The sequence below is a fragment of the Paenibacillus cremeus genome (assembly GCF_007786445.1).
Lineage (GTDB): Bacteria > Bacillota > Bacilli > Paenibacillales > NBRC-103111 > Paenibacillus_G > Paenibacillus_G cremeus.
On sequence record NZ_VNJI01000016.1, the window covers coordinates 57,672 to 115,342 of the forward strand.

General features: G+C 53.7%; 47 protein-coding genes (2 of these 47 cut by a window edge). 37 read left to right on the top strand and 10 right to left on the bottom strand.

Features of this window, described 5'->3' with window-relative positions; translation table 11 throughout:
- The 3 genes from FPZ49_RS14680 to FPZ49_RS14690 all read left to right on the top strand — a co-directional run.
- On the top strand, window positions 1-2,061 hold the 3' portion of the coding sequence (locus tag FPZ49_RS14680; protein ID WP_261381415.1) for an MMPL family transporter. Its footprint begins 84 nt before the window's first position; only the last 2,061 of its 2,145 coding nucleotides appear in the window; the start codon falls outside the window, past its left edge; the stop codon is at window positions 2,059-2,061.
- A gap of 214 nt (window positions 2,062-2,275) precedes the next feature.
- Window positions 2,276-3,421, top strand: a complete 1,146-nt coding sequence (locus FPZ49_RS14685; protein ID WP_144847921.1) for a fatty acid desaturase family protein — start codon at window positions 2,276-2,278, stop codon at window positions 3,419-3,421.
- 20 nt (window positions 3,422-3,441) lie between these two features.
- Window positions 3,442-4,458 (top strand): SGNH/GDSL hydrolase family protein, encoded by a 1,017-nt coding sequence (locus FPZ49_RS14690; protein ID WP_144847923.1) that lies wholly within the window; start codon window positions 3,442-3,444, stop codon window positions 4,456-4,458.
- A 60-nt stretch (window positions 4,459-4,518) separates the two neighbouring features.
- Here the strand turns inward: FPZ49_RS14690 and FPZ49_RS14695 are convergent, their stop codons facing one another.
- Together FPZ49_RS14695 and FPZ49_RS14700 are read right to left on the bottom strand one after the other, a co-directional pair.
- Window positions 4,519-4,698 carry an H-type small acid-soluble spore protein gene (locus FPZ49_RS14695; RefSeq protein WP_144847925.1) on the bottom strand — a complete coding sequence of 60 codons (180 nt, stop codon included), beginning with the start codon at window positions 4,696-4,698 and terminating at the stop codon, window positions 4,519-4,521.
- Window positions 4,699-4,753: 55 nt separating this feature from the next.
- Window positions 4,754-6,322, bottom strand: a complete 1,569-nt coding sequence (locus tag FPZ49_RS14700; RefSeq protein WP_144847927.1) for a flavin monoamine oxidase family protein — start codon at window positions 6,320-6,322, stop codon at window positions 4,754-4,756.
- Between the two features lie 225 nt (window positions 6,323-6,547).
- On the opposite strand from FPZ49_RS14700, the gene FPZ49_RS14705 reads away from it, so the two are divergent.
- The 3 genes from FPZ49_RS14705 (at window position 6,548) to FPZ49_RS14715 (ending at window position 9,969) form a co-directional block, all read left to right on the top strand.
- On the top strand, window positions 6,548-8,068 hold the full coding sequence (locus FPZ49_RS14705; protein ID WP_144847929.1) for an ABC transporter substrate-binding protein: 1,521 nt from the start codon (window positions 6,548-6,550) through the stop codon (window positions 8,066-8,068).
- Between the two features lie 24 nt (window positions 8,069-8,092).
- Window positions 8,093-9,058 carry an ABC transporter permease gene (locus FPZ49_RS14710; protein WP_261381416.1) on the top strand — a complete coding sequence of 322 codons (966 nt, stop codon included), beginning with the start codon at window positions 8,093-8,095 and terminating at the stop codon, window positions 9,056-9,058.
- Between the two features lie 137 nt (window positions 9,059-9,195).
- Window positions 9,196-9,969: a carbohydrate ABC transporter permease gene (locus FPZ49_RS14715; protein WP_315899177.1), complete on the top strand. Its 774-nt coding sequence runs from the start codon at window positions 9,196-9,198 to the stop codon at window positions 9,967-9,969.
- Between the two features lie 84 nt (window positions 9,970-10,053).
- Here the strand turns inward: FPZ49_RS14715 and FPZ49_RS14720 are convergent, their stop codons facing one another.
- Genes FPZ49_RS14720 through FPZ49_RS14735 form a run of 4 tightly spaced genes read right to left on the bottom strand, consistent with a single transcriptional unit; the run spans window position 10,054 to window position 15,200 of the window.
- Window positions 10,054-11,052: a D-2-hydroxyacid dehydrogenase gene (locus tag FPZ49_RS14720; RefSeq protein WP_144847933.1), complete on the bottom strand. Its 999-nt coding sequence runs from the start codon at window positions 11,050-11,052 to the stop codon at window positions 10,054-10,056.
- 39 nt (window positions 11,053-11,091) lie between these two features.
- Window positions 11,092-11,970: a carbohydrate ABC transporter permease gene (locus FPZ49_RS14725; RefSeq protein WP_144847935.1), complete on the bottom strand. Its 879-nt coding sequence runs from the start codon at window positions 11,968-11,970 to the stop codon at window positions 11,092-11,094.
- A 22-nt stretch (window positions 11,971-11,992) separates the two neighbouring features.
- Window positions 11,993-12,961, bottom strand: coding sequence for an ABC transporter permease (locus FPZ49_RS14730; RefSeq protein ID WP_144847937.1), 969 nt, complete (start codon window positions 12,959-12,961; stop codon window positions 11,993-11,995).
- A gap of 37 nt (window positions 12,962-12,998) precedes the next feature.
- Window positions 12,999-15,200, bottom strand: coding sequence for a helix-turn-helix domain-containing protein (locus FPZ49_RS14735; RefSeq protein WP_144847939.1), 2,202 nt, complete (start codon window positions 15,198-15,200; stop codon window positions 12,999-13,001).
- Between the two features lie 252 nt (window positions 15,201-15,452).
- On the opposite strand from FPZ49_RS14735, the gene FPZ49_RS14740 reads away from it, so the two are divergent.
- From FPZ49_RS14740 to FPZ49_RS14750, 3 genes are read left to right on the top strand one after another with little or no spacing between them, the layout of a single operon-like run.
- Window positions 15,453-17,069: an extracellular solute-binding protein gene (locus FPZ49_RS14740; protein WP_144847941.1), complete on the top strand. Its 1,617-nt coding sequence runs from the start codon at window positions 15,453-15,455 to the stop codon at window positions 17,067-17,069.
- A 27-nt stretch (window positions 17,070-17,096) separates the two neighbouring features.
- Window positions 17,097-19,121: a beta-galactosidase trimerization domain-containing protein gene (locus tag FPZ49_RS14745; protein ID WP_144847943.1), complete on the top strand. Its 2,025-nt coding sequence runs from the start codon at window positions 17,097-17,099 to the stop codon at window positions 19,119-19,121.
- A 59-nt stretch (window positions 19,122-19,180) separates the two neighbouring features.
- Window positions 19,181-20,392, top strand: coding sequence for an oligogalacturonate lyase family protein (locus FPZ49_RS14750; RefSeq protein WP_186445827.1), 1,212 nt, complete (start codon window positions 19,181-19,183; stop codon window positions 20,390-20,392).
- A gap of 86 nt (window positions 20,393-20,478) precedes the next feature.
- Here FPZ49_RS14750 and FPZ49_RS14755 read toward each other — a convergent pair whose 3' ends face one another.
- On the bottom strand, window positions 20,479-21,504 hold the full coding sequence (locus tag FPZ49_RS14755; RefSeq protein ID WP_144847947.1) for a LacI family DNA-binding transcriptional regulator: 1,026 nt from the start codon (window positions 21,502-21,504) through the stop codon (window positions 20,479-20,481).
- A gap of 137 nt (window positions 21,505-21,641) precedes the next feature.
- On the opposite strand from FPZ49_RS14755, the gene FPZ49_RS14760 reads away from it, so the two are divergent.
- The 12 genes from FPZ49_RS14760 to FPZ49_RS14815 all read left to right on the top strand — a co-directional run bounded on the left by FPZ49_RS14760 (window position 21,642) and on the right by FPZ49_RS14815 (window position 39,014).
- Window positions 21,642-22,988: an FAD-dependent oxidoreductase gene (locus tag FPZ49_RS14760; RefSeq protein WP_186445828.1), complete on the top strand. Its 1,347-nt coding sequence runs from the start codon at window positions 21,642-21,644 to the stop codon at window positions 22,986-22,988.
- Window positions 22,989-23,252: 264 nt separating this feature from the next.
- Complete coding sequence (locus FPZ49_RS14765) at window positions 23,253-24,032, top strand: hypothetical protein (RefSeq protein ID WP_144847949.1); 780 nt, start codon at window positions 23,253-23,255, stop codon at window positions 24,030-24,032.
- A 1-nt stretch (window position 24,033) separates the two neighbouring features.
- Window positions 24,034-25,503 carry a hypothetical protein gene (locus FPZ49_RS14770; protein ID WP_144847951.1) on the top strand — a complete coding sequence of 490 codons (1,470 nt, stop codon included), beginning with the start codon at window positions 24,034-24,036 and terminating at the stop codon, window positions 25,501-25,503.
- A 200-nt stretch (window positions 25,504-25,703) separates the two neighbouring features.
- A complete protein-coding gene (locus tag FPZ49_RS14775) occupies window positions 25,704-26,450 on the top strand; it encodes an IclR family transcriptional regulator (protein ID WP_144847954.1) in 747 nt (248 codons plus the stop codon).
- A gap of 153 nt (window positions 26,451-26,603) precedes the next feature.
- Window positions 26,604-27,371, top strand: a complete 768-nt coding sequence (locus FPZ49_RS14780; protein ID WP_144847956.1) for a fumarylacetoacetate hydrolase family protein — start codon at window positions 26,604-26,606, stop codon at window positions 27,369-27,371.
- Window positions 27,372-27,402: 31 nt separating this feature from the next.
- Window positions 27,403-29,577 carry a malate synthase G gene (locus FPZ49_RS14785; RefSeq protein ID WP_144847958.1) on the top strand — a complete coding sequence of 725 codons (2,175 nt, stop codon included), beginning with the start codon at window positions 27,403-27,405 and terminating at the stop codon, window positions 29,575-29,577.
- 28 nt (window positions 29,578-29,605) lie between these two features.
- Window positions 29,606-31,060 (top strand): NAD-dependent malic enzyme, encoded by a 1,455-nt coding sequence (locus FPZ49_RS14790; RefSeq protein ID WP_144847960.1) that lies wholly within the window; start codon window positions 29,606-29,608, stop codon window positions 31,058-31,060.
- A 65-nt stretch (window positions 31,061-31,125) separates the two neighbouring features.
- Window positions 31,126-32,016 carry a sugar phosphate isomerase/epimerase family protein gene (locus FPZ49_RS14795; protein ID WP_144847962.1) on the top strand — a complete coding sequence of 297 codons (891 nt, stop codon included), beginning with the start codon at window positions 31,126-31,128 and terminating at the stop codon, window positions 32,014-32,016.
- 25 nt (window positions 32,017-32,041) lie between these two features.
- Window positions 32,042-33,409 carry an FAD-binding oxidoreductase gene (locus FPZ49_RS14800; protein ID WP_144847964.1) on the top strand — a complete coding sequence of 456 codons (1,368 nt, stop codon included), beginning with the start codon at window positions 32,042-32,044 and terminating at the stop codon, window positions 33,407-33,409.
- Between the two features lie 4 nt (window positions 33,410-33,413).
- Complete coding sequence (locus FPZ49_RS14805) at window positions 33,414-34,784, top strand: (Fe-S)-binding protein (protein ID WP_144847966.1); 1,371 nt, start codon at window positions 33,414-33,416, stop codon at window positions 34,782-34,784.
- A complete protein-coding gene (locus FPZ49_RS14810; protein WP_144847968.1) occupies window positions 34,781-36,250 on the top strand; it encodes an FAD-linked oxidase C-terminal domain-containing protein in 1,470 nt (489 codons plus the stop codon). Before FPZ49_RS14805 ends, FPZ49_RS14810 begins: the two co-directional genes overlap by 4 nt.
- Window positions 36,251-36,428: 178 nt before the next feature.
- On the top strand, window positions 36,429-39,014 hold the full coding sequence (locus tag FPZ49_RS14815) for a glycoside hydrolase family 38 N-terminal domain-containing protein (protein WP_144847970.1): 2,586 nt from the start codon (window positions 36,429-36,431) through the stop codon (window positions 39,012-39,014).
- Window positions 39,015-39,145: 131 nt separating this feature from the next.
- Here FPZ49_RS14815 and FPZ49_RS14820 read toward each other — a convergent pair whose 3' ends face one another.
- Window positions 39,146-39,901: an IclR family transcriptional regulator gene (locus tag FPZ49_RS14820; protein ID WP_186445833.1), complete on the bottom strand. Its 756-nt coding sequence runs from the start codon at window positions 39,899-39,901 to the stop codon at window positions 39,146-39,148.
- A gap of 216 nt (window positions 39,902-40,117) precedes the next feature.
- Between FPZ49_RS14820 and FPZ49_RS14825 the strand changes: the two genes are divergently transcribed.
- The 16 genes from FPZ49_RS14825 (at window position 40,118) to FPZ49_RS14900 (ending at window position 55,502) form a co-directional block, all read left to right on the top strand.
- Complete coding sequence (locus tag FPZ49_RS14825) at window positions 40,118-41,539, top strand: MFS transporter (RefSeq protein WP_144847972.1); 1,422 nt, start codon at window positions 40,118-40,120, stop codon at window positions 41,537-41,539.
- A 141-nt stretch (window positions 41,540-41,680) separates the two neighbouring features.
- A complete protein-coding gene (pxpB, locus tag FPZ49_RS14830) occupies window positions 41,681-42,412 on the top strand; it encodes a 5-oxoprolinase subunit PxpB (RefSeq protein ID WP_144847974.1) in 732 nt (243 codons plus the stop codon).
- Window positions 42,409-43,416 (top strand): 5-oxoprolinase subunit C family protein, encoded by a 1,008-nt coding sequence (locus FPZ49_RS14835; RefSeq protein ID WP_144847976.1) that lies wholly within the window; start codon window positions 42,409-42,411, stop codon window positions 43,414-43,416. The genes pxpB and FPZ49_RS14835 overlap by 4 nt, the downstream gene beginning before the upstream one ends.
- Window positions 43,417-43,428: 12 nt before the next feature.
- A complete protein-coding gene (locus FPZ49_RS14840) occupies window positions 43,429-44,211 on the top strand; it encodes a LamB/YcsF family protein (RefSeq protein WP_144847978.1) in 783 nt (260 codons plus the stop codon).
- Between the two features lie 24 nt (window positions 44,212-44,235).
- Window positions 44,236-45,963 (top strand): FAD-binding protein, encoded by a 1,728-nt coding sequence (locus FPZ49_RS14845; RefSeq protein ID WP_261381417.1) that lies wholly within the window; start codon window positions 44,236-44,238, stop codon window positions 45,961-45,963.
- A gap of 2 nt (window positions 45,964-45,965) precedes the next feature.
- Window positions 45,966-46,277, top strand: a complete 312-nt coding sequence (locus FPZ49_RS14850; RefSeq protein ID WP_144847980.1) for a 2Fe-2S iron-sulfur cluster-binding protein — start codon at window positions 45,966-45,968, stop codon at window positions 46,275-46,277.
- Window positions 46,278-46,378: 101 nt separating this feature from the next.
- Window positions 46,379-46,783 carry a hypothetical protein gene (locus FPZ49_RS14855; RefSeq protein WP_144847982.1) on the top strand — a complete coding sequence of 135 codons (405 nt, stop codon included), beginning with the start codon at window positions 46,379-46,381 and terminating at the stop codon, window positions 46,781-46,783.
- A gap of 40 nt (window positions 46,784-46,823) precedes the next feature.
- Entirely contained in the window at window positions 46,824-47,126 is a 303-nt protein-coding gene (locus FPZ49_RS14860; RefSeq protein ID WP_144847984.1) for a Dabb family protein, read from the top strand.
- A 198-nt stretch (window positions 47,127-47,324) separates the two neighbouring features.
- Window positions 47,325-47,873 (top strand): nucleoside-triphosphatase, encoded by a 549-nt coding sequence (locus FPZ49_RS14865; protein WP_144847986.1) that lies wholly within the window; start codon window positions 47,325-47,327, stop codon window positions 47,871-47,873.
- Between the two features lie 53 nt (window positions 47,874-47,926).
- The gene (locus FPZ49_RS14870) at window positions 47,927-48,415 is read left to right on the top strand and encodes an NUDIX hydrolase (protein ID WP_144847987.1); all 489 of its coding nucleotides are present in this window, start codon (window positions 47,927-47,929) and stop codon (window positions 48,413-48,415) included.
- A 1-nt stretch (window position 48,416) separates the two neighbouring features.
- Entirely contained in the window at window positions 48,417-48,917 is a 501-nt protein-coding gene (locus FPZ49_RS14875; RefSeq protein ID WP_186445829.1) for a DinB family protein, read from the top strand.
- Between the two features lie 32 nt (window positions 48,918-48,949).
- Complete coding sequence (locus FPZ49_RS14880; RefSeq protein ID WP_261381418.1) at window positions 48,950-49,453, top strand: NUDIX hydrolase; 504 nt, start codon at window positions 48,950-48,952, stop codon at window positions 49,451-49,453.
- A complete protein-coding gene (locus tag FPZ49_RS14885) occupies window positions 49,450-49,953 on the top strand; it encodes a hypothetical protein (RefSeq protein ID WP_144847993.1) in 504 nt (167 codons plus the stop codon). The genes FPZ49_RS14880 and FPZ49_RS14885 overlap by 4 nt, the downstream gene beginning before the upstream one ends.
- A 152-nt stretch (window positions 49,954-50,105) precedes the next feature.
- A complete protein-coding gene (locus FPZ49_RS14890; RefSeq protein WP_144847995.1) occupies window positions 50,106-51,377 on the top strand; it encodes an MFS transporter in 1,272 nt (423 codons plus the stop codon).
- 421 nt (window positions 51,378-51,798) lie between these two features.
- A complete protein-coding gene (locus FPZ49_RS14895) occupies window positions 51,799-53,709 on the top strand; it encodes an APC family permease (RefSeq protein ID WP_144847997.1) in 1,911 nt (636 codons plus the stop codon).
- Between the two features lie 314 nt (window positions 53,710-54,023).
- Window positions 54,024-55,502 (top strand): Lsa family ABC-F type ribosomal protection protein, encoded by a 1,479-nt coding sequence (locus tag FPZ49_RS14900; RefSeq protein WP_144847999.1) that lies wholly within the window; start codon window positions 54,024-54,026, stop codon window positions 55,500-55,502.
- A gap of 11 nt (window positions 55,503-55,513) precedes the next feature.
- On the opposite strand, the gene FPZ49_RS14905 is transcribed toward FPZ49_RS14900, so the two are convergent.
- Both FPZ49_RS14905 and FPZ49_RS14910 read right to left on the bottom strand, forming a co-directional pair.
- Window positions 55,514-56,917 carry a sulfatase gene (locus tag FPZ49_RS14905; RefSeq protein ID WP_144848001.1) on the bottom strand — a complete coding sequence of 468 codons (1,404 nt, stop codon included), beginning with the start codon at window positions 56,915-56,917 and terminating at the stop codon, window positions 55,514-55,516.
- A protein-coding gene (locus FPZ49_RS14910; RefSeq protein WP_144848003.1) for a hypothetical protein crosses the window boundary here: on the bottom strand, window positions 56,914-57,671 show its 3' end. The gene runs 826 nt beyond the window's last position; only the last 758 of its 1,584 coding nucleotides appear in the window; its start codon lies off the right edge, out of view — the gene reads right to left on this strand; its stop codon occupies window positions 56,914-56,916. Before FPZ49_RS14910 ends, FPZ49_RS14905 begins: the two co-directional genes overlap by 4 nt.

Below are 57,671 nucleotides of genomic sequence, written 5' to 3' on the forward strand. Positions count from 1 at the left end.
CTTTTTGGTTTTTATGCTCCTAAGCTCACGACGGTGCTGCAGGATCATGGGTTGCTCGCAGACGGCTCCTATGTCAAGGTGCAGCAAATCCTAGCCGAGGATTTCCATGTTCCGAAGGATCCGGTCATTCTGGTGTTTGAGAAAAAGCAGAGTGTATCGCAGGAGCAATTTCAACAATATATCGCCAGCAGCATGCTCCAATTCAAGGATATGAACGGTCTGCTCGAGGTAGTGTCCCCTTTGGAACGGGCAGGAATGCTCGAAGGGGATTTTGCCTATGCGCTGCTTTCGTTTCGTCAGCATTCTTATGAAATGAAGCCTGTGCTGGACGAAATGCATCGACGTCTATCGCATCATCCAGCGATTTCGGTTCGAATGACAGGCAAATCCGTCGTCCAAGCGGATGTCAACGAGGCTAGCTTTAAGGATCTGACCCAAGCCGAACGGATCGGAATTCCTGCGGCCTTCCTGATTTTATGGATCGCGTTTGGTGGTGTCGTTTCCGCACTACTGCCCATTGTCATAGGGGTGATCGGGGTAACCGGCACGATGGGAATGATGTACTTGCTCGGGACGAGGATGGAGCTGTCCAATTTTGTACTCAATGTGATTCCTATGGTGGGACTGGCTTTGAGCATCGATTACGCCTTAATGCTGGTGAGCCGGTTTCGTGAAGAGCTGGAGTGCGGCCCGGTAGAGCAGGCTTTAATGACAACGATGCAGACTGCCGGCAGGTCCGTAATGTATTCAGCCGCTGCCGTATGGCTGGGCTTGTTGGGCGTCCTGCTGATTCCGCTGCCCATGTTCTCGTCTGTTGCGATGGGGGCCATGCTCGTCCTGGCGGTTTCGGTCTGCTTGACCTTAACGCTGCTTCCGGCGCTCCTCGTTGTTCTTCGCCGTGCAATTCATGCGGAAAGCAAGCCATTGTCCGCCTTCAGAACATCGACCCTCTGGTATGTGTGGCCGGGCTATGTGTTAAAGCGGCCGATTCGTATGGGGCTGCTCGCTTTGCTCCTGTTATTGTGCTGCCTTCTGCCTTTAAACAAGCTCGAGGTCGCGATTCCGGACGCCAGCTCTTTACCGCAAGGCAAGGAGTCCCGCATGGCAGCGGAAGCCTATCAAGCGCACTTCGAGTCTCCTTCGGAAGCTCGTATTTTTATCGTGGCTCAGGGAAAGGGAGCACATACGCTGAGCAAAAACGATTGGCTTGAGGCCCATACCTTAACCGAGCAGCTAAAAAGGGATCCGGGCGTCCTGCGAATAGACTCCATTTTTGACCGTCTGCACATGTCGCCTGAGCAGCTATACCTCTTGGCTCAGCAGCCTCGTTTAAAAGAGAGATACATTCAACCTTTTGTTCATGAAAACCGGATGCTCATTCAAGTAACGCTAGAGGGGGGAGCGGCATCCAAGCCTGCGATGGACTGGGTCAGACGATGGGAGCGGGAGGCTGCGCATCAAGGAATACCCATCCTGCTGGGAGGAGAAGCGAAGTATCAGCAGGAGGTTTTTGACGTCATTTTCGATAATCTGCATCGAGTGATTCTGTTTATTGTCGTATCCAATTTTATCGTGCTTTATCTGGCCTTCCGATCCGTTCTCATTCCGCTCAAAACGATAGCGATGAATTTCTTGAGCATAGGCGCCGCGTTTGGCCTTCTGGTATGGATTTTTAGAGAGGGACACCTGGGGATGGAGCAGGGCAGTATTGCGATTATGATTCCCGTCTTTATTTTCGGACTGGTCTTTGGGATCAGTATGGATTACGGCGTGTTCCTGGTATCCCGCATTTTCGAGAGGTATCAGCGGACAAAAGACAATCACAACGCGGTGCTGATCGGCGTAGCATCCACAAGTCGAATCATCACGTCGGCCGCCGCGATTATGGTCGCTGTGACGGTGCCGTTTGCGTTCGGTGAGGTAGCGGGGGTGAGGCAGCTGGGGATTGGCATTGCTTCTGCGATCTTGATCGATGCCACGGTCATTCGGCTGATTTTGGTCCCCTCGCTCATGAAATGGCTGGGGGACTGGAACTGGTGGGCTCCCAAACGGTTCAAATAGAAAGCACTCATCCAGTGTGATTTTGGATACAACATTGTTGCTTTGGGCCAAATACAATCCAGGCATCGCTCTGTACAATTAGATATAGATGAACCGAAGGGGCCTGCGGATCGAGCAGCAGAACCCCTGACAGCTGCCAATGTCGGAGACGTCGCGATGTAGGCCCTATGAGCATGTGAAACGGAATAAGAGCAGTTGAGGAGGAGAAGCGGCGATGTCTTCAACTACGAAACGGAAACGAAGAGATTACAGCCTGTACGGCAATGAAAACAAGCTTGCGCAGGAAAAAGGGCTCGCCTCGGCGGAGTGGTACCAATGTCCGATCCCCCGTCAGCGGATGAAGGAGCTCATGAAGCGAAAGGACGGGCCGGCGATCCGCGATACGATCATCTGGATTACGGCGCTGATTGGCGCGGGCGTGCTCGCGTATTATTCCTGGGGGACGTGGTGGGCGATTCCGGCGTTCCTGATCTATGGCACCTTGTATGCCTCTCCGGGGGACTCCCGCTGGCACGAGTGCGGACACGGGACCGCGTTCAAGACACCGTGGATGAATGAGGTCATCTACCAGCTGGCTTCCTTCCTGGTGCTGAGGTCGGCGACGCCATGGCGCTGGAGCCACGCCCGTCACCATAGCGACACCTACATCGTCGGACGCGATCCGGAGATTTTTCTGCCGAGACCGCCCATTTATAAGATCGTCTTTATGGAAATTCTCCACTTATACGGCGGGCCGATTGAGATCAAACGCTTTTTCCTTCACTGCATCGGCAAAGTGGACGCGACGGAGAACGAATATATCCCAGAGTCGGAGCGCCCCAAGGTGTATTTGGAGGCACGGATTTATTTGCTAATTTTGTTGACCGTGACCGGTTTATCGCTTTACTATCAAAGCATGCTGCCGCTGATGTTGGTTGGCTTGCCTTCGTTTTATGGCTCGATCATGGTGCTGTTGTTTGGGATGACTCAGCACTTGGGTCTGCATGAGGATGTGCTCGATCATCGGCTCAACACACGCACCATGTATTTGAACCCGGTGTTCCGGTTTCTTTATTGGAACATGAACTATCATATCGAACATCATATGTTTCCGATGGTGCCTTATCATGCGCTCCCAGCTCTGCATAAAGAGATGCAGGCGGACTGTCCGAAGCCCAGCAGCAGCTTAGGGGCGGCGCTCCAAGAAGTGATCGCAGCGCTGTGGAAGCAAAGGAAGGATCCTGCGTATACGGTTCACCGTCCACTTCCGAGCACGGCCCGTCCTTATAAGTTCGGCTTGCAGGATGGCGCAAATGGAAAAACGGAGCTCCAACCGAGTACGGGTCCTACGATTTCCGGAGGAATCACACACGGAGCTTAGAAACTGGAGGGAATGAACTCATGTTGTATGACAATCTAGAATTACATAATGTAGCTGAGCTTGTGGAAGTGCCAGGCCGGCCGGGGCTGCTGCTGCAGCGTGTGCCGGAGAAGGTTCGACAGCAGCTGCGTCCGGCGACGCAGGCCGTGTACCGCCAAGCTGCCGGCTGCGAAATCCGCTGTGTCAGCGGCGGGGGAACGGTCAAGCTGACCCTTATGAGCTACAGCGGGCCGGTGCAGGCCTATTCGTATGCGGGAGATTTTCCAGTGGGGACGCACACGATTGGTGAGGAGCCAACAACGGTGGAGCTGACGCTCCCTGAGCCAGGCTTTCTGGCCATGGATGCGCTCGATCGGAACGAATTGACCTTTGCTTCGAGCGTCTGGAGACTCCTCTTTCCCAAAGGCGAAATTCATATCCTTGCCATCGAAGGGGAGAGCATCCGTCCTCCGCGTGCGGATGAGGTGCCGTCTCGCCGTTACTTGGCGTATGGCACATCGATCACGCAAGGGATCGCGGCGACCCATCCGGCACTGACCTACGTGAAGCAGGTCGGCTGGCGTCTGCGCGCGGACGTGATCAATTTGGGCGCATCGGGCACTGCATTCTGCGAGCCGGCGCTCGCCGATTATTTGGCCGCCCGCGACGATTGGGACTTCGCTTCGATGTGCTTGTCCGTCAATATGCTCAACCAGGGCGTATCTGCCGGTGAGTTCGAGGCGCGCGCGACGTATCTGGTCGATTCGGTAGCCCGGGGTCATGCAGGGAAGCCTCTCGTCTGCATCGGCCTGTTCCCATCCTTTCATGATGTAGGGCTGCGCTGGCCGGGGAAAGATTCGGTTTCCACTGCAGACGAGTATCGAGCGGTTCTACAGGGGATCGTTCAGCGTCTTGGCCTGCCACACGTCCAATACGTTGATGGAAGGGAGCTTCTTACGTCCATGAACGGGCTGATTCACGATTTGCTCCATCCGAACGATTACGGCATGATGGAAATCGGGGAGAAGCTGGCTGCTATTCTGCGGCAAAAGCTGTAGCTCGACGCGCTGGAATGATGGAAGAAGGGGCGCCTACACCGTGTAGGCACCCCTTCTTTTTTAATGCTCAATTAATTCACTTAAAGGCACTTCTTTTTCATTTTCCGGCTGATTCAGGGGATAGATTCTTGCGGTTTGATTGCCCTCGTCTACATGCTGAATGTAAACCGGCTCGCCATTGCAGGTCACATGAGCCATCACCGGCGAAGCGGCAATCGCTGCGGCACGTTGTGTATTCATATCCAATACCTCCATCTTTTTCTAACGATATTAATGTGGGCATCGGATTCGTTTCTTATGCTTTGAGATCGGACAAAATTTCCTTCGCCGCCCGCTGCCCGGTTTCGACCGCGCCATTCATATACCCTTGAAAATCAATGGAGGTATGCTCGCCCGCAAAAAAGCAATTCCCTTCCCGTTCCCGCTCAATGCCCGAGAATTTCGTATACTGTCCTACCTTCCAATACGAGTAGGAGCCTCGGGTCCACTGGTATCCACTCCAGTAATCGAGTGTCGCTTTCCCGTTCCATTGCTGTGTACTGCCGGGCAGCACCGGTTCGAGCTGGGTCAGAAAGGGGTTGACCACTCCCAGATCGGAGTAGCTTTTACCCACCCTTCCTCCGGTATAGCCCACTAGGATGCCGGAAGCCCCAGGCTGGGCTCGAGTTACCTCCCAAGTGTTCTGGTAGCCCGTATCTGCAAAGGTTTCGCCGGTGCATCCCTGCGCCTCCCAGAAACGGTTCTTAAACTGCACATGCAGCTTCGCGTTGGTGCCCATCCCTTGTTCACGGATGGCAGTTTGTTTCAGAGCTCGGAAGCCTGCTTTGGAAAAATCTACACTGGAGCGAAGGATCGAGAAGGGGACGGTCAAAATGACCCGATCAGCAATGAGCTCACGATTACCACTCGCGGTTTGGAAGGTCAGCGTGTAGGACTGATTATCGTTCAGCTTAATGGCGGTAAGCTCGTGACCGAGGCTCACTTGCTCGGGAAGCCGAGAAAACAGGGCGGAAGCCAGCTGATCATTTCCTCCATGAATATGGAACTTCTCGTTCGAAGGGCCGAATATGCGCAATTGCCCCTGGCCCCGATACCCAAGCAGATACAGCAGATTCAATGCGCTTTGCTCACTGGATTCACCGCCATACTCGATGTTGTAGGCAATGTCTAGCAGCTTGCCGAGCTTCGATGAGGAGCCTCCGGGAACATTCCGGTTAATCCATTCCAATACCGACATCTGGTCCAGCTCTAAACCGCGCGCAGTATACGAATTATACAACGTCGGATAGCCGGCGTCAGAGAAATCCTTATGTAAGGTCTGCCAAATTTCCTTGATGTCCCTTGTAGCTTCCTTGTAGGTATAAGGTGTTCCGTTAAAATAATACAAGGCTTCCGTCCCGTTTTTTTGTGCTTGATTCAGATTGTCCAGCGTAAGTCCCATTTCTTGGGCCAGCTGTTTCAATTCAAGGTGGCTGTTATCGATAAGCTCTCCGCCATGCTCCGCGAGCTGACCATCGGCAAAATCGCCCCGGCGCGTCCAGCATCTTCCTCCGACACGGTCGGAGGCCTCATATACCTTGGCGATGTACCCGGCTTTCATCAGCGTGTAAGCCGCTGTTAATCCGGCGAGGCCCGCGCCTACAATCGCGATTCTCGGGGCACCGGCACTTGGCTTGGAGGGAGCTCCAAAGGCGCTTTGAGCGAAAAGGGCTGGAAACGAAAGCGCCAATCCGGCGGCAGTCGCTTGCTTTAAAAAATCGCGGCGCTTAATCGGTTTATCGAGCCCTCCCGCGTTCTCGCCAGAATCATTTTCCAGCTTGAAGATGATGTCCCTCAATTGATCGAAGATCGGTACATGTCCCACATGATCACCCTCTAATAGATTTCATATTCTGTCTAAACGAACCGTGCTATGAGCTAGCATATCGTTTTGAGCTTAAAATGACTGTCGAAGCATGGTCATCCGTAGTCAATTTTTGATCTCAGAGGGGGCGGGGGCGGAGTAATTGAATTGACCATTGAGGGCTAAGTACAGACTACGTACCATTATATAATGAAAGCGATTTCTTAACTTGAGGGGGCGAAGCGAATGAAACGCGTTAAAGCGGGTGTAGTGTTCACTCTTGTGCTCGCGCTGCTTGGAGGATGCTCGACCGGAGGCAGTGGAGGTGCGCCGGCTGCAGGCGACAGCGGCAGTCAGAAAGCGGCCGAAGGGCCCTTGGAAATCGAGATGATGACCAGCCAGACGAATGAAGTGCCGGATATGAATAATGAATATTACACCGAGCTGCAGAAGCTGACCAATACCAAGCTTAATATTTCCTGGGTACCCGATGGCAACGATTACGATACGAAATTTGATTTGATGATCTCCTCCGGACAGCTGCCGGAAGTGATCTACGCTAGGGACTATATCCGACCGACGCTGATCAGCGCCATTAAACAGAACGCCTTCTGGGACCTGACTCCGCTGCTGGGTGACTTCTCCAAATATCCGAATTTAAAAAATAAAATGACGCCCAATTCTTGGAATTATGTCAAGCTGGACGGGAAAACGTGGGGAATCCCGCGCAGCCGCTCACTGATCGATCCCGGAATTAAGATCCGCGCGGACTGGCTGGAGAAGCTGAACATTCCGCAGCCGAAGACGCTGGACGAATACAAGGAAGCGCTCAAAAAAATCGTGAAGAGCGATCCCGACGGCAACGGGAAGGACGATACGATCGGGCTGATTGCCACAGGTCCGCAGATGTCTACGATCATGGCGGCGTTCGGAGCACTTGATCCGGTTTATAACAGCGAAGGCGGCATGCTTCGGGATATCCTGACGCCACAGTTTACGAGCACCGTCGAATGGTTCCGCGGGCTTTACGCCGATGGATTGCTGCCTCAGGAGTTTTCAACTCTGAATGATACCCAGCAGAAGGATTTGCTGCGCAGCGGCCGGGCGGCTTCCTACCAGGCCAGCATCTATTATGATTTTGTCTGGACGAAGGACATCCAGAAGGTGCAGCCCGCCGGGAAGCTGGATACGCTGCAGCCGATGAAGGGACCAGGCGGTATTACCGCGGTATTAGACATCGGTACGCGAGGCGCTTTTTACATCAGCAAGAAGGTGCCTAAGGAGAAGGTGGAGCGCATTCTCGCCTATTTCGAAAAAACCGCCAGCGACGAGCTTACGAATTTCGGGTATTGGGGCAAGGAAGGCGTGCACTATAAGCAGGTTAACGGTGATAAGCAGCTGACCGATCTTGGCGTCAAGCAAATCAACGTGACCTCGTTATCGCCGCTCACCCCGGCCTACACGAAATGGGGCAAGGTAGACTATTCCGGAGTGTCGCGCGCAGAGAACGAGGCCAAGGAAAAAGCCGTGGCGAACTTTGAGCAAGTCGGCAAGGTAAATCCGTTCACGTGGCTGTATTCCCCGACCTGGGTGCAAACCTGGCCGAAATACGACTCGGAAATGAAGAGCATGATGATCAAAGCGGTAGCCGGACAAATTTCGATGGACGACTATAAAAAGTACGTTGACAAGCTGGTCAATGACCCGCAGCTGAAGAAGGCGTTCAAGGAATACGCCGATGATTACAAGAGTAAGACCGGAAAGTAACCGGGGGGAGGAGCACAAGCACCTATGGAAAAAACAGCTAATCCTGCCGCAATGGCGCAAGTCCGCGGGGCCCGTAAATCGGGCCTCGACAGACTCGCGGTCCGCATGAATAAAAACAAGTATATTTATCTCTTGATGCTCCCCGGCATATTGTTTTTTATCGTGTTCAAGTTCGGCCCGATGTGGGGGCTCTTGATCTCCTTCCAGGATTACAGCCCGTTTGCCGGGTTTTGGGGCAGCGAGTGGGTGGGGCTGAAGCATTTCACGGAGATGTTTCAAAGCGAGCAGTTTTATATCATGCTGCGCAATACGTTTCTGATCAACATCTTTAATCTGGTGTTTTATTTCCCGCTGCCGATTGTGCTGGCTCTGATGCTCAACGAGGTGCGGCATGGGCTGTATAAGCGAATCCATCAATCGATTGTGTATATGCCGCATTTCTTATCTTGGGTTGTAGTGGCGAGCATGACCTTCTTCGTCTTGTCGACCGACATCGGGATCGTCAATAAAGTTTTGTATACGCTCGGCTTCAAGCCCATCGCTTTTCTGTCTCAGCCCCAATACTTTTGGGCGCTCCTCACCGCCCAAAATATTTGGAAGGATGCCGGGTGGGGCACGATCATCTTTTTGGCTTCAATCGCGGGCGTCGATCCGACCCGGTATGAAGCGGCGGTGGTGGACGGAGCAGGGCGGTGGCGCCAAATTTATCATATTACGCTGCCAGCGATCCGCCCGACGATTCTCATCCTGTTTATTCTCCGCTTCGGTCATATGGCGGACGTCGGCTTCGAGCAACTTTTGCTGATGATGAACCCATTGGTGAATTCGGTAGCAGATGTGTTCGACACGTATGCCTATAATCAAGGCATCCTGCGGGGGCAGACCAGCGTAGGGGTCGCGGTTGGCATGTTTAAAGGCGTGATCGGGCTCATTTTGGTGACGACGGCCAACTATGTAGTCAAGAAGCTGGGACACGATGGGATCTATTGAGCCAGCACAGTATACGGAGGTGAACGGTTCTGAGCATTACACACAAAAAGCGCCTAACCTGGGGAGATTGGATCAATTACATTCTGCTCTTCGGCATATCGGCGATCTCGGTTTTTCCCTTCCTCTACATTTTCAGCGTGTCGTTTACAGATCCGGCCGTCTATGTGCCGCTCAAATTTTATCTCTTTCCGGAAAAATGGTCCCTTGCGGCGTACCGCTACATTTTGTCCACCAACAGCTTCGTTAACGCGATCAAAAGCACAGCCTTCGTGACAGCGGTCGGCACGGTGCTGAATCTGATCGTTACCTTTATGATGGCCTACGGGCTGACTAAGAAGGATGTGGCTGGGCGGGGAGTGATCCTCAGTGGCGTCGTCTTTACCCTGGTATTTAATGCGGGTATTGTCCCGAATTATATTCTGGTCAAGAACCTAGGTCTGCTAAATTCCTATTGGGCCTTAATCTGGCCGGCTTTGACCAATGCGTGGAGCTTGATCGTCGTGAAAAGCTTTCTGGAATCGCTGCCTGCGGAGCTGGAGGAATCCGCTCGGATGGATGGCTGTTCGGACATCGGAGTATTCCTTCGAATCGTCATTCCATTGTCCATGCCCGCCATAGCCGCTTTCACGCTGTTCTTTGCCGTGTCACATTGGAACACGTATTTCAATGCGCTGATCTATATCAGTGACACGAGAAAGTGGACGCTCCAGGTGCTGGTCAAAACACTCATCATCGATTCGCAATCCAATGGCGTCGGCAGCCAAACTGTGGCCTCGGACGGCGGCAACGCGCCTCTCGAAACGATCCGGATGGCCTCGATCGTGCTGGCGGTGGCCCCGATTTTGGTGATTTATCCGTTTTTGCAGAAGCATTTTGCAAAAGGAGTTATGCTTGGTTCGATCAAGGGCTGATGTTTTGGATGTAAAAAGAGGGGCAATCCCATAAGTAGATTAATAATCTACTTGAGGGATTGCCCCTTCGTTTTTGAAGTACGATTAATTTCCCTTCGTATAAACGTCTTTGACCGTCAGCAGGTTCACCATCGGCTGCCCGTTTCGATAGGCCTCCACGTTGCGGCTGATGATATCAAGCGACCGTCCGATCCGATCGGGGACGGCCGGCGTGCAGTGCGGCGTAATCAGCGTGTTCGGCGCATCCCACAGCGGGCTGTCACTCGGCAGCGGCTCGGTCGCGAACGTATCCAGCCCTGCGCCGGCAATGACGCCCTCGCGCAGCGCCGATAGAAGCGCTTGCTCATCGACTACCGCACCGCGCGCCAGATTGACCAGATAAGCGGTTCGCTTCATCAGCTGAAGCTCCCGCTGTCCAATCAGATGGTGGGTGGCGTTGCTTAACGGCAGCACCAGGGCCACAATATCGCTTTCCTGCAGCAGCTCATCCAGCGTGTCGCCTCGCTCCGCGCAGTACAGCTTATCCACGCCCGGAGGCGCCTCGCTCACGCTGCGGCGGTAGCCGAGCACCCGCATGCCGAACGCCTTCGCACGAACGGCCAGCTCCGTGCCGGTATTTCCGAGACCAAGGATGCCCATGGTCTTACCATACAGGCCGCGCAGGTCGTTTTGCCCGGGAATGCCCCATTGATGCGCCTGCTGCGCCGCGTAAAACCGCGGAAACTGGTAGGTGAGCGCCAGGGAGAAATACATGACATGTTCGGCTAGCACCGGGCCGGAGCGTCCGGCGGAGCTGGTGACGATCAGACCCTTCTCGAACACCTCGGGACGGGCCGATTTGTTGAGACCGGCGTGGTCACAGTGAATCCACCGCAGCTTCGGCGCGGCGAGATGCCGTTCATCCAAATCGCCGGCGAGCACGGCGACGTCCGCCTCTTGCAGCGCAGCCTCGATAGCGGCATCATCGCGTCGGTCTACGAGCAGCAGCTTCGCCGGGGCGAACGCTTCCTTCAGCTTCTCGAGATGGGCGCCTTTATACTCGACGGTGGCAAGGACGGTATGAATTTCTCTTTGCGTTGACATGGCTTGAGCACACTCCTTAGGTTGTTTTGGATATGGAAGCTAGCCCTTGACAGAGCCAAGCATAACCCCTTTGGCAAAATACTTTTGCAAAAACGGATAGACGACCAGGATCGGCAGCATGGCCAGAATAATCGATGCCATTCGGATCGTTTCCTTCGGCACCAGCGCTTCATCACCGCTGCTGGTTTCCCCGATGCCGGAAGCGTCGTTTTCCATCACGAGCTGTTTGATGAGCACCTGGAGTGTCCATTTTTTCGAGTCGGAAATATAGATGAGCGCGTTAAAGTATGTATTCCAGTGCTGGACCGCAAAAAATAACGTGAAGGCTGCGATCGCCGGCAGGGAGAGGGGAATCACGATCCGAAGAAAGACGCCCAGATCGGAGCAGCCGTCGATGCGGGCGGCATCCTCCAGCTCCGGGTGGATGGACTCCAGGAAGCTTTTGACCACGATGATGTTCCAAGCGCTCGTCAGGCTGGGCCAAATAAGCGACCAGTAGGAATTGAGCAGCCCCATTTCCTTGACAAGCAGGTAATGGGGGATGATTCCGGCGTTAAAAAACAGCGTAACCAGCACGGTGCCGAGAAAAAAATTACGGCCGAGCACCCATTTCTTCGTTAAGCCGTACGCCATGGTGAAGGTAAAGAGGAGATTCAGTACCGTGCCGACGACAGTCACGAAGGCAGTGCTTTTCAAAGCGTGGAGGAAGCTGTCGGTCGACAAGATGTATCGGTAGGAGGCCAAGGACCATTTGTCCGGGATCAAATAAAATTTTAACGGCGTATACGTCGTCGGATCGGTCAGCGACAGGCTGACGATATACAGAAACGGGAATAGGCTGACGAGCGAGATGAAGCCCAGCACGGTGTAGTTCAACCAATCGCCTGCACCCAGCTTTTTTCTATTAACATAGCTCATGGCTGGTTCCTCCAATCCTGGCTTAGTAAATCCCTTCGTGCCCGAGCTTTTTGACCACATAATTCGAAATCAGCACCAAAACAAGTCCCACCACTCCCTTGAACATGCCTACCGCCGTACCGAGGCTGATTTCTCCCTGCTGGATGCCCCGGAAATACACGAACGTATCGAAAACGTCGGCGACGTTGTTTACCAGCGGGTTCATCATGAGCAGCACCTGCTCGAAGCCGACGTCTGCCATATGGCCGAGCCTCAGAATGAGCAGGATGACAATGGTGGGGCGGATCGCGGGCAGCGTGATGTGCCAAATTTGCCGCCACCGGCTAGCCCCGTCCATGATCGCCGCTTCATACCGCTCCGGATCTACGCCCGCAACGGCGGCGAGGAAAATGATCGTACCCCAGCCGCTTTCCTTCCAAATATTTTGCGCCGTCAGGATGCCCCAAAAGTAGCGCGGCTCGGAGAGAAATGAAACGCTTTCCAAACCCAGCGAAACGAGCAGCTTATTGATGAAGCCGACATCGACGGAAAGTACGAAAAACGTCATGCTGGCGACGACCACCCACGAGAGGAAGTGAGGCATATAGACAACGGACTGATTCAGCTTCTTAAACCATTCGTGCCGCACCTCATTGAGCATCACGGCAAGTACGATAGGGACCGGAAAGAAAAAGATCAAATTCAGCACATTGATCAGCAGCGTATTGCGCAGGAGCACGTAAAAATGATCGTCCCCGAACAGCTCGAGAAAATGCGTGAAGCCGACCCATTCACTGCCACGGATGCCTGCGAAAGGGTTGTAGTTCTGAAAAGCGATCAGCATCCCCCACATCGGCAGCAGCTTAAACAGGGCAAAGTATAAAAAGCCTGGCAGGATCAAGACGTACATGTATCGCCCGGCGGCCAGCCGCTTCCGCCAGGAGCGGCGGGAGGAAGCGGCTGTACCGCCTAACGGTAATTCCACTGGTTCTGCCGATGGATGGAAGCTCATCGCTGCTTGACTCCTTTCGCTTCAAAAGAATGGAAGCTCATCGGTATTGGGTGCGGTAATCGCTGGGTGACATTTTCAGCATGCGCTGGAACACCCGGTTGAACGTGCGGTGCGAATACCCGATCGCCTGGGCGATCTGGCTGATGTTTTGATCAGTGGCTGAGAGCAGCCGTCTAGCCTCGTTCATTTTGCATTCGGTCACATAATCGAGAAACGACCAGCCGAATTCCTTTTTGAACACCCGGCTCAAATAGGCGGGGGTGATGCGCAGCGAATCCGCACATTCCGCCAGCGAGATTTCCCGCGACACGTTATCCATGATGTACTTGCTGGCTTTTTGAGCGATGAGCTTGCCGGACTTGTTGTAATTGTCATCGGCAATTTTTTCGTAGAGCGGGAACAGCATCTCGTTAAACCACTCGCACATTTCCGCACGCGTTTCCCTCGTCCTCAGCTGGTCAAATAGATTGTACTCCAGCATTTCCGGCGTCCGTCCACCCTTATCCTCCAGGGAGGCGATGATGGCGGCAAGCAGCATACAGCAGCTTTGGGAGCTGATGGCAAAGGAGCCGGAGGGCTGCAGCGCCTGAATAAACTGCTGAAGGGCGGCTCGCGCTTCCGGCAGATTCCCGATGGAAAGCGCCTCCACAATCGACTGCTCGATGGAGCGGGGATAGCGAAAGGCGGTCTGCTTGTGCATTTCCTCAAGCTCCCCGATGCATAAGATCGTTTCTTCTTCCTTGCACAGGCGGTATTGCAGTGCCAGCTTCGCTTCTTGGTACGAGATGTGAAGGTCCGCGATGTGAGGGTAAAATTTGCCGATGCCGACCGAGACGCGCAGCTTTAAATAATGCCGGATCGACGCCTGAATGGATTGGGCGAATTGCATGGTCTGCGCCATCATGTCCGCTTGCGCTGTGTTTCGCTTGAAATACAGTATCGCGGTTCCTTGACCCTGATGATCGTGCAGCACATAGCCCTGCACCTGAGGGGTTCCTGCCAGCAGCTCGTTCATGATGTTGGTGACGGCAAACATGAGGATCGGTTTGTCTTCCGGCTTAAAGCGGGTTTCCTTCAACAGATTTTCCACTTTGACCAGTAGTGTGACATAGATCCCGTCAACGGGGATGCCGTATTTGCGGCTCTCCTCAAACAGCGTCGGGCGGTGGCTGTAAGTGCCTGCCAGCCACTGCTGAAGCAGCCGTTCGATCAGTGGAGGGACGGAGCGGTCGAGCTGCTCGCCGAGCCGTGCCTTTTCCTTGGTTAAATAATCGACGAATTGACGGATCGGGTTGTAAGCCCGCCTCAGGGTGATCAGCGCCAGAAGGATCCCGACGGCAAGCAGCGCCAGCACCGCAATGAGCGTCGTCCAGCGAATACCGCTGAGCTTCTCCATAACGAGACGGTAAGGCAGGATCGAAATATAGACGTTGCCGGAGGTGGATTTTTTATAGGAATAAAAAAACGACTCACCCTCCGCGTCCGTTCCTTTTAGCGCGTGCCCGTCTTTGCTGCTGCCTGATGTGATGGCTTGTAGGATGGAGCCGTTCACGTATCGCTTGAAATCATACGCTTTCGTCATTTGGAATAGCGGCCGGTGCTGCTCGTCAAGCACGACCATCGTTTGAGAGCTGGCTAAAGCATAGACGCCGGAAATATACTTGTTGATCTGGGCTACGTCCGCCTGAGTGACCAGCCAGCCCTGAGCCTCGCCGGAAGCCAGTGTCGGCAGCCTTAGGGCGAACGAGAGGAAGCCGTTAGCCTGCCCGGTGGGCAAGTAAACCCATTGTCCGCCCGTGGCGTCTTGCTCCAGCTTTTCAATATCGGCTTTATACCGGAAGCTCTCGAGCGGCTGATGGCCGGCATCGGTAGACAAGACAAGCCCGGCGCTGCGATTATAATAATAAATTTCCCCGATTAGCTTGTTTTGGTATTTCTCCAGGGACATTTTACGTAAAAGCTCCATTTGCGAGACGTAATCATTGGAATAATCGGGAGCATTAAAGGATTCCGCTACCGACGGATCGAGGGCCAGTTGGAAGGAACGGTCCACCATGTCACGCATGATTTTTTCCGTAAACTGCTCGATCATCCCAAGCGAAGTCTCGTTGTTTTCCTGCAGGCTGACAATGCCTCCTTTCATGGAATATTGGTAGTAAACGAACCCTGCCAGCATAATCGGCAAACAGACGGAGAGACAGGCAAAACAGACTAGACGATTGAAATAATTGGACTTCATTCCAGATCATCACTCCAATGCTCATTCGGACATCTCCCGCATCCTGATTTTACCAAACCAAGCTCCAAGGCAGATATAGACAATTCTTGATCTCAGACCGACCCAACGTAAAAACGTGACCAGAAAAGAGCACGGGCATCCGCGAGCAAAATTTGACTATTGAGCGCCTGTACCTGGCGGACGTACGATAATCGTAGCTAATGGCTGCCGGGATAACTCGGCGAGGTTTACAAGAATGGGGGATGAGCATGAATGGATCAAGGTTACCCGAAAGCTGTGCGTAAGCCAAAGGGACGGCTCGGCTTCGTCGGCCTGTCGATGGTGCTGGCACTCATGGCCGGATGCAGTTCCGGAGGAGGCGGAACGGCTAAGGCGCCCGATGCGGCGACAGCAACAGCAACACCGGCACCGGCACCGAATGTAAAGCAGCCGGAGGCCAAGCCCCAGCCACCTCTGGAAATCCAGATGACAGCAAGGCTGTTCGAGGAAGCGCCCAATATGGATAATCCGTATTGGAAGGAATTTATGAAACGGACGAATACGAAGCTGAACATCGAATGGATCCCGGACGGCGATTACACCACCAAGCTAAACCTCCTCCTCGCATCCGGCAACATTCCGGAGGTGCTCGTCATTAACAACCTGAAGCACCCGCCGGTTGTAAACGCTGTCAAGAACGGCGCGTTCTGGGATTTAACACCTTTCCTCGGGGATTTCAGCAAATACCCCAATCTCAAAAATTTTTCCGCGCCGGATTCATGGGTCACCAGTAGGATTCTCGGCAAAAACTACGCTATCCCGAAAAACCGTCCGCAGCTGTCAGGCGGGCCTAAAATCCGCAAGGATTGGCTCGATAAGCTGGGGATCCCAATGCCGCAAACCTTGGACGAATACCGCAGCGCTCTGAAAAAAATCGTAGACGCCGACATCGACGGCAACGGGAAAAAAGACACCATAGGTCTGGTGTCCAAGGCGAGCTTGTTCAGCGGCGGCAGCGCCGGCGGCTTCGGCGACGCGTTCGGCACGGGCAAGCCGACCTTTAACGAGGAAGGCGGTCTCATCTACGAAACGCTGACGCCCCAGCATGCCGAACTGATCGCCTGGCTGAGGGATTTGTACGCCGACGGCGTGCTCGCCAAGGAATTTGCCGTAATGAAGCCGACCCAGGCCACCGAGCTGTTCGAATCGGGCAAAGCGGCATCCCTGATCAACGAAAGCTTCCGCTGGGATTATCCTTTTATGACCTCGATCAAGAAGGTTCAGCCTGATGCTATCGTCGATACCGTACCTCCGTTAAAAGGACCCGGCGGCTACGCCGTCCGCTATTCGACCGGGGTGGATGGAGCCTTTCTGATCTCTAAGAAGGTACCTGAGGATAAGGTCAAGCGGATTCTTGATTACCTCGAAATGACCAACACGAAGGAGTATTACGATTTTAGCGTCAATGGCTTAGAGGGCATTCACTTCAACCGGGTCAACGGAGAGATTCAGCTCACCGATCAGCATAAGAAGGATGTCGGGTCCACCTCACCATGGCAGCCGATCGCGCTCTATTATGATAAATACGGCAAAATCGTCACGCCGACCGCACCCAAAGAATATAACGACGCCAAAATCAAGCAGGTCGAGTCGCAGGGTTATTTTGAAAAAGGACTCATCAGTCCTTTCAGCGTGATCAACTCTGCTACGTGGATTGCCACTTGGCCCAAATTCGAGCAGGAATGGACTTCGATGGCCGTCAAAGCGGTCGTCGGTCAAATCTCCATGGACGAATACAAGGCGTACGTCAAAAAAATCAACGACGATCCCAACATCAAAAAGGCCTACCAGGAATTTGCCAAGGATTATAAGGAAACCTACGGCAAGTAAAACATTGACTATTGGAGGCGATAGGGAATGGCGATTAGCTCTAACTCAACGGAAAAATGGTGGAAAAACTTCCCCTGGCGGGAAATTCAGACGAACCTGCGGGAAATCGATATGCTTGATATCGACGCAGAGCAGTTTGTGCGCGATTTGAAGGAGTTTAAGGCCAATGTGGTCATGATCAACACCGCAGGGATTATTGCCAGCTATCCGACGAAGCTGCCGTACCATTTTCAAAGCCCGTATTTGACGGGAGACAGCCTAGCGGACATTATCGCGGCCTGCCACCGGGAGGGGATTAAGGTCATCGCCCGGACGGATTTCTCCAAGGTGCGCCGTCCGATTTACGAGATGCATCCGGAATGGGCTTATGTCAGCCCTAAAGGCGAAATCGTCGATTACAACGGGGACGTCCATGTGTGTCTAAACGGAGATTATCAGCAGCATTATGCGCCGGAAATCATTAAGGAAGCCATTACGGAATTGGATTTTGACGGTATTTTCTTTAATATGGGCGGCTATCAGGTCAAGGATTACAGCTACCGGTATTACGGCATTTGCCACTGCGACAGCTGCAAAACCAAGTTCGCCGCCATGTTCGATTCCCAGCTGCCGAAGGAAGAGAATCCGAATGATCCGGTGTTCAAGAAGTACATGGTGTTTAAGGAGCGAACTCTCAAGGAATACGCCCAAAAAATGCACCAGGTGATTCTGGGCGTCCGGCCGGACATCTGCATCGCCAACAACTTCGAGCTGAAGGAAGGGATGATTCGTCAGGAGTCCAACACGGCGCTCGACCGTCCGCTGCCGCATTGGCAGTACAGCGCTTCGGACAATACGAAATGGGCCGTCAGCTCGTATCCCAACATGGTGTCGAGCAACACGACGGTCGACTTCATCGACTATCATCACCGCCATGGGGCGATTTCCCCTCAGCAGCAAAAGCTGCGGCTGTGCCAAGCGCTGGCCAACGGGGGCGGACTGGATTATTACCTGATCGGCCGGTTGGATAATCACGAGGATCAGTCCGGCTATGAGGGCATCAAGGAGATGTTCCATTATCATGCCGAGCATGGACAGGAATACATGAACATCACCTCTCAGGCGACGATCGCCCTCTTGAACGGACCGAATGGCAACCAAGCCGAGTTCCGGGGCTGGTTCCGCTTTTTGACGGAAAATCATTTTCAGTTCGATACCTTGATGGTGCAAAATGCGCTGAACCTGCCTTGGGACAAATACAAGGCCATCATCGTGCCGGACTACCAGCCTTTGAGCGACGAGCTGACGCAGCGGCTTGACGCCTTCGCCCAGGCAGGAGGCACGTTGATCTCAGTATGCCGAAGCGGGTTCCAGAATGAAGTCTATCAGAAGCGTGAGACACTGCCTTTCCAATCCATGGGGCTGGAGAGGGTGAATACGATCCGCGAGGACAACCGCTCCTCTTATTTCAAAGTGGATCACGAGGATCAGTTCCCGCGGTTTCCGGTGACCAAACTCATTTATCTAGACAATCATTACGTGTTTGCCGATTACAGCAGCAAGGCGGAGACCTATTTCAAGCTGATTCCGCCGCATATGTACGGGCCGCCTGAGCGCTGCTATTATACGCAGGTGACCGAGCATCCCGGGTTTACCGTTCATCCTTACGGCAAAGGGCAGGGCATCTACATCCCTTGGAAGCCGGGTGAATTGTTCCACCGTCAAGGCTACACGAATACGAGCGAATTCGTCGCCGATCTGCTGGAGCATGTGGCCGGGCTGACGCGGATTCAGGGCAACCTGCCGCCGATGGTCGAAGCCACCCTGTTCGAGCAGCAGGGAAGAGGAGCGACGCTGCTTCACCTTGTGAATGGAACCGGTCATTTCGGGGTCACGTTCTACGCGCCGGTGACACTGTCCGATCTGGAGGTGCAGGTTCCGCTGTCTTCAGCTCCCCGTTCGGTACAGAGCTTATACACAGGCCGCAGATGCGCCTACTCCTTTAGCGACGGGCTGCTAACGGTGAAGCTGGATAAGCTGGGCATGTTCGACGCGATTAAAATTTCCAGATGACGAAGCTGTACACATGCCAGCCCTCTCGCTTCCAGACAGGAAGCTGGGAGGGCTTTGTTTTGGGGTTTCGTTTGACCGAGGTGGGAGACACGGGGGAACGCATGCAGGGAACATGGTACAATCCGGAATATCGTGAGTATCGGGATAAGCTTTCCGGCCGACGCATTGTGCAGCTGACCGACTATTTTACCCACAGCAATCATTTGTATTTTACGAATGAAACGTTCTATCAAGGCGATATTATATTTAAATCACAGCGGGGAAATGCCAGCAACCTGTTCCGCTTGAAGATGGATTCCATGCAAATTGTTCAGCTGACCGATTTGCCGCAGCCCTCCTATCACGACCGGTATTTTGACCGCCTGCTCTTATCGTATGTGCACGAGGGCAACGATGAGGTATACATGTTCTACCTCGGGCAGGTGCTGGCGCTGAATTTGAAGACCTTGCAGCAGCGCGTGCTTTACGATACAACGGAGGGATACTACCTAAGCTCCGGCTCGCCTAGCGCAGACGGTAAATACATCGTCGTCTCCATTAATGAAAATAAGGTGCACCGCGAATTTGAAGGCGGCTTCTACGAAACGTGGGCTGCTTATCCAGAGACGCGCCTCATCCGCATCGAGATTGAAACCGGTAGAACGGATACGGTCTATGTGGAGCCGTATTGGATCAAGCATGTGAACATGTCCCCTACCGTCCCGCATTTGCTTACGTTCTGCCATGAGGGCCCGTGGGACAAAATTGATCATCGGGTCTGGCTGCTGGATTTAACCACCGGGAAGACGGCTAAGCTGGTGCCGGATCAAGGGCCGATGAAGTCGGTCGGGCACGAGTATTGGTTCACCGACGGCGTCCGGCTCGGCTATCATGGGCGCAAGGTGCAGCCGGACGGCCAAATTCATGGCTACTTCGGCTCGATCCGCTATGATAATACCGAGCAGACCGAGGTGGATTTCCCGTTTACCAGCCATCATTTTCACAGCAATGATCTGGAGCTGATCGTCGGGGACGGCCAGCGGATCACCAACCCTCATGTGCTGCTATGGAAAAGAAACGGCTACGGGTTTGACCAGCCCCGCGTACTGGCCTACCACGGCGGCATGGCGATTAACGCCGCCACGCATGTGCATCCGCGATTTACAGCGGATGCATCGCAGGTCTTGTACACGTCGGACCGGGGCGGGTACGCAAACTTGTACCTCGCCGAGGTCGGAGACGTGGAGGATCTCCCCTTGCTGGCCGAGGTGCAGGCCAGCAAGCAAGCTTAAGCGACGCTCGATTGCGGAAGATGAGCCGAGTGTTAATCGTGTATAAAATTAGGCTAGTAGGCTAGGGCGATCCAACTCGGATTGCCCTAGCTTTTTTGCGTCGTGCTTCCAGTAATGAACGAGCCCTGCAGCCTTACGTGCTCATAGGGCCGGTGTGGATTGGCAATGCGCCACAGCATGCGATCGGCGGCCCGGTAGCCGGTTTCGCGGATGAGCAGCTGCGGACGCGTGCAGAGCGGCAGCGTATCGGTTTGCTCGTTCAGCAGCGCGACCAGCGAGCATGCTTGCGGCACAGCGATGCCCATCCGGCTCAGCGTATGATAGACGGCCTCGGTCTGATCGTCCAATCCGCAAATGACGGCCGTTGGCTGGTACCGCTTATATTTGTGCTCAAAATCACGGAGCCAATCCGGATCGGTATCCCGCATCACAGCGTGCTCATCGGCAGCTACGGTTAAGCCGGCGTCCTTCATCGCCTCGTGGAAGGCATGCCAACGCAGCACAAAGCCCCGCTGGCTCTGAATATCTCCGACATACAGGATCCGCTTATGTCCTAGCCGATGCAGACAGCGCACCGCTTGATAGATCGCCTCATAGACATCCCAAATCACACTATCGACCTTCGCCTCCGGTGGGGGGAAGTTGAGCAAAATGCGCGGCAGCGGCAGCTCCAGCAGCTTCTGCTCCAGAAGATCATGGCTCATGCGCGGGGCTATGAATACGCCTTCGGCGTAATGCAGCCCTTGCTCCTCCGCCCAGGCTTCGAACCGATCCGGCGCCAGCTGCGGTGGGATGACTATCGGCTGCACCGTATGGCCGAACTCCATAAACCGCTCATGCAGCCCTTGCAGCAGCAGCCGATTAAAGTTGAGCGACTGCTTATTTTGGATCAAGACAAATCGGCGCTTCACCGTCGGATAGGGAGAGATTTGATCCAGCTGCAGCGTCTGCTTCTGGTCCTTGGTGAGATAGCCCAGCTTGCGGGCCATTTCGAACACCTCACTGCGGGTTTGCTCCGACATGCCGGGTAATCCGCGCAGCGCTTTGGATACGGTTTGGATCGTTAGGCCGAGCTGATCAGCCAGATCATGTAGGGTGACACGTTTACGCATAGGCAGGTTCACCTGGTTTCATTTTGATGGGAAATAGCAACCTGAATTTTAAACTAATTTTAAACTAAAATGAAGGTTAACTTTCAACTATACTGAATGGTATACGAAGCTATTTACTCCAAAGGAGCGAATGAAACATGAGTTTGAATAGAGTAATTGACGCGGATATCGTGGTTGTTGGGGGAGGTCCTGCGGGCGTGAACGCAGCCATTGCGGCGGGACGCAGCGGGGCGAAGACCGTGCTGATCGAAAAATACGGCTTTATCGGCGGTATGTCAACCGCAGCCTTGGTGTATCCGTGGATGACCTTCCATACAACGGACGGCAAGCAAGTGATCAAAGGGATCGCACAAGAAATTATTGATCGCCTGATGGAGATGAACGCTTCCCCAGGTCATCTTAGAGATACGGTAGGCTTTGTGCATACGATTACGCCCTATCATCCGGAAGTGTATAAAATGCTGGCCGTCGATATGCTGAAGGAAGCGGGCGTCAAACTGCTGCTCCACAGCTTCGTCGACAAAGTGGAAGTCGAGGACAACCGCATCCGTTCCGTGCAGCTGACCTCCAAGTCCGGGCGCATCGATGTGCGCGGTACGGTTTTTGTGGATACGACAGGGGATGCCGATCTGGCTTACCTCTCCGGTGCGCCGGTCCTGCAAGGGCGTGAAGGCGATAAGCTGACGCAGCCGATGACGATGAAATTCCGTATGCGGGGCGTGAACCTGGCAGCGGTGAAGCAGTATATGCTGGATCATCCGGACGAGTTTTATGAGAAAACGCCGTTCTCGGAGCTTAAGGATTTGCCTCTCTCCGGTGTCATGGGCTATTTCAAGCATTGGCAGGAAGCCAATCTGCCGATTAACCGCGATCAGGTGCTGTTCTTCACCGGACCGGAGGCGGACGAGGTGCTGGTGAATACGACGCGGGTTCAGGGGCTGGACGGCACGAACGTGGAGGATCTGACCGAGGCGGAGGAGCTGGGACGCAAGCAGGTGCTTATGGTCGCCGAATTTATGAAGACGCTGCCGGGCTTTGAAAAGGCGGCCATTTCCGCCGTAGGCGCACAGATCGGGATCCGCGAGACGCGACGCATTCAAGGGCAGTATACGCTGCAAGCATCGGATGTCGTCCAGGGCCGCCGCTTTGAAGATGTCATTGCACGCAGCGGGTACCCCGTAGATTTGCACGATCCGAAGGAAAAAGATGTGAAGGTCGCCTGGGTCGCTGGGGACGGCGCCTACGATATTCCTTACCGCTGCCTGCTGCCTCAGAAGATCGAGAACCTGCTCAACGCTGGACGCTGCATTTCCACCTCGCACGAAGCGCTCGCGACGACCCGGCTTTCGCCAAGCTGCATGGCCACGGGGCAAGCGGCCGGCTCTGCCGCAGGTCTTGCGGTGAAGCGTAGCGTTAACCCTGCGGATATCAACATCCAAGAGCTGCAGGCCGTACTGATCGCCGATGGTGCGTTGCTGAGCTAATCCTTTTGCACGTAACGTAAACCCTTTCGATTTCCTTGCTGGAAGTGAAAGGGTTTATTTGTATATTCCCCCTAAAAAAGCAGGTTTTCTCCTTAGTCAGAATTTACATTAATGTTTTTTTGGAGAAAACGACTTTTTTCGACAAGATTCGTCATAGACTGATATACCCGATCGGAATAATATAAACTTTGTATTAAAATTTCGTAGGATATAGCTTACGTATCCACAGAATCTTTACTCACCAATCCCAAGGAGGTACTTATTTTGAAACTCAAGATGAAAACCGCATCATTAGGAATCACAATGGTGGTTGCGACTATGGCTGTTGCTTTCCCCGCAATGGCAGCGGCAAGCGGTACCAATGTTACGATTAAAGTGAATGGTATGGCCGTGGAATCCGCCAACAATTATTTCTCCCAGGAAGGCAGAACCTTTGTCGATCTTGCCGCTTACTCTAAGCTTACCGGGATTTCCTACAGTCTGAACAAAGCGGACAAAAAAGCGACGATCAACGGCAGTACAATCGACGTCGAACTTAAAGACGAGGCTCCGGTCGCGGCTTTGCGCTCCGTTGTGGATGCTTCCGGTGCCGCCAAGATTGAATGGGATGAGCAATCTCATACCGCTCAAGTTGTTTACGACTCCAAATTGACAGTCTATGGGGATACCGTTTCTCAATTGGGTGAATGTGTGGTTCAAAATCGTTTCCAGGTTGGCGATACCATCGTATTTAGGATGACCGCTGCCAACTCCATTACCGGCCAACTCGCTGAAGATGCGAAGCTGCAGGTTCATCTTTCCACCGGTGACGTGTTGGATATGCACTTTGGCAGCCATCCTCCGGATCAGCCAAACGGCGAAAAATTCTGGACAGCCACTTACAAAGTGACGGACAAAACGCCGAAGGGCACGTTAAACTATTTCGTAACCGCTGAAACCGCTTCTTCCAAGGGGGAATACAAGCCGTTTAACGTCATGCCTTCCCTGCTGACGATCGTTGCAGCCGATCAAGCGGCCCCTGCAGCGGCTCAGACGAAGCAATAACATGAAGAAAATCGGTCTTTTAGCAAAATCTTTCTTACTTCTATCTCTGGCAGCCGGAAGTATCACGGTTCAGTCATCGCACCTGGCATATGCGGATGAGTCCGCAGCTTCGGTCTCGCCTGCCCCTGCCACACTGACGCTGCTCCAGGAAAAAGGCTTCATCCGTTCTTTGGTCGGTTTCGAAGCTGCCGGCCTGGATCCGAACGAGGACGTCGAATTAGTCTGGATGACCGTTACCGGAAGCTATAAGCTCAAAGGCATTTATTCCTTCATCGGTGCGGAATATAAGGAGCAGGAAGTCTCACTTCTAAAAGGAACGCCTAATGAAGACGGTACATGGAAAGGCTCTTTTAAGGTACCGGAGGGCTTCGGCGGCGATCATACGGTTTACGTGCGCCAAAACGGCCGAAACCTATCGCAAAACAACTATTTCGTCTCGCCCAGCTTTAAAATGTCCCCCCAATCCGGTCCCGTCGGAACGGAGATCACGATTGAAGCCGAGGGGATCGGCTGGACGACGATGGAAAGTAACTGGCAGCTTACATACGATAACAAGATGACCGGTCTCATATCCGCCGTCTCCACAAACGGGAAGGCGACGGCCAAGCTGCGGGCTGCCGGGTCTCCAGGCATCCACTCCCTGACGGCTTGGCACGGCTATATCGGCATGCCGTACATCAATCATCAGCAGGCGCCGACCTCTTATTTGCCCGTGCCAACGTTTTCGTTCAAAGTGACGGAGGGCAAACCCGACCTGAACGCTTACGTCGAGCCCGTTCCCGATTCTGCAGCTAACGGCGGTTTAATTATGCCGGACCCGCAAAATCAAGAAGGGGTGAACGTCTCCCTGAGTAAGGAAGCCGGAACAGTCGGTGAGCCGATCACTTTAACGGCAAAGGGGCTTCCGGCGAACGAGAAGCTGAAGCTGGTTTGGAACACGATGAGCGGGAGCCGCGTATCGGGCTTGGGTTTTGCTGAAAAGCAGATAACCTTGGTGGAGAAGACAACCGATCAGGACGGGAGTCTTACGTTTGATTTCCCAATCCCCGACGATTTAGGCGGCGTGCCCCATCGTATTGATTTGGTCGCGGGTGAGCAAACGTACGGACAAACGTACTTGACGATCAATCCGAGTATTGTCAGCATATCGCCTGTATCGGGTCCTGCGGGCACCGAGGTTACCATCCATCTAAAAGGCGTAGGGTGGACAGAGTTTGACAACACCCTTTATTTAACCTACGACAACGCCTATACTGGCTACATGTGCGGCTTTAATACTCAAGGAGATGTGGAGTTCACCATGGTGGCGACCGGAGAGCCCGGATACCATATCATCGATTTGTATCCGGGTATTTACAAAGGTCAGCAAAAGACTCCCGACGTATACCTGGCTCCGCAGCTGACGTACGAGAAAGACCATCCGGGCTCCAAAATTCCTGCCATCCGGATGGCGTTTGAGATCAAAGAGTAATTTGCAGCTTCAGGTTAATAAAAAAATGCAGTCCGCTCCTCACTTTTGGAGGCGGGCTGTATTTTTTTCTATCAACTTCACAACAATCAGGCTTCCGGCCTTAGCATTTGTCATTGACTGCCAATCGAACCGGTGCTAAAATTTAGTGAACAACTGTTTATAATACCGAACGGTGTTTATTATACGAAGGACGTGATGACTTGGAACAGAAATATTCTGTCCCTGCACTGGATCGAGCCCATGCTGTACTGTCGCTGCTCACCGGGGAGCCTTATAAGTGGAAGCTGTCCGAGCTGTCCAAGCATCTGGGGATCAGCAAGAGCACGCTGTATTCCTTGCTGCAAACGATGGAGCGCCTGCAGTGGATCAACCGGGACCGGAACGAAACCTACGCGCTGGGGAGTGCGGTGGGGGAGCTGGGCAGCGCCTATTTTCGCCAATATGATCTGATTGAAGAGTTTCGGCGGATGGCGGAGCCGGTGATGCGCAAGCTGCAGGAATCTGTAGCGCTGGCTCGTTTGGAGGGCAGCGAGGTGCTGTATTTGACCAAGGTCGAGGCACCTTCTCCAGTACAGATGGTGTCCGGGCCGGGGGTTCGTTTTCCCGCGCATGCAACGGGTCTTGGGAAGTCACTTATGATGGACATGGATGCGGAGCAACTGCACCGTGTATTTCCCCAGGAATCGCTGCAAAAGGTGACGGTTCATACGATCGGTTCCCGCGAAGCCTTCCTGCAGGAATTGGTCAAGGTTCGCCATGACGGGTACTCCTTCGATATCCAGGAGGGCGTCATGGGCTTTTGCTGTGTGGCCGCACCGGTTCGCAGCCGAGGTACGGTCGTTGCAGCGGTCAGCTGCTCGATGCCCATTCACCATTGGGAAGGAAAGAAAGCAGAGGCCGTGCAGGAAGTTTGCGGCTTGGCCCAGCGGCTGTCGACGAATATATAAGTATGTCTATAATCCCGATTCACGTCAAAGGTGGAACGGGATTTTTTAGCATCTATCCCATTGACACTAAAGGGAAACTATGGGAAGATAATCATCAGAAACATCATTTAGAACGTCGTTCATAATACCGAACATAGAAGGGTGAGGTTGTCTATGAAACTAGCACGATTTACAATTCCCGGCGATGCCCAGTCTGAGATCCGCAGCGGCATTGTGGAAGGCGATACCATTCGCGAATTTTCCGGAGACTTATTCGGGTCCTGCACGCTAACCGGCCAGTCCTTCGAACTGAAGGATGTCCGCCTCCACGCCCCGCTCAGCCCTAAGCACATCATCGGTATCGGCAAAAACTTCGTCGACACTGGCGTCGAGAAACCGGCCATTCCGGATATGCCGATCTTATTTTTCAAGCCGCTCACCACTGTCGTTGGTCCGGAAGATACCGTACTGCTCCCTCGCGGAACGGACGAGATCAAGTTCGAATCAGAGCTGGCCGTCATTATCGGCAAAGAGGCGAAGAACATTACGCCTGCCCAAGCGGACGAGGTCATTTTTGGCTACACGGTGACTAACGACTTTGGCGCCCTGAACTATTTCCATCCGGAAGGCCATTGGACGATTGGCAAATCCTACGACACGTTCTGCCCGCTCGGTCCGGTGATTGAGACGGAATTCGATTACCGCAACGCCCGTATTCAAGCGTCAGTAAACGAAGTCGCCAAGCAGGATGCCATGATGGAACGCATCATTACGCCGATCGATGTGATGATCTCCTACATTAGCGGATTCATGACCCTACAGCCAGGAGATGTCATTCTGACGGGAACGCCTGCGGGAGCGGATATGGTTCGCGATGGCGACGTGGTAGATTGCTTTATCGAAGGCATCGGACACCTGCGAAATACCGTTAAAGCACAATAATCCTATTCAAATAGCAAAGGAGACCAAACCCATGAGCAACTACGTACAAGTAGGCAATCTGCAAGTCGCGGACGTTCTGTACCAGTTTATTAATTCGCAAGCCCTTCCCGGCAGCGGGGTGACGAGCGAGCGCTTCTGGTCCGGTTTTAGTACGCTGATTCACGAGCTGGTCCCTCAAAATAAGGCGTTACTTGCCAAACGAGATGAGCTGCAAAAGCAAATCAATGAATGGCATATCGCCAATAAGGCAAGCTTCGATTTTGAAGCGTATAAAGCATTTTTGCAAGAAATCGGCTATCTCGAGCCGGAAGCGGAAGATTTTCAAATTACCACTGAGAATGTGGACAGCGAAATCGCCTTGCAGGCCGGACCGCAGCTGGTGGTGCCAGTCAATAATGCGCGGTACGCGCTGAACGCGGCGAACGCCCGCTGGGGAAGCCTGTACGACGCGCTGTACGGAACGGACGCGATCGACGAGGAAGGCGGCGCAGAGCGCACGTCGGGGTACAATCCGGTTCGCGGGCAGAAGGTCATTGCCTTCGCCAGAGCGTTTCTGGATCAAGCGTCACCATTAACAAGCGGCTCCCATCAGGACGCAACGCAATATACAATTGTGGACGGTCAGCTGTCCGTATCCCTTGCTAACGGGGAGCAGGCAGGCCTAAGCGACGCATCGAAGCTCATAGGCTACCAAGGCGAGCCACAAGCACCTTCGGCTATTTTGCTGAAAAATAACGGCATTCATTTTGAAATCCAAATCGATCGTACGCATCCTATCGGTTCAACGGATCAAGCTGGCGTGAAAGACATCTTGATGGAGGGCGCAATCACGACCATCATGGATTGTGAAGATTCCGTAACCGCAGTCGATGCCGAAGACAAAGTGCTCGTTTACACGAACTGGCTGGGGCTCATGAAGGGCGACCTGTCCGCGGTTTTCCCAAAAGGCAATAAAACGATCACAAGAACGCTCAATCCGGATCGCGTATACACAACACCGGCAGGCGAGGAAATCACTTTGCACGGCCGCTCGCTTCTGTTTGTCCGCAACGTGGGGCATTTGATGACGATTAACGCTATTTTGGATCAAAATGGACAGGAGATTCCTGAAGGCATCCTCGACGCGGTTGTGACCAGCCTGATTGCCAAGCACGATTTGCTGCGCAATGGATCGTCCCAAAACTCGCGCCAAGGCTCCATTTACATTGTAAAACCGAAAATGCACGGCTCCGCAGAGGTCGCTTTTGCCAATACGCTGTTTAACCGGGTCGAGGATCTGCTGGGGCTGGAGCGTCATACGCTGAAGATTGGTGTCATGGACGAGGAGCGCCGCACCTCCTTGAATTTGAAGGCCTGCATCCGTGAGGTTAAAGACCGGGTCGTCTTCATTAATACCGGGTTCCTGGACCGGACGGGCGACGAAATGCATACTTCCATGGAAGCGGGCCCAATGATTCGCAAAAATAACATGAAAACTTCGCGCTGGCTGCAAGCCTATGAGAAGTCGAATGTCAGCGTCGGGCTGGCCGCCGGCCTGCAAGGCCGTGCCCAGATCGGCAAAGGCATGTGGGCGATGCCGGACCTGATGAAGGAAATGCTGAAGCAAAAGGTCGCTCAGCTGCAAGCCGGCTGCAACACGGCATGGGTGCCATCCCCAACCGCTGCTGCGCTGCACGCGCTTCACTACCATCAAGTCGATGTCACGAAGGTGCAGAACCAATTGAAAGAAATTAACGCGAATTATCGCGATGAGATTCTGGACCTCCCGGTGGAAAAAGCGCCGCAATGGACCCCGGAGGAAATCCAACAGGAGCTGGACAACAACGCGCAGGGCATTCTCGGCTATGTGGTACGCTGGGTAGAGCAGGGCGTCGGATGCTCCAAGGTACCGGACATTAATAACGTGGGCCTCATGGAAGACCGCGCAACGCTGCGTATTTCCAGTCAGCATATGGCCAACTGGCTGCACCATGGCATTTGCACGAAGGAGCAGATCCAAGAGACGATGCAGCGCCTGGCCAAAGTCGTCGACGAGCAGAACGCCGGAGATCCTGCGTACCGTCCAATGGCAGGCAACTACGAGCAATCCGTAGCATTCCAGGCGGCTTGCGAGCTCGTGTTCGAGGGCTATGATCAGCCGAACGGCTATACCGAGCCGATCCTGCACCGCAGACGTATCGAGTTCAAGGCCAAAGTTTTCGCGTAAGTTATGCTATAGGAGGGAGAGTGCTCGCATGAAATCCTCATCAAACAGCATTTTATTGCGTATTGAATTGGATCAAACCGTTACCACCTTCGGGGAAGTGGCGAGCGTGGTCAGCCGTGCGGGCGGAGATATCGTGGCGATTGACGTGATTCGCTCCGATCGGCAGTCAACCATGAGAGACATTACGGTCAATCTGGGGACACAAACCGAAGAAGCGATCGCAGAGAACATTCGGCAGCTGCCGGGCGTGGTGCTGCACCATATTTCGGACCCCACCTTCCTAGTTCACCTAGGGGGGAAAATCGAGGTTCAGCCGAAGATTCCGATCAAAAATCGCGATGATTTATCCAAGGTGTACACGCCGGGCGTAGCCAAAGTGTGCATGGCGATCCACGAAAATCCGCAAAAAGCGTTCACGCTGACCATCAAGCGCAATACGGTCGCGGTCATCTCCGACGGCACTGCGGTGCTTGGCTTGGGCGATATTGGCCCGGCTGCCGCCATGCCCGTGATGGAAGGCAAGGCCATGCTGTTCAAGCAGCTGGCCGGAGTGGATGCGGTGCCGATCTGCTTGGATACCAAGGATACGGAAGAAATCATCCGAACGATCAAGCACATGGCCCCGGCGTTCGGCGGGATCAATCTGGAGGACATCAGCTCACCGCGATGCTTTGAGATTGAGACGCGTCTGAAGCAGGAGCTGGACATTCCGGTGTTCCACGACGATCAGCACGGAACGGCGGTGGTCGTTCTGGCTGGATTGATCAATGCGCTGCGAGTGACCAAAAAACGGATGGAGGACATCCGAATCGTCGTTCTCGGCATCGGGGCGGCCGGGGTATCCATCATCAAAATGCTCCTCGGAGCCGGGGCGCAGAACGTCGTAGCCGTGGATCGTCATGGCATTTTGACACGCGGCGCCGCATACGATAATCCGTTATGGGATTGGGTGGCGCAGCACACGAACCCGGATGATCTGCAGGGCGGCTTATCCGATGCTGTGAATGGGGCAGACGTCTTTGTCGGCGTCTCCGGTCCGAACGTGCTGAAGCTGGACGATGTACGCCGCATGGCTGCGGATCCGATCGTCTTCGCCATGGCGAATCCGACGCCAGAGATCGACCCGGAAATCGCAGAGCCCTATGTCAGGGTGATGGCGACCGGCCGGAGCGATTTTCCGAACCAGATTAATAATGTGCTCTGCTTCCCTGGGATTTTCCGTGGAGCGCTGGATTGCAGGGCCAGTGAAATTAATGAAGAGATGAAGCTGGCTGCATCGAGAGCGATCGCCTTAACCGTATCCGATGATGAGCTCAACGAGCAGTATATCATTCCTTCCATCTTCAATGAACGCGTGGTCCAAAGCATTCGCGATCAAGTGGTCCTCGCTGCGATCAGCTCCGGTGTCGCCCGCCGGATTCCGCCAGAATTTAAAGGCTCGAAGCCGCTGGAGCGCAGATTGACACATGCAATGATGTTCTAACCCATTGGGGGGCTTCGGCCTCCCTTTATGTCAACAACCTACTACCTTGCAGGAGTTGTTGCCGCTTGAAAGAGGATATTCATCAGTGTATGAAAATGGGCATCGTCCATCGTGCGGCTTTCCCTTTAGCTGCTTCCAAGCGCGGTGGCACCATAGAATCGATGATGGACATTGTGCGCGACCCATTTTTTGATGCGATCGAACTGACGTCAATTCCGGATCCGGCTGAGCGGACCGAAGTCACCCAGCTGCTTCTCAGCAGCGGAATGATGGTTTGCTATCATGCCCAGCCGAGGCCGTCAGCAGCTAAGCCGCTAAGCATAGGCAGCTTGATCGAGCGCGAGCGCCGTTCGGCGATTCAAGAGCTGAAAGAAGCCATAGATGAGGCCTCCGAGATGCATGCTGAGATGGTGACGATTTCGGATGAGTTTATATCAGGAGCCTTTTTGCATAAAAACACCCTGCCGGCATTGGAGCAGTCCCTCCAAGAAATCGGCCGGTACGCCGCTTCCAAAGGCGCGATGAAAGCAGCCTATGAACCTCCCTTTACCTTTTCCAACGAGCCTCCTAGAGAAACAATCGCAAAAATCCCCGGCACCGGGGTCTACATCGATGTCGAACACTTACCTGCACACTATGAAATGAACGATCGAAACATGAAGCACGTCAAAAAGCAATTGATCTACTCCCGGATCGGCAACTGCAGCAAGGACGGAAGGTACCAGCAGCACGTGGCTGCCAGGCAGCAGGCTGTGAATACGGAGCAGCTGATGCATTTTTTACGGAATCTCTGCAAGATGGACTACATCGGGGAAGGCAAGCAAAAGGTGCTGGCTCTCGGTGTGAAGCCGTTAGCGGGCGAATCCCCGCAAGCGGTCATTGCAGGAGGCAAGCGCACGCTGCTCGAGGCCTGGCGGCTGCTGCAGCGCCATTCGGCGATTTGGCCTGAATGTTAATTTAATAGGCTTGGAGGTTAATGAGATGGATGGCATCAAAGTAGGGCCAAACAATGAACAAATCCGGTCGGCCTTCGCCAGATTCGCCGGTGAGAGCAATCTGCGGCCCGGTGACAGCTCACACTCGGAATACCGGTTAAACGCTGCTTTGAAAGCGCTGCCGGAAAATGAGGAGCAGGTGGCGGAATTCCTTCGTTTAGCGGATGAGAACCGATTATCCGTTGCTCCTCAAGGCGGAGGCACCAAGGATGCGTACGGGCAATCCGTTCAAGCCGTCGATATGATTTTGTCGATGAAGCACATGTCCGGTGTATTGGAGCATTCCGCCGGCGATTTGATGGTTTCCGTTCTGGCCGGTACGACGCTTCGGGAGCTGCAAGAGACGTTACGCTCTGCAGGGCAGTTTTTGCCGCTGGATGTGGCATGGGATGAGCAGTCAACCATCGGGGGGATCGTGAATTCAGGTGCGTCCGGTCTGCTTCGGGCGGGCTTTGGCTCGATTCGAGACCTGCTGATCGCCTCCCGCATTGTTTATCCGAACGGGCAGGTGATCCGAACCGGTGCCAAGGTTGTGAAAAATGTAGCCGGCTACGACATGAACAAACTGTTTATCGGGTCTATGGGCACGCTTGGCGTGCACACGGAGTTCACGTTTAAAATCCGGCCGATTCCACCGGGCTGGGGTCTGCTGGTGATCGGCAATGCCAGCGTCGAAACGCTGCGCGCGCTGCAGCTTACGCTGCTGGATTCGCAGCTCGAGCCGTGTGTGTGTGAATGGGTTAATCCTCGGGCAGCCCAGGCGATCGGTATCGACTCGCAAGGGCCGGTGCTTCTGGTCGGCTTTGCCGATGTGTGGTCGTCGGTGGATGAGCAGGCTCGCCAAGTCGGGCAGCTATGCCGAGAGGCGGGGGCTGCGATTTTGACGGAGCTTCGAGGGGCCGAGGAAACGGAGGCGGCGTTGGCTCAAGTGCGAAATATTGTGCCGAATTCCAATCTGCTCCAAGACACCTCGGCGGTCGTGTCCATGAAGCTGATGGGCAAGCTGACCGACATCCCGGCGATGTTTGAGGCTGCGGAAGCGCGGGCGGCACGCCATGACGTTTCCTTGAAGTTCAGCGGCGGAGCCTACACGGGCATCGCCGGGGCAACGGTGGAAGCGGAAGGAGAGGCGAACGCCGACGCTTATCGTCGTCTCATCGCCTGGATTCACGGGATCCAACATGAGATGAGGCCGCTGGGCATCCGCACCGTCGTGGATTTTGCCCCCAGCGTTATTCGCAATCAGATTGCGATCTGGGATGAAGCGACCGCAGACCAAAAAATTATGCGAGGCATTAAGCGTACGATAGATCCGAACGAAACGCTCAATCCTGGGCGAATTATTGGAGGATAGTGAGATGTCCAAACAAGTGAAAGCGATCACCCAGCCCCCGGAAAGCCTCCTGTTTCCCAAATCGAATTACCGCTGGGAGGACTCGCCGGACCCTGCCAAATTTTCCGAATGCGTGCATTGCGGTATGTGCCTCGAATCTTGTCCGACCTATCAGCAGACCGGACTTGAAGCCCACTCCCCGCGCGGGCGCGTCTATTTAATTAAATCGGTAGCGGAAGGAAAGCTGCAGCTGAACGATTTTTTCGCCGCTCCGGTCAATGCTTGCTTGGATTGCCGTGCCTGTGAAACGGCGTGCCCTTCCGGGGTGCAGGTAGGAGCACTGGTCGAGGAAGCTCGCGGACAGCTGTACAAAGAAACGCCGCCGTCCGGCTTTTCCGGGGTGCTGAACAAGTTCTTTTTGCGCGGATTGTTCCCGCATGCCTCCCGGATGCGAATGATGTCGGGGCTTACCCGGTTTTATCAGCGGTCTGGCGTCAGGTATGTAGCCCGGCGAGCCGGGCTGCTCCGCGTTCTGCCGGTGCATTTACAGGAGATGGAAAAGGCGCTCCCGGATCTGAAGACCAAGCCGGTGCTGGGCCGGGTAGAAACGGTGCTCGCTCCAATTGGTCCCAAGCGGGCCCGAGTGGCGGTGCTTACAGGCTGCGTGATGGACGCGGTCTTCGCAGATATCAATGAAGCGACGATTAACGTGCTGCGGCATAACGGCTGTGAGGTATGGATCCCACAAGATCAATCCTGCTGCGGTGCCTTGCATGTACATGCCGGTGACCGGGATATGGCGAAGCAGCTGGCGAAGCGCAATATCGACGCCTTCTTATCCGAGGAGATCGATGCGGTGATTATTAACGCCGCAGGCTGCGGATCCACGCTGAAGGAATACGGCGAGCTGCTCAAATCCGATCCGCAGTACGCGGATAAGGCGCATCTTTTTGCCGATAAGACCGTCGATGTCTCCAGCTTCCTTGACCAGCTTGGCTTAATTCCGCCGAAGGGCGAGGTCGATCTGACGATCACCTATCACGACGCCTGCCACTTGGCTCATGCCCAGGGGGTTCGGGCGGAGCCTCGCCGATTGCTGGCCTCCGTTCCGGGGCTCAAAATGGTCGCGCTGCCGGACTCGGACCGCTGCTGCGGCAGTGCCGGCGTGTACAACATCACGCATCCGGAGATGGCGGGCGAGCTGCTGGACCGGAAAATGAACGACGTTCCCAGCGGCTGCGACGCGGTGGTTATGGGCAACCCGGGCTGCATGATGCAGTTTATGGTCGGTGTGGTGCGCCACGACCGCTCCGAGCAAATTCTCCACACGATCCAGGTGCTGGATTGGGCTTACCGTGGAATGAAGCAATCGAAGGAGGGGGGCGTACGGCAATGAGTTTGGATGCCAAGCTAAAAGCATCGATCGTCCAGCAATTCGAGCACATCGTCGGGCCGCGAGCGGTGCTGCACCGGTATGAGGATCTGCTCGCCTATGAGTGCGACGGCTATACGGTTCATAAAGGCGTGCCGTCTCTGGTGGTATTCCCCAAATCCACGCAGGAGGTATCGGAGGTCGTCCGGATTTTGCATCACCACCGGATTCCGTATTTGCCAAGAGGAGCGGGGACGGGGCTCAGCGGCGGGGCAACAGCCTTGAACGGGGAAGTGATTATCAGCTTAGCCCGCATGAACAAGCTGGTTTCTGTGGATTATCCGAATCGGCGGGCGGTCGTGCAGCCGGGCTTTATCAATCTCAAGCTGTCCAACTCCATTTCGTCCAAAGGCTACTACTATGCCCCCGATCCGTCGAGCCAAGCGGCTTGCACCATTGGAGGCAATGTTGGCGAAAATGCCGGAGGCGCACACTGTCTGAAATATGGCGTGACCACGAACCATGTGCTCGGACTAGAGCTAGTGCTGCCGGATGGTGAAATTGTGCAGATCGGCGGCGTTCCGGATGCTCCGGGGTATGATTTGCTTGGGTTTTTGACCGGCTCTGAGGGGACGATGGGGATTATCACAGAAATTACGGTGCGGATCCTGAAAAAGCCGGAGGGCATCCTTACCGTGCTGGCGCTCTATGATGAGGTGGAAGACGCGAGCCTGGCTGTGTCGGATATTATTGCCGAAGGCATCGTTCCGGCGGCGCTGGAGATGATGGACCGGACGGCGATCGAAGGCGTGGAGTCGGGCAACTATCCGGTCGGGTATCCTCGGGATTTGGGCGCGGTGCTGATCGTGGAGGTGGACGGCGTTATTGCTGGCCTGCAGGAGCAAATCGACCGCGTCATTGAGGTGTGCCGCAAGCATCGGGTGCGTGAGGTGCGTCAAGCGAACAGCCCTGAGGAACGGGCTCGCTGGTGGGCGAACCGCAAAACCGCCTTCGGCGCGATGGGTACTATTTCGCCGGATTATTTGGTGCAGGACGGCGTCATTCCGCGGAGCCGATTGCCCGAGGTGTTGAGCCGGATCGGCGAGGTCAGCCGGAAGTACGACCTGCGGATCGCCAACGTATTTCATGCCGGCGACGGCAATCTGCACCCGCTCATTCTGTATAATTCCCGGAACGACGGAGAGACGCAACGTGCGGTGCAAGCGGGCTCCGAGGTGCTCAAGGTGTGCGCCGACGTCGGCGGATCGATCACCGGTGAGCATGGCGTAGGCGTGGAAAAAATGGAGGATATGCGGTTCATTTTCACCGAGGAGGAAATGCAGGCGCAGATTCGCATCCGCGATGTGTTCAATCCGGACCAGCTGTGCAATCCCGGCAAAATTTTCCCCAAACCGGCTCGCTGTGTGGAGCTGAAGCAGCCTAAAGTGTTGGGCGAGCACCAGGCTAGTGTGAATACTATGGTTCATTGATTGTAACAAGGGATAGAACGAATTCGTTTCGTTTTATCCTTTTTTTGCGATGCTAACTACCAGCATATGGTATAATGGGACGGGATTTATTTGCTTTAGATATCAGGACTAGAAATAGGGGGAGTTTCCAATCGAAGCCGCGTCGAACCAGAAGAACCAGTCCGGTGTCGTTCATCTTGTGCCCCATTTTCATTACGATACTGTGTATTTGAAGACGTATGAGCAATATTTGGAGCCGGCGCTCAGCCATATTCACGAAGCGCTCCGCATCATGTCGGTGAACGAAGATTATACATTTATGATCGAGCAGACGATTTTGCTTGAGGAATATTGGGAGCGCTTTCCGGAGCAGCGGGCGCTGCTTCGGCAACTGGCGAAGGACGGCCGACTGGAGATTGCCTGCGGGATGTACTGCATGCCGGATACGAACATTCCGTCGGGGGAATCGTTCATCCGTCAGGTGACGAAGGGGAAGCGGTGGGCCCGCGAGCATCTTGGCATCGACGTCAAGGTGGCCTGGCTGTCCGACAGCTTCGGTCACCATCCTCAGCTGCCCCAGCTGCTGCAGCATTGCGGCTACGATTCCTATGTGTTCGGCAGAGGCATGGACCCTTCGGCGGTGACTCCGTTTATGTGGAACGGCATCGACGGGACATCCATTTTCACACATCGGCTGCATGGCGGCTACGGACTCATTATGTTCTCCGCAGCGGTGCAGAACGCACTGGAGCTGAACTTGAATTCGACCAAGGGCGGCGACGCCATTCGAGAGCGCATCCGATTGCTGGAGTCGGTTGCGACTGAGCGCGAGCATCTGCTCTTGCCCAACGGGGGCGATATGGCGAAGCCGCAGCAGGAAGCGGTTGCCGCCGTGGCCGATTATAATGCTAGGCGGGGTGAGGGGCCGGAGTGCGTGTTTTCGAGCATTCACCGGTATGTCCATTCCGTTCAAGAGGCTGCAGCGGATGGATTGCCGGAGGTCTCCCAAGATATTAACCCGGTCACACCAGGGGTTAACAGCTCGCGAATGGCGATCAAGCTGTGGAATCGTGCGCTCGAAGGGAAGCTGCAGGCCGCTGAGCGCTGGCGGGCCGCCATGTCGCTGCAAGGAGGCTTGAAAGCGGCGGATGGCGACGCTCGGAGAAGCTTTTGGCTGGACGCGGCTTGGGAGCAGGTGCTGTTCAATCAATTCCACGATATTATAAGCGGCACCATCGTCGATGAAGGGTATGTCGATACGCTCAGGCGATATCGGGAGGCGGATTCGCATTTGGCGAAAACCATCTCCAGCCTAAAAGCGGAGATGGCGGCGGTCACGCAGACGGAGGCTGCAGGTACGAACAGCGGGCTTCGAGATCTGGAGCTGCTGGTGTTTAACCCTTCGGGCTTCGAGCGCGAAGAGGTTGTAAGCTTCCCGGTGGAGCTGAGCCGAACGGATTCGACCGGAGTTCGGGTGTACCGTGAGGATGGCACTGAAGTACCTGCGGAACTTAGGGTGATTGCGGCAGATCAGCATGGCTCAAGACGCGTGGAGATTCGGATTGCCGATCGTTTCGGCGCTTTGGCGAGTGGGAGCTATAAGGCCGTTTGGGAGACGCAGGGGCAGGATCAGACGTCTGATTCCGCGAAGTCCTATCGTTTGCAGCAAAATCAGGATGGCAGCTTCGCTTTCGAGAACGAGCATTGTCGTGTGCATGTCGCTGGCAGCGGCTGTATTGTCTCCTATGAGCTCATCGCGTCCGGAGAGCAGTGGATTCCGTTGGGCAAGGCTTGGAACGATCTTTGGTTTTTGTCGGATGCCGGGGACTTGTGGCTGTATAGCGATTCCATCCTGAACGGCGCGTTCTATGGCCCGATGGAGGACGTGTTCGAAGAGATGATGACGGACGGGAAGCCGTATGTCAGGCACTGGCTGGGCAGCTCGCTGAAGTCGGCCGGCACGATCTCCGTCAAGGACGAGGATGCGGAGAAGATCGTTCTAGAGAGCAAAGGGACGATGCAGTTCTGGAAAATGCGGGTCGCCTATGAGAAGCTCATTTACTTGTACAAGCACTCTGGAAAAATCGGGTTCGAGACGAAGCTGACGGGGGCGGGGAAAAATTACCGACTCGTAGCCGCCTTCCCTACGGATCTGGAGCAAGGGCAGCTGTATCATGAAATTCCTTTCGGAACCGTGCACAGGCAGTCCGGAGAATTCCCCGCGCAAAACTGGGCGGCGCTTGAGGAAGGGCAGCGGGGCGTGCTGCTATCGAACGCAGGGATTCCAGGCAACGGAAGGCTGGGGGGCTTGCTGTATTTGGCCTTGACCCGTTCCGTGTCGATGGCCTACAAGACCGAGTCGGAGCTGGCGTACGAGGAAGGCGTGAGCCATACTTACCGGTACGAGGTATGTCCGTACGAGGGCATGACGCATGTCGGCCTGCAGCCTTGGCGCCAAGGAGAACGGCTCAACCTACCGCTGCAAACGGCCGTTTATCCGGCGGGAACGCCGCTGGTCCAATTGGACGGGATCAAGGTGGACAACGACTCCATCCACGTGGCGGGCGTCTATCAAGAAGCGGACAAATGGATCGTTCGCGTTTACGAAGCGAGCGGCAGCGGGGCAAAAGGCACGATCCGACTCCCATATGCCCCCGAGCCCATGCTTTATTCGGAAGAGGATGTGCTGGGGGAAGTGCGAACCGAACCTCGAAGCACGAATGGAACGATCGCTGTGGAGCTTGGCGGCTTTCAAATCAAGACGTACGCGATTCGTAGAGCGTAGCGAACAGCACATCTATACGCTTATGGGCGAAATGGGTGGGTTTCTTCTCGTCGCAGACATATAGAATGCACGAGTGCCATCGAAACAACAAAAACCAGCTGGGCGAACTTCCGCTCAACTGGTTTTTCTTTTTACTGATTATACCCCAGCTTCCTAGATACAGCATACGCAGCATCTCTTACCTTTTGCACCAGGCCCGGCAGCTGCTCCTCGCCAAAATGCACTTCCAGTCCTGCGATACTAAGCGCGGCGATAATTTGCCCGGAATGATCGAAGATGGGGGCGCTTAGCTCGGCGGTATAATCCTCAAGCTCCGAACGGCTGAAGCTGTACCCGCTCGCTCTGGAAAGTGCAAGGGAAGCGCGCAATTGCTCTTTATCGAGGATCGTTCTGGAGCCGATTGGTTTTAATTCAATTTCGTCCAAATAAAGCTCTCGTTCCTGCTCCGGCATAAAAGCGAGAATAATCCGGGAGGAGGCGCCTGCATAGAGCGGCGCTTTTTTTCCTATCTTAGTAAAAAGTCGGACCGGATGATCGGTATCCAGCTTTTCAATGTAAATCGACTCCCAGTCGTCGCGAAGCACGAGGTGTACGGCTTCTCCGACGTCGTCGCGCAGCTGCTGCATAACCGGTAAAGCGATCGGACGGATATCGAGCCGTTCGGCCACCAGATTCCCGAATTGCAGGAACAGCAGTCCGAGGGAGTATTGTCCATCCTTATCCTTATTCAGAAATCCCATCTCTTCCAGCGAGCCGATCATGCGATGGACGGAGGTTTTGGGGATGCAGGAGAGCTGTGCCATTTCGTTAATGCTCAGCCGTCGGTGAGTCAAAAAGAGATTCAGGAGGTCCATGGATCTGACGACGGTTTTATTCTTGTTTTGCAATGCTTCCACCTACTAAAATTGGATGATTTTGGTCCGGCGCACTTCTCATGATTACGTTAAACCAGTATACAATGAATTCAGAAAAATTTCTTCTTGATTTTCGTTTAATTCCGACTATAATTATCGTATATATTAGGATTGAAAATCGGAATTACGGTTCCGAAATTCGGGATTTTAAGTATGAAAACAGAGATGACAAGAGGGAAGGGAAAAGGAATGAAGGCACAAGTATTGGAAGTAAGAAGCAGACGGGACATTGTTGATTTCATCAACTCAAATCCGATCAGCAGCCCTGGTTTCAAAATTATTTTGCTCGCGCTGGCAGGGGTTTTTGTGGACGCCTATGATTTCACCAGCATCGGCATCGGTACGGCCCAGCTTCAGCAGCAGTTCGGTCTTTCGTCCGTACAGCTTGGAAGCTTGACAGCGATTATGGCCGTAGGCTCGTTGCTCGGGGCGGTTTTCGGCGGGTACTACACCGATAAATTCGGACGCAACAAAATGTTCCTCATCGATTTGTTCCTGATGGTTTTCGCCGCGATAGGCGCAGCGCTTTCCCCGAACTTTGGCTGCCTTGTCTTTTTCCGCCTTCTGATGGGGATTGGGGTAGGACTCGACATTCCTGTAGCCTTGAGCTTCATCGCGGAGTTCAGCAACATGAAGAAAAAGGGATCCAACGTCACGCTTTGGTGCCCATTATGGTTTAGCGCCGCATCGATCACCGGACTGATCGCCCTGCCGTTTTATTTCCTGAATCAGTCGGAGCATATTTGGAGATGGTCTGTCGGACTCGGCGGCGTGTTCGCTCTGATTGTTTTGTTCCTGCGTTACTTCTATATGAATGAAAGCCCGCTGTGGGCGGCGCATCATCTGTCGCTCGAGGAAAGTGCAAAGGTCATTCGAAAAACGTACAATATTCAAGTGAAGGTTCTTCCGCAAGCTAAAAGCAGTAAAAGCACGGACATCAGCAAGGAAAAGCTTTCTTACAAAGCGATTTTTCAAGGAAAATATAAATTAAGAACGGTGCTCGCTTCGATCATCACGTTCACGCAGAGTATGGAATATTTTGCGGTCGGCTTCTACATTCCTACCATCTCTACCATTTTGTTCGGAAAAGGTGTCATTTATGCGATTACCGGCACCATCGTGTTCAATCTGTTCGGCGCACTGGGCGGTTTCCTCGGATCCTCGCTGAATACGCGTCTGGGCGTTCGCAAGCTTTCCATAATCGGCTTTGTCGTAGCTTCTGTCGGGCTGCTTTTGATGGGTACTGTGGGCAATTCCTACGTAGGCATTTCCGCGGTTCTGCTCGCCGCTTTTATTTTCGGTCATGCGTTTGGACCAGGCTCTCAAGGCATGACGATGGCGACGCTGTCGTATCCGACGGAGCTGCGCGGACTTGGAGCGGGCTTTGGACAAGGTATTACGCGGGTCGGCAGTATTTTAGGATTTTTCCTCTTCCCAGTCGTACTGGCCGCTGCAGGCTTGTATAATACGCTCCTGCTGCTGGCGATCGTGCCGATTCTTGGTCTGATTGCAACGCTTCTGATCAAGTGGGAGCCGGTCGGTCAGGATGTCGAGAACGAGAATCCAGCCGCAGCAAGCACCCAAAAGGACAAAAAAGCCGTAATGGCATAATTGCGATGCGATAAAATGAGTGTTAGCCCTATATAAGCGGTTTAGCCCCGAGAATCGGATCTTATCAAGCTGGTATCCCCACTTGGTAAGTCCGCTTGGGGTTAACCTTTTTAACGGCTGTTTTTCTTGGAGGGGATTCGTATGCAAGCTGTAGAGATGTCCCCGCTGGGGGATTGTGCGATTATCGTAAGGTTGGGCGACAAGGTCGATTTGGAAACCCATGCAAAGGTCCAAATTTTAGTGGATTATTTGGCGAAGCAGCCTTTTGACGGCATGGTGGAATATATTCCTGCGTTCACCTCGGTTACGGTGGTTTATGATCCGGTTCGCATTTTTATGAACGAGCGTGAGGCTGCACAAACGGAAGAGATCGCCTACCCCTATGACTGCGTAGAGAAAAAGCTGATGGCCGTCGTCGAGCAGCTGCATGCAGGAGCAAGGCCAGACCCGCGAGTCGTACAGATCCCGGTGTGCTATGGGGGAGAATTCGGCGTGGATTTGGAGCATGTGGCGGAGATCAACGGATTAAGCACGGACGAAGTAATTCAGATTCATTCCAGCGGGGAGTATCTGGTGTATATGCTGGGCTTTGCCCCGGGCTTTCCTTATTTGGGAGGCATGGATAAACGGATTTCCGCGCCGCGTAAGCAGACTCCGCGACTAGCTATTCCGCCGGGAACGGTAGGGATTGCGGGGGAGCAAACCGGCATCTATCCGATCGAAACACCGGGAGGCTGGCAGCTGATCGGCAGAACGCCGCTAGCTTTGTTTTTGCCTGACAAGCAGCCTCCGACTCTGCTCGAAGCGGGGGATATCATTCGTTTTTACCCTATTACCCGCAAGGAGTATGACCAGTGGAGGGAGAGTCGATGACGATTCGTGTTGTTAAACCGGGCCTCCTTTCCACGCTGCAGGATTTAGGGAGGCAGGGGTATCAAAAGTATGGTGTCATAGTCAGCGGTGCCATGGACAGCTTTGCCCATAAGTGTGCGAATCTGTTAGTCGGCAATGACGAAAAGGAAGCCACGATCGAAATGACCGTGATCGGACCTGCTTTGTATTTTGAGGCTCCGGTGCTGATCGCGATTTGCGGCTCGAATCTGTCACCCCGAATTAATGGCGTCCCGGTACCTTTATGGAGGCCTGTATATATTCCAGCGGGCATGACGCTTCAGTTTGGCTCCTCGCGAGAAGGCAGCCGGTGTTATTTGGCCATAGCCGGTGGACTGGATGTCCCTATGCAAATGAACAGCTACTCCACTTACCTTCGTGCAGGGATTGGTGGCTACGATGGCAGGGCGCTGAAGGAGAACGATCGGCTCTCGATCAAGCCAGTAAACCCGGATGGCGCAAAAATGATGAAGCTGCTTAGCGAAAAATGGACCGATGAAACACCATTCAGCTCCGTTGCTTGGCGTGTATCGTTTGAGCTGATGCCGGCCTATGACGTGAATCCCGTTCTTCGGGTGATCCCGGGCGCGCAGTATCCTTTATTTGATCCCGCCAGCCTGGATGACTTGTTCACCGCTGATTTTAAGGTTCAGCCGCAGTCGGATCGGATGGGCTACCGGTTAGCCGGAGTACCATTGCAGATGCTGGAACGCCGGGAACTGCTCTCCGAGCCAGTGACGTTCGGGACGGTGCAAGTGCCTCCGGACGGAAATCCCATCGTACTGATGGCCGACCGCCAAACAACGGGGGGATACCCGAAGGTGGCTCAGGTGATCTCGGCCGATCTGCCATTGCTCGCTCAAGCCCAGATCGGGAGCAGCATCCGGTTTAAGCTGGTCGATCTTCAGGAAGCGCAGGAAGCTTATTTGCGAACGGAAATGAACCTGCTGTTTTTGAAAAAGAGCATTCAAATGCATTTGATCTAGGAGGACTCATTCATGAAATATGTGGACCTGAATTGCGATATGGGCGAAAGCTTCGGGGCGTATAGCTTGGGCCGAGATGCGGAAATTTTGGCGCATGTGACCTCGGCGAACATTGCCTGTGGATTTCACGCGGGGGACGCAAGCACGATGCGGAAAACTGTTAAGCTGGCGCTGGAGCACGGCGTAGGCATCGGCGCTCATCCGGGCTTGCAGGATTTGATCGGCTTCGGCCGGAGAAAGATGGACATCTCCCCTCAAGAGGCATACGACATCGTCGTTTATCAGATCGGCGCTTTGTGGGGCTTTGTCCGGTCCGAAGGCGGGAAGTTGCAGCATGTAAAAGCCCATGGCGAGCTGTATAACATGGCCGCTCTGAATGCGGGCTTAGCCGAGGCGATCGCGGAAGCGGTGTATAAGGTGGATCCGGAGCTGATCCTGCTCGGACTAGCGGGAAGTGAGCTGGTGACCGCAGGGAAGAAAGCCGGTCTTCGCACAGCCAGCGAGGTATTCTCGGACCGTACGTACCAGTCCAACGGCTCTTTAACACCGAGAAGACAGCCGGATGCCATGATCACGGATGAGCAGGAGTCTGTGAAGCAGGTCATTCGCATGGTCAATGAAGGAAAGATTCTGTCGAGACAAAACGAAGATGTCAGCATTCAAGCGGATACGATCTGTATTCATGGGGATGGCTTGCACGCGCTTGAATTCGCCCAAACGATCCATACTTCCTTGAAGCAAGCCGGCATTATTGTACAGTCGATTGGAACAACCATGTCCGGCAAATCATCCTAAGAACGACAGGAGCGAAAGAGCAGAATGATGAATCCGCTGCATATACAAACTGAAGTATTAGTCATCGGCTCCGGCGCAGCTGGCTTGATGGCCGCCAAAGCGGCGGCAAGTGAAGGCGCTAAAGTGGTATTGGTCGACAAAAGCCTTGTCGGACGCGGGGGCGCGACGATTCTCGCACAGATGACGGTCGCCGTTGCCTTGGGTGAGGCCGAGGAGGATTCGCCGGATATCCATTTCGAAGATACGATGAAGGGCAGCCGCGGGATGGCCGACCCGGAGATCGTCCGTACGATTGTGGACCGTGGACCCGAGCTGATCCGTGAGGTCGAAGGCTTTGGTGTAAAATGGGCCAGAACACCGGACGGGAAGCATTCCCAAGTGGTAGCACCAGGCCATTCCCGCAGACGCTGCGTTTATGTAGACATATTAAACACAGGCGGGGCGACCTCTGCCGGATTGCGAAAAGCGATCTGGAAGGATGCTTCCATCGAGCGCATGAAAAACATCATGATCACCAAACTAGTGGTTGAGGATGGCCAAGTTATCGGGGCGGTCGGGTTTGCCATGGAGCAATTTCAACCTGTGACCATCGCGGCCAACGCTGTTATCCTGGCCACCGGCGGTCTAACCGAGATCTATGAACGCAACAGCGCCTCGGCGAATATGACGGGCGACGGCTTCGTTCTGGCTGCGGAAGCGGGAGCGGAGCTGCGGGATTTGGAAATGGTCCAATTTTTCCCGATTGCCCATCTGCATCCTCCGCTGGTCGGCATTGATCCGATCATGTGGGACCCGTTCCGCTACAAATTGGGCGGCAGACTGCTCAACGGTCAGCAGGAAGAATTCATGGATAAATATAATAGCGAAGTATCGGGTAATTACACCGCGGCGCGCGACCAGACGACCTTTGCGATTTTTAAAGAAGTGGAAGCGGGAAGAGGGACGCCGCACGGTGGCGCGTATCTCGATTTCCGCATGGTACCTGAAGAGAAGCTGAAGGAAGCGTTCGGTCCGGTCATCGATATTTTGCGCAATCAAGGTGTGGATTTGACCCGGGATATGGTCGAAGTCGCTCCGATGGCTCACTTCACCATGGGCGGTATTCGGGTGAACAGCAGCATGGAAACGACCGTGCCTGGATTGTTCGCCTGCGGCGAGCTGATCTATGGCATGCACGGCGCCAACCGCTTGTCGGGTAACGCGATTACGGAAGCGCTGGTATCGGGCCGGATCGCTGCCGAGGTTGCAGCCAAGGCGGAGCGCCAGCCGGATGCATCGGAGCGTTTGCAGTCCGAGCTTGCGAAGGAGCTCCAGCGCTTGGAGCAGTTCTGGCATCCGCGCGAGGTGGACAAGGACGAGGTTTCGATCCTTTCCGTGAAGCACGAGCTGCAAAAGCTGATGTGGGAAGGCGCCGGGCCTTTGCGGACGGAAGCCGGCTTAAGCCGTGCAGCGGAGCTTCTTCGGGAGCTAAGTGAGCGCGTAGAAGGGATTGCTTTGGCCAAACAGAGCTATTTTGCGCTGACGCTGGTAGAGAAACTGGAATTGGTCCATATGATCAAGCTCAGCGAAGCGATCATTATGGGTGCGCAGGCTAGACGCGAAACCAGAGGCGCGCATGTTCGTCTGGATTACGATCAAGCCTATGCGGATGCGATCAGTACGCAATTCCAATTGGAGGCAAATCGTCAATGGACGATGAAGGAAATGACGCTGTCGGAGTCGAAGCAGCTGAGCAAAGGGGGCGTCGTGTAACCATGTCTATCGTAACCTTGAATGTTGTCCGCGGCGATGCGGCCACCGGGAGAAGAACGGAAGAATACCAGGTGCCCTATCGGGACGGAATGAGCTTGCTGGATGCTATTTTTTGGATCCGGGAGCATGTTGATCCTTCCTTTTCCGTCCGGTATTCCTGCAGATCGGCCAATGCCTGCAAGGAGTGTATGGCGGTCGTGGAAGGGAAAGCTGGGTACTTGTGCAGCCTTCGGGCAGTGCCGGACTCTAAGGTGAATATTGAGCCGTTGAGTGGGCTGCCATGGATTAAAGATTTGGCGACTGCTTTGGAGTAGAAGATTAAGGAGGGTGTCCCATCGGACGCTCTCTTTTTTTAATTTGGCGTATATTGGAAAAGATATGGGAATGATATGACATTTTGCGAGGGCGGTGGAGGATGTACTTACAAAAGCTCAACGACGCGTGGTCAGCTTATTTGGAAGCGAAGGGGATTAGGGAGTCCATCGTGATTACGAATACGACCAAGCTGCCTCCTTTTGCAGGTATATATATGCTGGAGTTCATATATCGCGACAAGCGGTACCATCTGTATCACACGCTGGGTCAGACTGAATATGAGCTGCGCGAGCTGAGTGAAGGTTATGATTGTACCACCTTTGAAGCGGTCTTGGGTGTGGATGAAGAGCTGGCGGATGCGTTCATGGAGGCCGTGAATGGTTTTATGGCTCAAAGGCTTGAGGGTATTCAGACCTCTGTGGATTGCAGCGACGGGTTGGAGTTGGGGAAGGAACGGATTTGGCGGGTGCGATTAAACACACACGACGGATCTCCTAATAAATGATATATTATTCCTATACCCATTCAAAAGGAGCCATGTAGCGATGTACGAGCATCTTGTATTTTTTAAGTTTAATACCACTATCACGCCAGGCAAACAGCAGGAACTGCTGGATCAATTGCTAGCTTTTCGAAATCGGATCCCTGGGATCGTGGATTTGAGTGCAGGGATCAACGTAACCGAAGAAACACATAACATCAAGGGCTTCACGCTCGGATTACGAGTTACTTTCGAGGATCTGGAGTCGCTGCGTGCCTATGGTCCGCATCCTGTTCACCAGGAATTTGTTAGTTCGCTGAAAGGCATTTTGGAAGATGTGATTGTGGTTGATTATCCAAAAATATAAAGAATCCTAGAAGGAGCTGCCGACACGAATCGGCGGCTTCCTTTTGTTTATAGGCAGAGCAATGTGACGATCCGTCGGAGAGCAATAATTTAATTATCATCCAAGCGTTGGTAATGATGACTAGGTCTACATGATAAAATCCATTTGGAGAGGACAGAAGTTTTTGACAAAAAAATAAATTCAGAGGGGTTGAAAAGGATGGCCACCTGCTTTTTGTTAACCGGAAAGCCTCGTGTGGGCAAATCAACTGCAATCAAACGAATTATTGACCAAGTGGGAACAGAATATTTTGGTGGTTTTTATACCGAAGAGATACGTGACTTGACGAATCGCACTGGATTTAATTGTGTGACGCTTAGTGGCGAGAGTGTACGAATGGCGAGTGTTGATAGTACAAGCCCGCTAAGGGTAGGGAGATATGGGGTTGATATCGAGGCTTTTGAGTCTATCGCTTTGGAGGCCGTTAAGCAATCGTTAGCTGCCAAAAGGGTTACAGTCATTGATGAAATTGGCTTCATGCAAATGTTATCGATCCCTTTTCAAGAGATGATCTATGACGCTATTTCTAGCTCTCAACATCTTATTTTAGGGACTATTTGTGTAGATAGCCATCCAGCAATGGATAAGATTAAAGGAATGTACGCAATACAGCTGTATGAGATGAAGGAAGAAAATCGGGAGGCGATAGTTGAAGTTTTGGCGAAAGATATTAATAAGCTTTTACAGAATGAAAATTATTCCAAATAAGGAGCGCAATTTTTGCTAGTATAGAGGTAAATTGGAAGGGTGGGGTGAAAAAAATGTTTTTTGTGAACTCACGAGCCATCATTGAGCGAAATCATAACGGAGTACTTGAAATTCTTGTCCAAACTCGGAATAAACCTGGTGAGCCTCCAAAAACCGAATTACCAGGCGGTAGAATTGAGCCTTATGAATCGCTTGTCGCGGCGCTGGTCAGAGAAGTCAAGGAAGAAACAGGTTTAAATGTTGTAGAAATGGAAGGCGAGGATACGCGAATCGATACCCTCGGCATAGACTCGAGCTTTGAAGTGGAATGTATCAGACCATTTGGGGCGTATCAGACCCTTAAGGGTCCTTTTGATTCGGTGGGTGTGTACTTTCGTTGCAAAGCAGAAGGGGAACTGTTGAAATCAGGTGACGATACGAAAAATCCAAGATGGGTTTCCGTCGTTGAGTTATTGATGCAGGATGACCCGTTACAATTTTCAAATGTGGACAGAGCTGGAATTTTATTTTACTTGAAGAGCTTGAAGAGGGAGAGTGAATAGCTTGGACAGCACGTCGGTACTGATTGACTTCCTTTTGAAGAAATACGCCTCAGAGAAAAAAGGCACTCTGCATGTCATCGAACAGTTATCCGACGAAGATATTGTATGGGCGCCTACTCCTGAGAGTAACAGCATCGCTAATTTAGCAGCGCACATTTGGGGAACGGTTCATCAGCGCATTGAAACCGCTTTCTTTGATATTCCGGATACAAGAGTCCGTGAGATGGAGTTTGATCGGGAGCTCCGACTCACCAAACAGCAAGCTATGGAGCTTATTGCCAAGTCTTTTGACCGTATTCTGGAGGTTCTGGAACAAGTAAAAGCGAAGCCGGAAATGCTGCTGGACCAGCCTTACTTAAATTTGCCGCCACTGACGAATAGCGGTGTAGATAACCAAGCTACCGTGCTTGAAATGCTTTTGCATCAATTTAGACATCTGCCGGGTCATACGGGTCAAATCGTTTACATCGCGAAAATGAGAAAGGGCCAGCTGCAATGGTAGGAGGCTTTTTAGGAGGGGAGACTCAATTAACTATGAATGAACGATGGTATCGACATTTAGGAGTTTACGGGATTTGCACCGCTGATGAAAAGCTACTAGTGATCCACAAGGGGAAGGGGCCGTACAAAGGGAGGTATGATCTGCCTGGAGGTACGGTGGAGGCTAACGAATTATTGACCGAAGCGATGAAAAGAGAGTTCTTGGAAGAAACGGGGCTCCACATTAGTATAAAAAAGAACATCGGTGTCTGCGAGTTTGTCGTCCCTTATGCACTCCCCGAGGAAGAGTCGACTCATCTTCACCATGTTGCAGTCATGTTTTCGGTTCAATCTCTGTCAGGTTTGCTAGCTGAACATCCGGAACAGTTCGAAGGACAAGATTCGTTAGGAGCCTGCTGGGTGCCGATTCATGAACTCCATGCTGCCAATTCCTCACCACTGGTTATGGAAGCAAAAAAGTGGCTGCTGACCGAACAACTCTCGATGGAATCTCAGCGTTTGGACGATTGGGTGATCTTAGGAAGTACGAACCCGTGAAAAAGGTGCTCATCATCGGAATCGTAGCCAGTGGTAAAACGACATTGGCCAAGCGGTTATCCAAGAGTATGGCTATTCCATGGTTTGAGCTCGATTGTATCGTTCATCCGCAAACAACGGCGGGGCGGGGGAAACGTACTGCGAGTGAGCAAATTGAGGTTCTTAGGGAGATCGATAGGCAAGGCTCTTGGATTTTTGAGGGAGTCGACCGTAAATCCTATCAATGTCTGTATGAGATGGCGGATACGATTATTTTTCTCGATCCACCAGTATGGAAGCGCAAAATCCGAATTTTTGTCCGGTTCCTGAAGCAGAATCTGGGCATTGAACCATGTCATTATAAGCCCGATTTTCACATGCTCAGAATGATGTATAAATGGACTAGGGATTTTGAGTGCAATCGGGAGCAATTTGAGGCTAAGCTGCAGTTATATCAGCATAAAGTGATTCGGGTATCGGATAATAAAAATGTGCTGGAAAAATGGGAAGGGATGCGGTAAGTCGTGTCCCTTTTTTTGGCGTGCTTGGAGAGTATGTGGATAGGGAGTGCAAAAGCTTCCGGAAAACCGTACAATAGATATGGGAATTTAGGCATTTTTGCAGTTTAGTTTAGAACCATCAGCACACATCTTAAGGAAGATAGGAGCATACGATGAATCCGTTGCAAGTGCAAACTAAAGAGAGAACTGCTAGGCTCAGCTCGGGTTTGGCAAAAAGCGCCGCTGCTGATCCTCAGGCTCAACCGCTTCTGACACAAGGGCTTATTGTGTTAATGGCCATATCGTGTGGGATCACGGTGGCGAATTTGTATTACAACCAGCCTCTGCTGGCGGATATTGGGCGGAGCTTCGGAGTGGGTGCCCAGCAGGTGGGGCTAGTTTCCATGCTGACCCAGATCGGCTATGCTTTGGGGATGTTTTTATTTATCCCGCTTGGAGATATTCAAGAGAAACGCCGGCTCATAACGACACTGTTGATCACTGTTGGCGTCGCTCTGATCGGTGTCGCTACGGCCCAGAGTCTTACATGGATTTACATCGCGAGCTTGGCGGTTGGCGTTACGACAGTTGCTCCGCAGATGATTATTCCACTAGCGGCCGGGCTCGCGGCGCCCCAGGACCGGGGGAAGGTCATCGGCAGTGTGATGAGCGGGCTGTTGATCGGAATTTTGTTGGCGCGGACGGTCTCGGGCTGGATCGGTGAGCTGTTTGGCTGGCGTTCCATGTACGGGTTCGCGGCCGTAATGATGTTTGTGTTGGCCTTTGTCTTGAGCCGCCGGCTGCCCGTCAGCCGTCCGGACATTCGGCTGTCCTATCCGGCGTTGGTTCGGTCTATCGGACAGTTGATCGTGGAACTGCGAACGCTTCGCGAAGCCGCTCTTATCGCCGCTTTTCTTTTCGGTTCTTTTAGTGTATTTTGGACGGCACTCACTTTCTATTTGGAGGGGCCAAACTACGGGTATGGCAGCGGAGTGGCCGGGCTGTTCGGGCTGGTCGGTGTAGTTGGTGCCTTAGCTGCGTCGGTGATCGGACGCCTGACGAGCAGGATCCAGCCGCGCTTTTTGATCGGGTTTATGATTTTCGCTGCGTTCGTTTCCTACGTGCTGTTCTGGGCTGCGGGAGGTTGGATTTGGGGGCTGATCATAGGCGTAATTTTACTGGATCTTGGGGTGCAAGGGGGCCAAGTGACCAATCAAGCGCGCATCTACAGCCTGCTGCCGGAGGCTAGAAGCCGGATCAACACCGTCTATATGGTGAGCAGCTTTATAGGCGGTGCCATCGGTTCCACCCTCGGTGCTTACGCTTGGAGCCGATGGGGCTGGAGCGGAGTATGCGTCGTGGGCGGAGCTATGGTCTCAGCGGCTTTCTTGATTTGGGCCGGTCACCGGATCGCGGATCGATTGAAAGGCCAGGTTAGCGTTTAGCAAGCATGTAAGGTGTCCGAACAGCCATGCAGATGGCGGTTGGACACCTTTTTTTGTGGGGCAGCGCCCAGCGCGCGTGCAACACCGCTGAAATAGCTGATTTCGGAGCAGCAATTTCCACCTTAACGTGCTGCTCTCGCTATATCCGCGCATTAGCTGCACCCGGAGCAACTATTGCCAACTCTAGCCGCACTGGAGCGCCAATAGCTGCTTTGTGAGCAATTATTTCCACCTTGGCGTGTTGCCCCCCCGCGTTGGAGCGCCCCAGCGGCGCCTAGCCCGGCGTGCAGCGCGGCCAACCCGCGCTAGAGCGCCCCCGTGGCGCCGCGCCCCCACCCACATACGCAGAAACCCGCGTATGTAAAACAATTCCTCGGAAAACAATAACTGTGTTATCCGATAAAGGGAAGGGGCGGCACTCATGCATCATCATGTGTTTTGGCTTGAAATAGTGTTTATCCTGCTGGCGTTCATCGCCATGTGGTTTGCGGTTTCCAACTTTTCCAGCGTGAAACGCATCTTCATCGGTCGGCCTTTACGATCCAAAGAGCTTCACGCACAGCATACGAAGCTGTTCTGGATCATTGCCCTGCCGATTCTATCGGCGGACTTGTACTCCTCGGTGGCGTACGGCCCGGAGGCGGGGATGACAGAGCTGGTCGGCTTAGGCGCCTCGGCCAAATGGTTCATCCTGCCCATCACCATTTCCACCATCCTGCTGCTCGCCATCCTCATCACCTCTTACATTATGGGTGTCATTGCGTATCCCAGCGGAGGAGGGGCGTATGCGATTGCGAAGGACAATTTTAGCAACCCGCTGCCTTCCTTGATCGCGTCCAGCTCTCTGCTGATCGATTATATCCTCACCGTAGCGGTATCGGTCTCCGCGGCGGTGGAAGCCGTGTCTTCCGCGTACCCTGCGGTAGGGCCCTACGAAACGATTGTAGCCATCGTCTGCGTCTGCCTCTTGGTCATCATCAATTTGCGCGGGGTGGCGGAGTCCGCCAAAATTTTTGCCTGGCCGACCTTCCTGTTCATGGCCTGCATGCTGCTCTTAATCGTGGTAGGACTCACGAATGAAGCAAGCTATGGCTTCGTCCAACCAGCCACGCCTCCGATTGGCCAGTTCCCTCCGGGAGTCACCGTATTGCTCCTGTTAAAAGCGTTCAGCTCCGCCTGCTCCGCCTTGACCGGGATCGAGACGATTTCCAATGCGGTGCCGGTGTTTCGTGAGCCTCAGCAAAAAAGCGCCATCAAAACCTACATCGCCCTTGGCGTAGTCACAGCCATTACGCTGATGGGCTTTGCCTACCACTTGTATGTGCAAGGCATTACGCCGGATATTCATAATACGATGCTGTCTCAGCTGGCAGGCGTCTATTATGGTCACGGCCCGATGTACCAAATTTTGATTTGGTCGACCTTCATCGTGCTGATCCTCGCGGCCAACTCGACGTTTACAGGCTTCTCCCAGCTGGCAGCGATTGTGGCGACCGACGGGTTTTTACCGCGTGCACTAACGAATCGGGGCGACCGCTTAGGTTATTCCAACGGAATTATCGTCTTAGCCGGGCTGGCCATAGTGCTCATTGTGGCTTTCCGTGCCCACACGAATGCATTGATCCCGCTGTATGCGATTGGCGTTTTTCTATCGTTTACGGTCGCCCAGCTCGGCTTGCTGCGACGCTGGAAGCGGGTCAGAGGCCCGAAGTGGGGCATCAAATTTGTAATCAATCTCGTCGGCTTCATCATCACGGCGTTGGTCGCGGTTATTTTTGCCGTAACGAAGTTTATTGACGGCGCCTGGCTCGTGCTCATCGTCCTGCCGATCATTGTCTTTCTGTCCATGATGATCAAACGGCACTATAACCAGGTGGCACAGCAGCTTAAGATTGACCCCGCGGAAACGCGCCCGGGTGCCCATCGCGTCATCACCATTGTGCTCGTGTCCGGAGTGCACCGGGTCGTGAGCAACACGCTGTCGTTCGCCAAAAGCCTCGGTACGGAGCTCGTGGCGGTCCACGTCGGCTTCGATCATGAGGATATCGAGAAAATGGAGCAAAAATGGGAGGAGTGGGGCAACCCGTGCCGACTGGTGGTGCTTCGCAGCTCCTATCGATCCATTCTGGAGCCGATCTCGCGCTTCATCCAAGCGCTGGAAAAATGGGAGGGCGAGGAGCCCGGACATATCCATATCGTAGTGCCGCAGTTCATTCCCAAGAAGTGGTGGCAAAATATTTTGCACAACCAGAGTGCTCTGCTGCTGCGTGCTTGGTTCTTCTGGAACAAGGATGTCGTCATTACAACCGTACCGTATCATCTTCAAAAATAAGTCCAGCGCTCGATTGAAATCCACAGGCAAGTGTGATACGATACGTTTACTTTAAGGATTGGAGCTGAAAAGATTCATGTAATTTTCTCTTGCGGATATAAACAATAAAACAGGTTAAGCGAAGCGCTTGTTTTCGCGTGTTTTATTTTTTATGTGCAGGGAAGTTACGGGATCCTTTCGGCTCAATCGGTCTATCCTCATCTAGCTCCATCGCTGGCCGGCGGCGGGTTAGGTTGGCTGTATTCCTATTTGAGCTGCGAGAAAAGTAACTTTCTTGCAGCTCTTTTTATTTTTCCATACAGGAGGATACCGCTATGTCTCTAATTAAAGTGACGAACTTAACGTTTGCCTACGAGGGCAGCTACGATAATATTTTTGAACATGTCAATTTTCAGCTGGATACGGATTGGAAATTAGGCTTTACAGGACGCAACGGCCGGGGGAAGACCACGTTCCTCAACCTGCTGCAGGGCAAGTACGAGTACAGCGGCAGCATTTCGGCGCAGGTCGGCTTCGAATATTTTCCATTCCATGTGGAGAACAAGGAGGCCCATACGCTGGAAATTGTGACCGAGATCGTTCCGGACTACCAGCACTGGGAGCTGATGCGCGAGCTGTCTTTGCTGAAGGTGGCGGAGGATGTGCTCGACCGGCCCTTTGCCTCTTTATCGAACGGGGAGCAGACGAAGGTGCTGCTGGCGGCGCTTTTTCTCAAGGAAAACAGCTTCCTGCTCATTGATGAGCCGACCAACCATCTTGACATGAAGGCAAGAAAGCTGGTCAGCGACTACCTGAAGTCGAAAAGCGGGTTTATTCTGGTATCGCATGACAGAGCGTTTTTGGACAACTGCGTGGATCATATTTTATCCATCAATAAAACGAATATCGAGATTCAAAAGGGCACTTTCTCCGATTGGTGGACCAATAAACAGCTGCAGGACCAGTATGAGCTGGCGGAAAATGAGCGGCTGAGAACGGACATTAAGCGGTTATCGGAGGCGGCGAAACGAACGAGCCAATGGTCGCACGAGGTGGAAAAAACAAAAAACGGAACCCGAAATTCGGGCTCCAAGGTCGATAAAGGGTATGTCGGTCATAAGGCCGCCAAAATGATGAAGCGCTCCAAATCCATCGAGCAAAGGCAGCAGGCCGCAATCGATGAGAAGGCGGGGCTCCTGAAAAATATTGAAAGCTCGGAAAGCTTGAAGCTGGCCCAGCTTCCCTATCATAAAAGCCGGCTGGCGGAGCTGGACCATGTGTCGATTTATTACGGTGAGAAGACGGTTTGCACCGATATGAGCTTCAGCATAGAGCAGGGAGAGCGCATTGCACTTTCCGGCCCCAACGGCTCTGGAAAATCCAGCATTCTCAAACTGATTTGCGGGGAGGAGATGACCTATACGGGCACGTTCCGCAAGGGCAGCCAGCTGAAAATCTCCTACGTTTCGCAGGACACCTCGCATTTGCAGGGCAATCTCACCGAGTACGCCCGAAGCAGCGGGATTGATGAGAGCCTGTTTAAGTCGATTTTGAGAAAGCTGGACTTCGCTCGAGTCCAATTTGAAAAGGACATGTCAGCGTTCAGCGGCGGCCAGAAAAAGAAGGTGCTGATCGCCAAGAGCCTGTGCGAGCAGGCACATCTGTACATTTGGGACGAACCGCTCAATTTTATCGATGTCATTTCCCGCATGCAGATTGAAGAGCTGCTGCTGGACTACGAGCCGACCATTTTGTTTGTCGAGCATGACCGGGAGTTTTGTCGCCATATTGCGACTAAGGTTGTGGAGCTTTAATAATGAGCCAGCTAGCTCCACGCAGCATTCGCCAGAGGAATCTTCGCTTCCACGGATTCCCTCCAGGCGATGAGCATGCGGTGCATTCGCATAGCAAGGTCGCGCTCCTCGAGCACCAGATTCCGCTGCTCCTCTATATCGTTGCGAAGATCGTACAGCTCCAGCGCACCCGTTTCGAAAAATTCAATCAGCTTATAATCCCCCATGCGCATGGAGGAGCCGGGGGTACCGCCTTGGTTCCCGTAGTGCGGATAGTGCCAGTAGATCGCCTCGCGCTTCAGGGCGACATCGGAATCGGCTTCGCCGCGAAGCACAGGCATCAGGCTGACGCCGTCGACGGGAGCGCCAGCAAGCCCCAGCCCTGCGGCCTCCAGCAGCGTGGGCGCAATGTCCGGCGTCGTGACCGGCTCGGAAGAGACGCGGCCTGCGTCGATCACGCCCGGCCAGCGAATAATCAGCGGCTCGCGGACGCCGCCCTCGTACATCCAGCCCTTGCCCTCGCTCAAGGGGGCATTGCAGGTCGGCGAGCCTTCGGAGGTGGCCAGCCCCCCATTGTCCGAGGTGAAGACGATGAGCGTATGGTCCGCCTCCCCGGCGGCTTCCAGCGCTTGCAGCAAGCGGCCGATGTTCCAGTCCAGATTGTACACCATGGCCGCATACACAGGATCGGACTGCAGCCGTCGGCGTGTCACGTTCAGATGCTTTTTGTGCTCCATGGGGAAGCTCTCGCCGATCTCGAAGGGGTCGATCTGATCCAGACCCATCGCCTGCGCCTTCTGAGCAAATCGCTCGATATCCCCGGTCTTCGCTTGAATCGGCGTATGTACCGCATAATGCCACAGGTTCAGAAAAAACGGCCGGTCATCCTTTTGCCCGATCAATCGAATCGCTTCATCGGTCAGCCGATCCGTCAAGTATTCGCCCTCCGGTCCATCGTCCAGCGTCGGGATCCCGTAGGGACTGAAATATCCATTATACGGCATGCCCCATTGGCAGCCTCCGATATTTACATCAAGGCCATGCTTCTCCGGGTAGTACGCTTCCCCGCCCAGATGCCATTTTCCCACATGCCAGGTGTTGTAGCCACCCTCTCTTAGATAGGATGCAACCGTACGCTCATGAAGCGGAAGGTACTTCAGGTAAGGCACATCGATGAGTTTTCCACGAGCCGGATGAATCGTGCCACCGTGATCGATCCAATCCGTAACGCCGATCGACGCCGGGTATTTGCCGGTCAGCATACTGGCGCGGGTAGGAGAGCAGACGGGGCAGGCGGCATACGCATCCGTAAACCGAATCCCCTCCTGGGCCAGCCGGTCCAGGTTCGGCGTTTCATAAAAGTCGCTGCCGTAGCAGCTCAGATCCTTCCAGCCCATATCGTCGATCAAAATGAGCAGAATGTTCGGCTGTTTCACTGTGCCCCGGCTCCTTCCCCTAGCTCGAGTAAAAATAACGCGGTATACACACTGTTATTAGTCCACACAATCTGCTTGGAGGTCATCGGAAAGCTCGGGATTTCGGTGCCGCCATGAAATTGCTGCGTGAGCACCAGCGTATTGGCCAGCGAGCGGGCTTTGGCCAGGTAGATCGGCTTACCGGTGACCTCGTGCGCTTTCGCGTACACCCGCATGACCACCGCTGTGGCGCGGGCAACAAGAACAAAGCCGAACTGCTCGATGACCGCCGGCGTTAGCCAGGTATCGACTGCATACTGCGAGTATTTGGTCGGCCCTCCAGGGAAGCCAAGGGTTTTCCAGGCTTCGGTCGGTTTTTCCCAGACGATGAATTGATCCTCGACAAAACGAAGCAGCTCCTCCGCGATCCGAATCCGTTCTTCCTGCCCCTCAGCATTGGATAAAAGGTAAAAAGCCGTGTCCGCCGCTTGCTCGTAAGCCATTTTTCGATAGGGCACCTTGATCTGCACGTCTTCGAACTGGGCATCCCAATGGAAGCCGCGCACCGGATGCTCGACGAGCCACTGCCCGATTTGCTCGGCGATGGATCCGAATTCCGTAATTTGATACTGCTTTTTTAGCCGCTCGAAGAAAAATAAGATCCACGTCGGGATGACCGGCTTCGGTTTCAGCTCTTCTCCGGTATGCCGATTGACGACGAGCGGCCACGTGCCGTCTTCACGCCGGATGCGGGCATACGTGCGCGCCATGCGCA

What these genes read in the sequence shown, in the direction of transcription:
- FPZ49_RS14685 (WP_144847921.1), top strand. Translation starts at nt 2,276, where the DNA reads ATGTCTTCAACTACGAAACGGAAACGAAGAGATTACAGCCTGTACGGC.
- FPZ49_RS14690 (WP_144847923.1), top strand. Translation starts at nt 3,442, where the DNA reads ATGTTGTATGACAATCTAGAATTACATAATGTAGCTGAGCTTGTGGAA.
- FPZ49_RS14695 (WP_144847925.1), bottom strand. Translation starts at nt 4,698, where the DNA reads ATGAATACACAACGTGCCGCAGCGATTGCCGCTTCGCCGGTGATGGCT.
- FPZ49_RS14705 (WP_144847929.1), top strand. Translation starts at nt 6,548, where the DNA reads ATGAAACGCGTTAAAGCGGGTGTAGTGTTCACTCTTGTGCTCGCGCTG.
- FPZ49_RS14710 (WP_261381416.1), top strand. Translation starts at nt 8,093, where the DNA reads ATGGAAAAAACAGCTAATCCTGCCGCAATGGCGCAAGTCCGCGGGGCC.
- FPZ49_RS14720 (WP_144847933.1), bottom strand. Translation starts at nt 11,052, where the DNA reads ATGTCAACGCAAAGAGAAATTCATACCGTCCTTGCCACCGTCGAGTAT.
- FPZ49_RS14725 (WP_144847935.1), bottom strand. Translation starts at nt 11,970, where the DNA reads ATGAGCTATGTTAATAGAAAAAAGCTGGGTGCAGGCGATTGGTTGAAC.
- FPZ49_RS14730 (WP_144847937.1), bottom strand. Translation starts at nt 12,961, where the DNA reads ATGAGCTTCCATCCATCGGCAGAACCAGTGGAATTACCGTTAGGCGGT.
- FPZ49_RS14735 (WP_144847939.1), bottom strand. Translation starts at nt 15,200, where the DNA reads ATGAAGTCCAATTATTTCAATCGTCTAGTCTGTTTTGCCTGTCTCTCC.
- FPZ49_RS14740 (WP_144847941.1), top strand. Translation starts at nt 15,453, where the DNA reads ATGGATCAAGGTTACCCGAAAGCTGTGCGTAAGCCAAAGGGACGGCTC.
- FPZ49_RS14745 (WP_144847943.1), top strand. Translation starts at nt 17,097, where the DNA reads ATGGCGATTAGCTCTAACTCAACGGAAAAATGGTGGAAAAACTTCCCC.
- FPZ49_RS14755 (WP_144847947.1), bottom strand. Translation starts at nt 21,504, where the DNA reads ATGCGTAAACGTGTCACCCTACATGATCTGGCTGATCAGCTCGGCCTA.
- FPZ49_RS14760 (WP_186445828.1), top strand. Translation starts at nt 21,642, where the DNA reads ATGAGTTTGAATAGAGTAATTGACGCGGATATCGTGGTTGTTGGGGGA.
- FPZ49_RS14770 (WP_144847951.1), top strand. Translation starts at nt 24,034, where the DNA reads ATGAAGAAAATCGGTCTTTTAGCAAAATCTTTCTTACTTCTATCTCTG.
- FPZ49_RS14780 (WP_144847956.1), top strand. Translation starts at nt 26,604, where the DNA reads ATGAAACTAGCACGATTTACAATTCCCGGCGATGCCCAGTCTGAGATC.
- FPZ49_RS14785 (WP_144847958.1), top strand. Translation starts at nt 27,403, where the DNA reads ATGAGCAACTACGTACAAGTAGGCAATCTGCAAGTCGCGGACGTTCTG.
- FPZ49_RS14790 (WP_144847960.1), top strand. Translation starts at nt 29,606, where the DNA reads ATGAAATCCTCATCAAACAGCATTTTATTGCGTATTGAATTGGATCAA.
- FPZ49_RS14800 (WP_144847964.1), top strand. Translation starts at nt 32,042, where the DNA reads ATGGATGGCATCAAAGTAGGGCCAAACAATGAACAAATCCGGTCGGCC.
- FPZ49_RS14805 (WP_144847966.1), top strand. Translation starts at nt 33,414, where the DNA reads ATGTCCAAACAAGTGAAAGCGATCACCCAGCCCCCGGAAAGCCTCCTG.
- FPZ49_RS14810 (WP_144847968.1), top strand. Translation starts at nt 34,781, where the DNA reads ATGAGTTTGGATGCCAAGCTAAAAGCATCGATCGTCCAGCAATTCGAG.
- FPZ49_RS14825 (WP_144847972.1), top strand. Translation starts at nt 40,118, where the DNA reads ATGAAGGCACAAGTATTGGAAGTAAGAAGCAGACGGGACATTGTTGAT.
- pxpB (WP_144847974.1), top strand. Translation starts at nt 41,681, where the DNA reads ATGCAAGCTGTAGAGATGTCCCCGCTGGGGGATTGTGCGATTATCGTA.
- FPZ49_RS14835 (WP_144847976.1), top strand. Translation starts at nt 42,409, where the DNA reads ATGACGATTCGTGTTGTTAAACCGGGCCTCCTTTCCACGCTGCAGGAT.
- FPZ49_RS14840 (WP_144847978.1), top strand. Translation starts at nt 43,429, where the DNA reads ATGAAATATGTGGACCTGAATTGCGATATGGGCGAAAGCTTCGGGGCG.
- FPZ49_RS14845 (WP_261381417.1), top strand. Translation starts at nt 44,236, where the DNA reads ATGATGAATCCGCTGCATATACAAACTGAAGTATTAGTCATCGGCTCC.
- FPZ49_RS14850 (WP_144847980.1), top strand. Translation starts at nt 45,966, where the DNA reads ATGTCTATCGTAACCTTGAATGTTGTCCGCGGCGATGCGGCCACCGGG.
- FPZ49_RS14855 (WP_144847982.1), top strand. Translation starts at nt 46,379, where the DNA reads ATGTACTTACAAAAGCTCAACGACGCGTGGTCAGCTTATTTGGAAGCG.
- FPZ49_RS14860 (WP_144847984.1), top strand. Translation starts at nt 46,824, where the DNA reads ATGTACGAGCATCTTGTATTTTTTAAGTTTAATACCACTATCACGCCA.
- FPZ49_RS14865 (WP_144847986.1), top strand. Translation starts at nt 47,325, where the DNA reads ATGGCCACCTGCTTTTTGTTAACCGGAAAGCCTCGTGTGGGCAAATCA.
- FPZ49_RS14870 (WP_144847987.1), top strand. Translation starts at nt 47,927, where the DNA reads ATGTTTTTTGTGAACTCACGAGCCATCATTGAGCGAAATCATAACGGA.
- FPZ49_RS14880 (WP_261381418.1), top strand. Translation starts at nt 48,950, where the DNA reads ATGAATGAACGATGGTATCGACATTTAGGAGTTTACGGGATTTGCACC.
- FPZ49_RS14890 (WP_144847995.1), top strand. Translation starts at nt 50,106, where the DNA reads ATGAATCCGTTGCAAGTGCAAACTAAAGAGAGAACTGCTAGGCTCAGC.
- FPZ49_RS14895 (WP_144847997.1), top strand. Translation starts at nt 51,799, where the DNA reads ATGCATCATCATGTGTTTTGGCTTGAAATAGTGTTTATCCTGCTGGCG.
- FPZ49_RS14900 (WP_144847999.1), top strand. Translation starts at nt 54,024, where the DNA reads ATGTCTCTAATTAAAGTGACGAACTTAACGTTTGCCTACGAGGGCAGC.